64 protein-coding genes, 1 rRNA gene and 1 pseudogene are annotated in these 57,255 nt (G+C 43.3%); 17 read left to right on the top strand and 49 right to left on the bottom strand.

Translation table 11 applies throughout. The features are described from left to right. The 3 genes from ERX55_RS10045 to ERX55_RS10035 form a co-directional block, all read right to left on the bottom strand. Nucleotides 1–109: ribosomal RNA gene (locus tag ERX55_RS10045) — 16S ribosomal RNA — on the bottom strand; the annotation flags it as partial. A 478-nt stretch (nt 110–587) separates the two neighbouring features. Continuing rightward, a complete protein-coding gene (locus ERX55_RS10040) occupies nt 588–1,274 on the bottom strand; it encodes a KinB-signaling pathway activation protein (RefSeq protein WP_133452442.1) in 687 nt (228 codons plus the stop codon). 12 nt (nt 1,275–1,286) lie between these two features. Continuing rightward, complete coding sequence (locus ERX55_RS10035; RefSeq protein WP_424960690.1) at nt 1,287–2,315, bottom strand: Mrp/NBP35 family ATP-binding protein; 1,029 nt, start codon at nt 2,313–2,315, stop codon at nt 1,287–1,289. A gap of 163 nt (nt 2,316–2,478) precedes the next feature. Between ERX55_RS10035 and ERX55_RS10030 the strand changes: the two genes are divergently transcribed. Further along, nucleotides 2,479–3,939 carry an alpha-amylase gene (locus tag ERX55_RS10030; RefSeq protein ID WP_133452440.1) on the top strand — a complete coding sequence of 487 codons (1,461 nt, stop codon included), beginning with the start codon at nt 2,479–2,481 and terminating at the stop codon, nt 3,937–3,939. A 36-nt stretch (nt 3,940–3,975) separates the two neighbouring features. On the opposite strand, the gene ERX55_RS10025 is transcribed toward ERX55_RS10030, so the two are convergent. From ERX55_RS10025 to ERX55_RS09985, 9 genes are all read right to left on the bottom strand, one after another. After that, complete coding sequence (locus tag ERX55_RS10025; protein ID WP_133452439.1) at nt 3,976–4,446, bottom strand: SepA family multidrug efflux transporter; 471 nt, start codon at nt 4,444–4,446, stop codon at nt 3,976–3,978. A gap of 12 nt (nt 4,447–4,458) precedes the next feature. Beyond that, a complete protein-coding gene (locus ERX55_RS10020) occupies nt 4,459–5,988 on the bottom strand; it encodes an amidohydrolase (protein WP_133452438.1) in 1,530 nt (509 codons plus the stop codon). A gap of 66 nt (nt 5,989–6,054) precedes the next feature. Continuing rightward, a complete protein-coding gene (gene ypfJ, locus ERX55_RS10015; RefSeq protein ID WP_133452437.1) occupies nt 6,055–6,939 on the bottom strand; it encodes a KPN_02809 family neutral zinc metallopeptidase in 885 nt (294 codons plus the stop codon). A 91-nt stretch (nt 6,940–7,030) separates the two neighbouring features. Continuing rightward, nucleotides 7,031–8,092 carry an efflux RND transporter periplasmic adaptor subunit gene (locus tag ERX55_RS10010; RefSeq protein ID WP_133452436.1) on the bottom strand — a complete coding sequence of 354 codons (1,062 nt, stop codon included), beginning with the start codon at nt 8,090–8,092 and terminating at the stop codon, nt 7,031–7,033. A 41-nt stretch (nt 8,093–8,133) separates the two neighbouring features. Further along, complete coding sequence (locus tag ERX55_RS10005) at nt 8,134–8,364, bottom strand: hypothetical protein (protein WP_133452435.1); 231 nt, start codon at nt 8,362–8,364, stop codon at nt 8,134–8,136. An 8-nt stretch (nt 8,365–8,372) separates the two neighbouring features. Beyond that, on the bottom strand, nt 8,373–9,560 hold the full coding sequence (locus ERX55_RS10000; protein ID WP_133452446.1) for a UTP--glucose-1-phosphate uridylyltransferase: 1,188 nt from the start codon (nt 9,558–9,560) through the stop codon (nt 8,373–8,375). Between the two features lie 25 nt (nt 9,561–9,585). Next, nucleotides 9,586–10,095 carry a metal-dependent hydrolase gene (locus ERX55_RS09995; RefSeq protein WP_133452445.1) on the bottom strand — a complete coding sequence of 170 codons (510 nt, stop codon included), beginning with the start codon at nt 10,093–10,095 and terminating at the stop codon, nt 9,586–9,588. Beyond that, a complete protein-coding gene (locus ERX55_RS09990; protein WP_133452434.1) occupies nt 10,092–10,778 on the bottom strand; it encodes a DNA alkylation repair protein in 687 nt (228 codons plus the stop codon). The genes ERX55_RS09995 and ERX55_RS09990 overlap by 4 nt, the downstream gene beginning before the upstream one ends. Continuing rightward, on the bottom strand, nt 10,775–11,386 hold the full coding sequence (locus ERX55_RS09985) for a hypothetical protein (RefSeq protein ID WP_133452433.1): 612 nt from the start codon (nt 11,384–11,386) through the stop codon (nt 10,775–10,777). Before ERX55_RS09985 ends, ERX55_RS09990 begins: the two co-directional genes overlap by 4 nt. Nucleotides 11,387–11,551: 165 nt before the next feature. On the opposite strand from ERX55_RS09985, the gene ERX55_RS09980 reads away from it, so the two are divergent. The 3 genes from ERX55_RS09980 to ERX55_RS09970 are packed head-to-tail and all read left to right on the top strand — an operon-like array spanning nt 11,552 to nt 12,901. Continuing rightward, complete coding sequence (locus tag ERX55_RS09980) at nt 11,552–11,812, top strand: SunI/YnzG family protein (protein ID WP_133431720.1); 261 nt, start codon at nt 11,552–11,554, stop codon at nt 11,810–11,812. 51 nt (nt 11,813–11,863) lie between these two features. Continuing rightward, nucleotides 11,864–12,571: an SDR family NAD(P)-dependent oxidoreductase gene (locus ERX55_RS09975; protein ID WP_133452432.1), complete on the top strand. Its 708-nt coding sequence runs from the start codon at nt 11,864–11,866 to the stop codon at nt 12,569–12,571. 12 nt (nt 12,572–12,583) lie between these two features. Continuing rightward, entirely contained in the window at nt 12,584–12,901 is a 318-nt protein-coding gene (locus tag ERX55_RS09970) for a heme oxygenase (protein WP_133452431.1), read from the top strand. 30 nt (nt 12,902–12,931) lie between these two features. Here ERX55_RS09970 and ERX55_RS09965 read toward each other — a convergent pair whose 3' ends face one another. The 3 genes from ERX55_RS09965 to ERX55_RS09955 form a co-directional block, all read right to left on the bottom strand. Next, nucleotides 12,932–14,278 (bottom strand): YjiH family protein, encoded by a 1,347-nt coding sequence (locus ERX55_RS09965; protein ID WP_133452430.1) that lies wholly within the window; start codon nt 14,276–14,278, stop codon nt 12,932–12,934. 114 nt (nt 14,279–14,392) lie between these two features. Next, nucleotides 14,393–15,868, bottom strand: a complete 1,476-nt coding sequence (locus ERX55_RS09960; RefSeq protein WP_133452429.1) for a BCCT family transporter — start codon at nt 15,866–15,868, stop codon at nt 14,393–14,395. 84 nt (nt 15,869–15,952) lie between these two features. Continuing rightward, entirely contained in the window at nt 15,953–16,564 is a 612-nt protein-coding gene (locus ERX55_RS09955; protein ID WP_133452428.1) for a tetratricopeptide repeat protein, read from the bottom strand. 97 nt (nt 16,565–16,661) lie between these two features. Between ERX55_RS09955 and ERX55_RS09950 the strand changes: the two genes are divergently transcribed. Then, complete coding sequence (locus ERX55_RS09950) at nt 16,662–17,789, top strand: MFS transporter (protein WP_133452427.1); 1,128 nt, start codon at nt 16,662–16,664, stop codon at nt 17,787–17,789. A 28-nt stretch (nt 17,790–17,817) separates the two neighbouring features. On the opposite strand, the gene ERX55_RS09945 is transcribed toward ERX55_RS09950, so the two are convergent. The 3 genes from ERX55_RS09945 to chrA form a co-directional block, all read right to left on the bottom strand. Further along, nucleotides 17,818–18,567 (bottom strand): class I SAM-dependent methyltransferase, encoded by a 750-nt coding sequence (locus tag ERX55_RS09945; RefSeq protein WP_133452426.1) that lies wholly within the window; start codon nt 18,565–18,567, stop codon nt 17,818–17,820. 22 nt (nt 18,568–18,589) lie between these two features. Then, a complete protein-coding gene (locus tag ERX55_RS09940; RefSeq protein WP_133452425.1) occupies nt 18,590–19,615 on the bottom strand; it encodes a S66 family peptidase in 1,026 nt (341 codons plus the stop codon). 94 nt (nt 19,616–19,709) lie between these two features. Continuing rightward, nucleotides 19,710–20,855: a chromate efflux transporter gene (chrA, locus tag ERX55_RS09935; RefSeq protein WP_133452424.1), complete on the bottom strand. Its 1,146-nt coding sequence runs from the start codon at nt 20,853–20,855 to the stop codon at nt 19,710–19,712. Nucleotides 20,856–21,018: 163 nt separating this feature from the next. On the opposite strand from chrA, the gene ERX55_RS09930 reads away from it, so the two are divergent. After that, nucleotides 21,019–21,531 (top strand): DUF402 domain-containing protein, encoded by a 513-nt coding sequence (locus ERX55_RS09930; protein ID WP_133452423.1) that lies wholly within the window; start codon nt 21,019–21,021, stop codon nt 21,529–21,531. A 36-nt stretch (nt 21,532–21,567) separates the two neighbouring features. Here ERX55_RS09930 and ERX55_RS09925 read toward each other — a convergent pair whose 3' ends face one another. The 3 genes from ERX55_RS09925 to copZ form a co-directional block, all read right to left on the bottom strand. Next, nucleotides 21,568–21,957, bottom strand: a complete 390-nt coding sequence (locus tag ERX55_RS09925) for a hypothetical protein (RefSeq protein ID WP_133452422.1) — start codon at nt 21,955–21,957, stop codon at nt 21,568–21,570. 28 nt (nt 21,958–21,985) lie between these two features. After that, nucleotides 21,986–23,218, bottom strand: coding sequence for an aminopeptidase (locus ERX55_RS09920; RefSeq protein ID WP_133452421.1), 1,233 nt, complete (start codon nt 23,216–23,218; stop codon nt 21,986–21,988). A gap of 87 nt (nt 23,219–23,305) precedes the next feature. Further along, complete coding sequence (copZ, locus tag ERX55_RS09915; RefSeq protein WP_133452420.1) at nt 23,306–23,524, bottom strand: copper chaperone CopZ; 219 nt, start codon at nt 23,522–23,524, stop codon at nt 23,306–23,308. Between the two features lie 234 nt (nt 23,525–23,758). On the opposite strand from copZ, the gene ERX55_RS09910 reads away from it, so the two are divergent. From ERX55_RS09910 to ERX55_RS09900, 3 genes are all read left to right on the top strand, one after another. Next, nucleotides 23,759–24,481 (top strand): ABC transporter ATP-binding protein, encoded by a 723-nt coding sequence (locus ERX55_RS09910; protein WP_133452419.1) that lies wholly within the window; start codon nt 23,759–23,761, stop codon nt 24,479–24,481. Continuing rightward, entirely contained in the window at nt 24,478–25,596 is a 1,119-nt protein-coding gene (locus tag ERX55_RS09905; protein ID WP_133452418.1) for an ABC transporter permease, read from the top strand. The genes ERX55_RS09910 and ERX55_RS09905 overlap by 4 nt, the downstream gene beginning before the upstream one ends. A 194-nt stretch (nt 25,597–25,790) precedes the next feature. Beyond that, nucleotides 25,791–25,991 carry a cold-shock protein gene (locus tag ERX55_RS09900; protein WP_133418548.1) on the top strand — a complete coding sequence of 67 codons (201 nt, stop codon included), beginning with the start codon at nt 25,791–25,793 and terminating at the stop codon, nt 25,989–25,991. A gap of 97 nt (nt 25,992–26,088) precedes the next feature. On the opposite strand, the gene ERX55_RS09895 is transcribed toward ERX55_RS09900, so the two are convergent. From ERX55_RS09895 to ERX55_RS09880, 4 genes are all read right to left on the bottom strand, one after another. Further along, on the bottom strand, nt 26,089–27,216 hold the full coding sequence (locus ERX55_RS09895; protein ID WP_133452417.1) for an MFS transporter: 1,128 nt from the start codon (nt 27,214–27,216) through the stop codon (nt 26,089–26,091). Nucleotides 27,217–27,299: 83 nt separating this feature from the next. After that, nucleotides 27,300–27,692 (bottom strand): arsenate reductase (thioredoxin), encoded by a 393-nt coding sequence (arsC, locus tag ERX55_RS09890; RefSeq protein WP_424960689.1) that lies wholly within the window; start codon nt 27,690–27,692, stop codon nt 27,300–27,302. A gap of 12 nt (nt 27,693–27,704) precedes the next feature. Next, nucleotides 27,705–28,997, bottom strand: coding sequence for an arsenic transporter (locus ERX55_RS09885; RefSeq protein ID WP_133452415.1), 1,293 nt, complete (start codon nt 28,995–28,997; stop codon nt 27,705–27,707). Then, complete coding sequence (locus tag ERX55_RS09880; RefSeq protein ID WP_133452414.1) at nt 28,994–29,314, bottom strand: ArsR/SmtB family transcription factor; 321 nt, start codon at nt 29,312–29,314, stop codon at nt 28,994–28,996. The genes ERX55_RS09885 and ERX55_RS09880 overlap by 4 nt, the downstream gene beginning before the upstream one ends. 159 nt (nt 29,315–29,473) lie before the next feature. Between ERX55_RS09880 and ERX55_RS09875 the strand changes: the two genes are divergently transcribed. Beyond that, on the top strand, nt 29,474–30,409 hold the full coding sequence (locus ERX55_RS09875; protein ID WP_133452413.1) for a DMT family transporter: 936 nt from the start codon (nt 29,474–29,476) through the stop codon (nt 30,407–30,409). 23 nt (nt 30,410–30,432) lie between these two features. Here ERX55_RS09875 and lepB read toward each other — a convergent pair whose 3' ends face one another. Both lepB and ERX55_RS09865 read right to left on the bottom strand, forming a co-directional pair. Continuing rightward, nucleotides 30,433–31,017, bottom strand: a complete 585-nt coding sequence (gene lepB / locus ERX55_RS09870) for a signal peptidase I (protein WP_133452412.1) — start codon at nt 31,015–31,017, stop codon at nt 30,433–30,435. Nucleotides 31,018–31,143: 126 nt separating this feature from the next. Then, nucleotides 31,144–32,784, bottom strand: coding sequence for an alpha-keto acid decarboxylase family protein (locus ERX55_RS09865; protein ID WP_133452411.1), 1,641 nt, complete (start codon nt 32,782–32,784; stop codon nt 31,144–31,146). Between the two features lie 136 nt (nt 32,785–32,920). Between ERX55_RS09865 and ERX55_RS09860 the strand changes: the two genes are divergently transcribed. Continuing rightward, entirely contained in the window at nt 32,921–33,367 is a 447-nt protein-coding gene (locus tag ERX55_RS09860) for a MarR family winged helix-turn-helix transcriptional regulator (protein ID WP_133452410.1), read from the top strand. A gap of 481 nt (nt 33,368–33,848) precedes the next feature. Here ERX55_RS09860 and ERX55_RS09855 read toward each other — a convergent pair whose 3' ends face one another. From ERX55_RS09855 to ERX55_RS09840, 4 genes are all read right to left on the bottom strand, one after another. Then, entirely contained in the window at nt 33,849–34,229 is a 381-nt protein-coding gene (locus ERX55_RS09855) for a VOC family protein (protein WP_133452409.1), read from the bottom strand. Between the two features lie 62 nt (nt 34,230–34,291). After that, entirely contained in the window at nt 34,292–34,933 is a 642-nt protein-coding gene (locus ERX55_RS09850; protein ID WP_133452408.1) for an endonuclease III domain-containing protein, read from the bottom strand. Further along, nucleotides 34,930–35,445, bottom strand: a complete 516-nt coding sequence (locus ERX55_RS09845; RefSeq protein ID WP_243721496.1) for a GNAT family N-acetyltransferase — start codon at nt 35,443–35,445, stop codon at nt 34,930–34,932. Before ERX55_RS09845 ends, ERX55_RS09850 begins: the two co-directional genes overlap by 4 nt. Then, complete coding sequence (locus ERX55_RS09840; protein ID WP_133452406.1) at nt 35,420–35,791, bottom strand: NIPSNAP family protein; 372 nt, start codon at nt 35,789–35,791, stop codon at nt 35,420–35,422. The genes ERX55_RS09845 and ERX55_RS09840 overlap by 26 nt, the downstream gene beginning before the upstream one ends. A gap of 284 nt (nt 35,792–36,075) precedes the next feature. On the opposite strand from ERX55_RS09840, the gene ERX55_RS09835 reads away from it, so the two are divergent. Next, a complete protein-coding gene (locus ERX55_RS09835) occupies nt 36,076–37,149 on the top strand; it encodes an LPXTG cell wall anchor domain-containing protein (RefSeq protein WP_133452405.1) in 1,074 nt (357 codons plus the stop codon). Between the two features lie 32 nt (nt 37,150–37,181). Here ERX55_RS09835 and ERX55_RS09830 read toward each other — a convergent pair whose 3' ends face one another. The 5 genes from ERX55_RS09830 to ERX55_RS09810 all read right to left on the bottom strand — a co-directional run bounded on the left by ERX55_RS09830 (nt 37,182) and on the right by ERX55_RS09810 (nt 43,476). Continuing rightward, nucleotides 37,182–37,682 carry a GNAT family N-acetyltransferase gene (locus ERX55_RS09830; protein WP_133452404.1) on the bottom strand — a complete coding sequence of 167 codons (501 nt, stop codon included), beginning with the start codon at nt 37,680–37,682 and terminating at the stop codon, nt 37,182–37,184. Nucleotides 37,683–37,952: 270 nt separating this feature from the next. Further along, complete coding sequence (locus ERX55_RS09825) at nt 37,953–39,284, bottom strand: APC family permease (RefSeq protein WP_133452403.1); 1,332 nt, start codon at nt 39,282–39,284, stop codon at nt 37,953–37,955. A gap of 157 nt (nt 39,285–39,441) precedes the next feature. Then, nucleotides 39,442–40,245 (bottom strand): pyruvate, water dikinase regulatory protein, encoded by an 804-nt coding sequence (locus ERX55_RS09820; RefSeq protein WP_243721495.1) that lies wholly within the window; start codon nt 40,243–40,245, stop codon nt 39,442–39,444. A gap of 11 nt (nt 40,246–40,256) precedes the next feature. Continuing rightward, a complete protein-coding gene (gene ppdK, locus ERX55_RS09815) occupies nt 40,257–42,848 on the bottom strand; it encodes a pyruvate, phosphate dikinase (RefSeq protein WP_133452402.1) in 2,592 nt (863 codons plus the stop codon). 199 nt (nt 42,849–43,047) lie between these two features. Beyond that, nucleotides 43,048–43,476 (bottom strand): organic hydroperoxide resistance protein, encoded by a 429-nt coding sequence (locus tag ERX55_RS09810; RefSeq protein ID WP_133452401.1) that lies wholly within the window; start codon nt 43,474–43,476, stop codon nt 43,048–43,050. Between the two features lie 104 nt (nt 43,477–43,580). Here ERX55_RS09810 and ERX55_RS09805 point away from each other — a divergent pair, with 104 nt between their 5' ends. Continuing rightward, nucleotides 43,581–44,024, top strand: coding sequence for a MarR family winged helix-turn-helix transcriptional regulator (locus ERX55_RS09805; protein ID WP_133452400.1), 444 nt, complete (start codon nt 43,581–43,583; stop codon nt 44,022–44,024). A 58-nt stretch (nt 44,025–44,082) separates the two neighbouring features. Here ERX55_RS09805 and ERX55_RS09800 read toward each other — a convergent pair whose 3' ends face one another. The 7 genes from ERX55_RS09800 to ERX55_RS09770 form a co-directional block, all read right to left on the bottom strand. Beyond that, nucleotides 44,083–46,059, bottom strand: a complete 1,977-nt coding sequence (locus tag ERX55_RS09800) for an FtsX-like permease family protein (protein ID WP_133452399.1) — start codon at nt 46,057–46,059, stop codon at nt 44,083–44,085. 2 nt (nt 46,060–46,061) lie between these two features. Beyond that, complete coding sequence (locus ERX55_RS09795) at nt 46,062–46,808, bottom strand: ABC transporter ATP-binding protein (protein WP_133417955.1); 747 nt, start codon at nt 46,806–46,808, stop codon at nt 46,062–46,064. Between the two features lie 104 nt (nt 46,809–46,912). Further along, complete coding sequence (locus ERX55_RS09790; RefSeq protein WP_133452398.1) at nt 46,913–47,809, bottom strand: sensor histidine kinase; 897 nt, start codon at nt 47,807–47,809, stop codon at nt 46,913–46,915. After that, nucleotides 47,806–48,477, bottom strand: a complete 672-nt coding sequence (locus ERX55_RS09785) for a response regulator transcription factor (RefSeq protein WP_133452443.1) — start codon at nt 48,475–48,477, stop codon at nt 47,806–47,808. The genes ERX55_RS09790 and ERX55_RS09785 overlap by 4 nt, the downstream gene beginning before the upstream one ends. A gap of 120 nt (nt 48,478–48,597) precedes the next feature. Further along, nucleotides 48,598–49,086 (bottom strand): kinase, encoded by a 489-nt coding sequence (locus ERX55_RS09780; protein ID WP_133452397.1) that lies wholly within the window; start codon nt 49,084–49,086, stop codon nt 48,598–48,600. A gap of 33 nt (nt 49,087–49,119) precedes the next feature. Continuing rightward, nucleotides 49,120–49,707 carry a nucleotidyltransferase domain-containing protein gene (locus ERX55_RS09775; protein WP_133452396.1) on the bottom strand — a complete coding sequence of 196 codons (588 nt, stop codon included), beginning with the start codon at nt 49,705–49,707 and terminating at the stop codon, nt 49,120–49,122. Nucleotides 49,708–49,831: 124 nt separating this feature from the next. Then, nucleotides 49,832–50,242, bottom strand: coding sequence for a hypothetical protein (locus ERX55_RS09770; protein ID WP_133452395.1), 411 nt, complete (start codon nt 50,240–50,242; stop codon nt 49,832–49,834). Between the two features lie 180 nt (nt 50,243–50,422). Between ERX55_RS09770 and ERX55_RS09765 the strand changes: the two genes are divergently transcribed. Then, entirely contained in the window at nt 50,423–50,740 is a 318-nt protein-coding gene (locus tag ERX55_RS09765; RefSeq protein ID WP_133452394.1) for a four-helix bundle copper-binding protein, read from the top strand. A gap of 92 nt (nt 50,741–50,832) precedes the next feature. Here the strand turns inward: ERX55_RS09765 and ERX55_RS09760 are convergent, their stop codons facing one another. Further along, nucleotides 50,833–51,114 carry a GNAT family N-acetyltransferase gene (locus ERX55_RS09760; RefSeq protein WP_133452393.1) on the bottom strand — a complete coding sequence of 94 codons (282 nt, stop codon included), beginning with the start codon at nt 51,112–51,114 and terminating at the stop codon, nt 50,833–50,835. Between the two features lie 60 nt (nt 51,115–51,174). Then, on the bottom strand, nt 51,175–52,488 hold the full coding sequence (locus ERX55_RS09755; protein ID WP_133452392.1) for a sodium-dependent transporter: 1,314 nt from the start codon (nt 52,486–52,488) through the stop codon (nt 51,175–51,177). 138 nt (nt 52,489–52,626) lie between these two features. Here ERX55_RS09755 and ERX55_RS09750 point away from each other — a divergent pair, with 138 nt between their 5' ends. The 3 genes from ERX55_RS09750 (at nt 52,627) to ERX55_RS09740 (ending at nt 54,272) form a co-directional block, all read left to right on the top strand. Continuing rightward, nucleotides 52,627–53,061 (top strand): MarR family winged helix-turn-helix transcriptional regulator, encoded by a 435-nt coding sequence (locus tag ERX55_RS09750; protein ID WP_133452391.1) that lies wholly within the window; start codon nt 52,627–52,629, stop codon nt 53,059–53,061. 16 nt (nt 53,062–53,077) lie between these two features. Continuing rightward, nucleotides 53,078–53,635, top strand: a complete 558-nt coding sequence (locus tag ERX55_RS09745; protein WP_133452390.1) for an NADPH-dependent FMN reductase — start codon at nt 53,078–53,080, stop codon at nt 53,633–53,635. Between the two features lie 67 nt (nt 53,636–53,702). Next, on the top strand, nt 53,703–54,272 hold the full coding sequence (locus tag ERX55_RS09740; RefSeq protein WP_133452389.1) for a GNAT family N-acetyltransferase: 570 nt from the start codon (nt 53,703–53,705) through the stop codon (nt 54,270–54,272). Between the two features lie 20 nt (nt 54,273–54,292). Here ERX55_RS09740 and ERX55_RS09735 read toward each other — a convergent pair whose 3' ends face one another. The 4 genes and pseudogenes from ERX55_RS09735 to ERX55_RS09720 form a co-directional block, all read right to left on the bottom strand. Then, nucleotides 54,293–54,571, bottom strand: a complete 279-nt coding sequence (locus ERX55_RS09735) for a hypothetical protein (protein WP_133452388.1) — start codon at nt 54,569–54,571, stop codon at nt 54,293–54,295. Nucleotides 54,572–54,729: 158 nt separating this feature from the next. After that, nucleotides 54,730–55,395, bottom strand: a complete 666-nt coding sequence (locus tag ERX55_RS09730) for an NAD(P)H-dependent oxidoreductase (RefSeq protein ID WP_133452387.1) — start codon at nt 55,393–55,395, stop codon at nt 54,730–54,732. Nucleotides 55,396–55,462: 67 nt separating this feature from the next. After that, entirely contained in the window at nt 55,463–56,302 is an 840-nt protein-coding gene (locus tag ERX55_RS09725) for a DegV family protein (protein WP_133452386.1), read from the bottom strand. A gap of 211 nt (nt 56,303–56,513) precedes the next feature. After that, nucleotides 56,514–57,255, bottom strand: a pseudogene (locus tag ERX55_RS09720) (IS4 family transposase); the annotation flags it as partial.

Below are 57,255 nucleotides of genomic sequence, written 5' to 3'. Positions count from 1 at the left end.
CGTCCGCCGCTGACTTCAGAGGTGCAAGCACCTCGTCTGTCCGCTCGACTTGCATGTATTAGGCACGCCGCCAGCGTTCATCCTGAGCCAGGATCAAACTCTCCATAAAAGTGTTTGATAAAGCTCTCTGATTGGTTAAGCCAATCACTCTTTAACATTGTACAAACTCGGCTACGCGAGTTTGCAAATGCGACTAGCGATTAAACTCGCAGTCTTATTTGGAATTAACGTTGACATATTGTCATTCAGTTTTCAATGTTCATTTTTTCGTCTCACAAGATTAAATGATAACAGCTTTTCTTTAACTTTGCAAGACTTTTATTTAAGAAGTTTTACACTTCGTATCAGTCATTTAAGGTTAAGTTGCTGTGTCTTTCAAGCTTGCATTAAAAATTTTACTCGAATCATTCTTTCGTTTCAAGTACCACTTTTACACTTTTGAGACTTTTTTCTTGCAATTTATTTTAAAGCTCTTGTCGTTTTCAGCGACTTTAATATCATAACAAGCGGATATAAAACTGTCAACTACTTTATCTAATTTTTTTAGAAAAAAAGACCCCCGTTATAACAGGGGCCAACCAGACGTTCTATTGCTGCTTTTTCTTCTTAACTGTCGCTGATTTTGTTCGCGATGCTGTCATGCGTTCTTCTCTTGATTCCCGACGTTTAGCACGTTCTATCTTTGAGGCTTCATTGTATTTAGGCATCATCAGAAGCTGGAATGTATTACATAAGATCAGAGGGAAGATAGTTGTGTACAGCCAGGTCGTATCTTCTACCTTTAGGAAAGGAATCAGCTCAACTGTTGTCATCACTATCATAAAGAACATTGCAGGTACCCAGACGTTTGTCGCAGTCAGTTTAGATTTATAATAGCTGACAAGCAGCGCACTGATCAGGACAAGTATCGGTATCCAGATAAATCTCACAACATCTCCGTGCTGTTCACCGAATCTCAGGAATCGGAAATAGATGAGGTCGAAGAATGCAAATAGGATGATAACCACTTGGATAGGTTTCCATGCTGTTCTAAATATCCCCAGCCCCAGCTGATGAATAAAGAGATAACTGAAATATGCAAGTTGACTGATAGTTGCTATAAGTAAGCCATAGCCCATAAACCAGATGAGTGCTGCCAGAAACTCACCTATCTGTCCCTCTACCAGAAAAGCAGTGAGCTTGTCATACGCAAAAATCAGACTGACCAAAATGGTGGTGATAAGGCCGATCACTAAGGTCGTGCCATAAAACTTCAATAAATTTCTAAGTGTCACTATATTGCCTCTCTATCTATTAGTCTTGCTAATGATTTTTTCTGCTATTTCTTGATAGATGTAGCCTAACTCATGATTCTCATCATAGATGGATGGTGCAAAGTCCGCTTCATCCCATTCAGGCTGTGCAAGTGGTAATTGTCCTAGCAGCTCTGTATGAAGTTCTTCAGCAAGCTTAGCACCGCCCCCTTGACCGAATACATATTCACGGTTGCCTGTTTCCTTGCTTTCGAAATAAGACATATTCTCTACAACCCCCAGAATTTCATGGTCTGTCTGTAGAGCCATTGCCCCTGCACGTGCTGCAACGAAGGCTGCTGTCGGATGGGGTGTCGTAACGATAATCTCTTTACTCTTCGGCAGAATCGTATGCACATCAAGTGCGACGTCCCCTGTGCCGGGCGGTAAATCGAGAAGGATATAATCCAGTTCGCCCCATTGCACTTCTTCAAAGAAGTTATTGATCATTTTACCGAGCATCGGGCCGCGCCAGATTACCGGCGCATTCTCTTCTACAAAGAATGCCATCGAGATGACTTTCACGCCGAACCGTTCAACAGGCACAATCATCTGGCCCTTGATACCTGGTCGTTCAGTGACTCCCATCATATCCGGCACACTGAAACCATAGATATCTGCATCTACAAGTCCTACACGTTTACCTAAACGGGCGAGTGCAACAGCCAGGTTAACAGATACTGTTGATTTACCGACCCCGCCCTTACCTGAAGCGATGGAAATGAACTCAACATTTTCCAGTTTACGTTCAACAGGTGATGCCGCTTCTCCGCGATATTGTTCAAGCGTTGCAGCATCCAGTTCCTCAAAACGGATGCCTACAGTTTTGGCCCCATTTGTTTTAAGGGTCTCCACGACTTGCTGCTGCAGATCAAGCTGAGGCTGACCGCCTAGTTTAGCAATCGCCAGTTTAACGCTGACATGTTCTTTTTCTTCTTTAACAGTCAGTTCCTTAATACCGCCTGTTTCTTTTAATGGATGGTTAATGACAGGATCTTTCAGTTGGCCGATTAATTCAATCATCAGTTCTTTACTTAGCAATTTAAACGCTCCTTCTTCTTCTATTAGAACTAGTATAACAAAAAATCAATAAATCACAGTACTATTCGTCCGAATTGTCTTACTTTTCAGCTATGGTGGTATACTGTATATATCCACCAACTAAAATGTAGAGGAATGAAGCTAGATGATACAGAATCATACAATCATGCAGTACTTCGAATGGCATACGAACGGCGACGGTAATCACTGGAACCGCCTTAAAGAAGATGCGCCTAATCTGAAAGAAAGAGGTATTGATGCCGTCTGGATTCCTCCTGTGACCAAAGCAGATAACGTCGCAAATCCTGGTTATAGCGTCTATGATGTCTATGATCTCGGCGAATTTGATCAAAAAGGCGAGGTCCGGACTAAATATGGTACGAAAGAAGAACTAAAAGCTGCTATTAAAGCTTGTCATGACAATGACATAAAAGTATATGTCGATATCGTGATGAATCATAAAGCAGGCGCTGATGAAACTGAAGTATTCAAAGTCGTAGAAGTAGACCCGGAAAACCGTACGAAGGTCATCTCCGAACCTTTTGATATTGAAGGTTACACAAAATTCACTTTCCCGGGCCGCAAAGACAAATACAGTCAGTTCAAATGGAATTACACCCATTTCAATGGCACTGACTATGATCACAGGACCGAAAAAACGGGAGTCTATAAAATTCTCGGTGAAAATAAGGACTGGAATGAAAATGTGGACGATGAAAAAGGTAACTTCGACTACTTGATGTTCTCCAATATCGATTATAAGCACCCGGACGTCAGAAAAGAAATGATTGACTGGGGGAAATGGCTGATAGATGAACTGGATATTGACGGGATGCGCTTAGATGCTATCAAGCATATTGAATCTTACTTTATACGTGATTTTGTTCATGCGATGACTGATCATTCTGACAAGCCTTTCTACTTCGTCGGTGAATTCTGGCTGCCGGACCTTGAAACCAACGAGAACTTTCTGACAGAGGCTGACTATGCGCTTGATCTGTTCGATGTGAAACTCCATTACAATTTCAAGGAAGCCTCCGAAAAAGGGCAGGGCTATGATCTTCGTCAATTGTTCGATAAAACACTCGTTCAGGAAAATCCGCTAAATGCTGTCACTTTCGTCGACAATCATGATTCTCAGCCGGGAGAAGCGCTGGAGTCATTCGTCAAAGACTGGTTCAAACCACTTGCCTATGCGTCAATCCTTCTGAGATATGACGGCTTTCCCGTTGTCTTTTACGGTGACTACTATGGTATCGGCGGAGAGATGCCGATAGAAGGCAAACAAGCAATGATTGATACGCTGCTCTTCATCCGTAAAAACAAAGCATACGGCCTTCAAGATGATTATTTTGATCACGAAAACGTAATCGGCTGGGTGCGCCGTGGTGCAAAAGAAGTGGAAAACTCAGGCTGTGCTGTCATTATGAACAGCAGCACAGAAGAAGCACAGAAACAGATGTTTGTCGGCAAAGAACGGCGCGGTCAAGTCTGGCTTGATTACAACAATGTCCGAGAAGATGAAGTCATTATAGATGACGAGGGGAATGGCATCTTTAAAGTCAATCCAGGCAGCGTGTCAGTATACTGCCAGAAAGACTTCTAAATAAGAAAGGCACGGAATCAAAAGATTCCGTGCCTTTTATTGATCATCTGTCTGATTTAAGTCTTCACTATTCGGATAAAAGATTTCAGTCAGCACATAAAGAACGGTGATAATTATCATAATGACTAAGAAATTGATGCGGATATACTGATAATTGACGTGAATGAAGAAATAGAATATCAACGTCGCTGAAATAGGAATGATTCCATGCACAAGAGGTGCCTGAAAATAAGGATTATCCTGATAAAGGCGTTTCAGATTATCAAAAACGAATTCCACTATCCGCAGCAGAAAAAAACCTCCGGCTATATAGGAGCCGTAGTAAAAAAGATTGTCCGCAAAACTCTGATTATAAGTAAATTCAGCCAGATGCCACGCAATCAGTATGCGACTCAGGCCGAACAGTCCGAATGACATAAGTATGAGAAATATCAAACCGGATACCAGAAAGATAGTGGTCATAAAAAGCAGTGTCATCATCTTGCTGACATCTATTTTGAATTTCATCCTGCGCCTCCTTTATCGTCTATAGACAATATCACCGTCTACGATCGTCATCTTGTTGCAAATATCTCCAATATGCTCAGCAGTGAATGGATCTGTCTCGAGCACTGTGAAGTCCGCCAAATAACCCTCTTTTATCATGCCATTCTCCGGACGCTGGCCAATCATCGCAGCATTAACCGTAAAGAGCTGAATCGCTTCATAAATGGACAGGCATTCTTCGGTAAAATACTGGTTCTGCGCATCGAATGGCCGTCTGTTGACAGCGGCATCTATACTCTTCAATGGATTAAATGACTCGATGGGCGAATCCGAGCCACCGCCCAACATGATACCCGCTTCCGTCAATGATTTCCAGGCGTAAGCATATCGACTGCGTGCTTCACCTACCCGGTCGATTGCCCAGGGGAAGTCAGAAGTGGCAAAAAGGGGCTGTACATCACAGATGAGCGGCAGATTCTTCATACGCGCTATTAAATCCGGCGACAGGAAGCTGACATGAATCAGCCTGTCATGTCCCGACCTCAATGGATATTTTTCAATCGCATCCAGCACCATTTCACACGCTTTATCGCCGATAATATGGACAGCGACTGCTGAATGGTGATGTCGTGCGCGCTGCACCTGTTCTTCTAATTCCTCTTGACTGAAAATAGCAAGCCCTCTCGTATCTGGCTGGTCACTGTACGGCTCACGGAATAAAGCGGTTCTGCCCCCCAGTGCACCATCTGCGTAAAACTTCATCGCATCTTTTTTCAGCCAATCAGTGAACACGTAGTCAGCCACTGACTCGAAGACAGAATAATGACGCAGCAGATTAAGCCTCAGCTGCATTTTATTCTTACCGAACACTTGAGTGTAGGCAGCCAGCACATTTTCCGGGCTGTTATAGTAACCTAAGTCTTCGGTATGGGCGCCTGTCAGTCCGACTGCATGCATTCCACGTGCCGCCCGTTCCATATGTCGCGCAAGTGAATCAACTGTCTCATTCAGGCTGGCATTCACGAACAGATCCATCGCATGATCATGCACCCAGCCGTTCAATCGCCCCTCTGTTTTTTCAAAATGTCCGCCATCCATGTCCTGGACCTCATCCTCGATGCATAGGGCACTGAAGGCCGCACTATTGACAATAGCAGCGTGGCGGCATACACGTTTGATGATGACGCGGCAATCTGTCAGTTCATCGATCTCATCACGGGTCAGTCTATGCTTCAGCTGATTGTCATTATAGCCCTCGCAGACCAGCCAGCTCTCTCTCGGAAGCTGCTGTGCGGCAGCCCTCAGCTTTTCTTTTACATCTTCTATTGAAACATCATCTTTGAAATTCACGCTGGCAAGCGCCATTCCTGTACCTACCAGATGGATATGCGTATCCACAAAGCCGGGAAACATGACGGCGCCTTGCAGATCAATATATTCCGCCTTCACCTTCGGCACTTCATCAAATAGAGCTACTATCCGGTTGTCATCTACCAGAACCGCTTTAACTTTGTGACCTTCTCGCTGCATCGTGTAAATGGTGCCGCCGTAAAATAATTTCATCTATTACCTCCAAAAAAAAGAAGATATACTCCTTTAAGTATATCTTCTCTTCACTTCTATAAGCAATTATAAGTCAAGGCCCATAGCGCTGAATGTGTCCCCGCCGTTGACATCACCTGTATCAAAGCCTTTTTTAAACCATTTCATACGTTGCTCACTTGTGCCGTGCGTAAAACTTTCCGGGTTGACGCGGCCGGTCGCATTTCGCTGAAGGGTATCATCGCCGACTGCATGAGCCGCTTTGATTGCTTCTTCCATGTCACCTTCATCAGTGATTCCTGCTTCGTTTTCGTAATGAGCATAGACACCTGCAAAATAGTCAGCCTGAAGCTCAAGGGCAACTGAATATTTATTGAACTCTGTTTCGTTTAACTGCTGTCTTAAACGATTGACTTTATCAGAGATACCCAGTTCATACTGAACGTGGTGTCCGACTTCATGGGCGATGACATAAGCCATCGCGAAGTCACCCGGCGCGTTTAACTGCTGTTCCAGCTGATCCATGAACGTTAAGTCGATATAAAGCTTCTGGTCGCCAGGACAGTAGAAAGGTCCCATCGATGAACTTGCACTACCGCAAGCTGTATTGACACCATTAGAGAACAGAACCATCTTAGGTTCATGATAAGTACGGTTGTATTGCTGGAAAATGTTGTTCCAGACATCTTCTGTATCTTTCAGTACAACAGATGCAAACTGTTTGCGGTCATCTGCCGAACCATCTGTCTGGGTCGTCTGTTGCTGCTGCGTCTGTTGCTGCTGGCCGGAATCCCCACCTAAAATGTCGCCAGGATTACCGCCCATCAGCATATAGATAATGGCAACTATAATACCGAGACAGCCGACACCGCCACCGCCTGCCGCCAAACCGCCGCCCGGAAAGCCGCCGCCACCGCCACCGCCGCTTATATCTTCTACATTTGAACTTCCTTGTCTACCTTGCCACTGCATAAGGTTACCTCCGCTATCTACTTAATTTATTTAATTTATACCCATAATTTTAAGAGACTATCATGCCAAAAAAATAAGCTGATTCCTCAGCTTACTTTTTATAGGCTTCTAATTTATCGATAGCGGATAAGCCCTGTGTGACGAGATAATACTGTTCAGCTTCTTTCTCCACCATTACTTTAGCTTCATTTTTATCACTGCCATACACTTTTTTGACAAAATACTCAGGTTTATCAGCCTTCATGACTTTCTTCACATATTTTTCAGGCAGCCAGATATGACCTTTCTTCGATGGATGCACTGCTATAGATAACCGGTCTCCTAAATACAGGCCATCTGTTTTGTCGAGACGGCCTTCAATGAGGAAGCCTTGAACGCCCTGCGATTTACCCCGCAATTCATCACGCGGTGTCAAAGCGACTTTAGTCAGCGAGCCTTTAACGGGACTATCATCCGTGCTTTCAAAAGGCATGACAGGTGATAGCAGTTCCACCTCGCTGCGACGTGCATAGCCTTCAAAATAAGGTTTACCTACGCTCATCGTAAGGACAGGTTTGTCTTGTCTGACAGCTGTAAAGGATTGCAGCTGGTCATCATCGATATCAAGAATGGTGCCTGCTTGACTCGCCTTGATGGTCAGAGCCCCCACTTTATCTTCCTGCTTCTTCTGCTTCTCCTCAAGAATACTGATGTTATTCTCTGCTTTCGTCAGCTCAGACTCCAGCCAGTTGATCTGCGCTTCAATAGAGGCACTTTCTTCAGAAGTCGCTTCAGCTAGCCGCTCCTCATAAGCAGTGATCTGTCCTTCAATCTGTTCTTTTTCCACGCGTTTATTATCAAGCTGTAGGCTCAGCTCAGTGTTACCTTCCTGATCTGCCTCTCTGTAAGTATAAAGCGGATTACCCGCTGCAACCTTCTCGCCTTCTTTAACATGAACCTTGACCGGATCATTCTTTGCGGGCTTCAGATAATAAGTAGCCTGATGCTGTACGACTTTACCCTTGATGATGATCGTCTGTTTCTTAATAAAATCATCGATATAAATCGTGTTTTCCGCCTGATGAGATTGATAAGCCATATAGACTGCACTTCCAGCAATCATGGCAAAGATAAGCAAAGTGAGCAGCAGCGGCCATAGCCATTTTCTTTTCATTTTTCCCCTCATTCATTATGTCATCCAGAATATGATCTGCCTTATTTCAGCAGACGGTCGTCATCAGATTTTATATGTGCATTGAAGTGCTTCATATCCTGACGCTTCATCGACTGATAATAGCGCATGAGCAGATAGATAAAGACAAGTGCTACAAACAGCGATACGAAACCCATCCAAGTCAACTGGCCCCGGCCATCTGCCAGAATAAAATAATAGGCAAAATAAAGATTGATCAGTGCAATCGCACCAAATCCGATATAAGGTAACATATGGCCTCCTAGATCATATGATTGTCGAGCAGCGCTTGTCTAGCTGTCTCTATACTATCTTTTCCCTCTTTGTTCTTAAGCGGGCTGAACTCCGATTCACGGTCCACTTGCAGCGTCTTGAAAGTCTCAGCATAACGGAAGATATCAAAGTAGAATTTTTCGAATTTCAACGTTTCTTTTTTCACGACAGCAAAATCTTCATCAAGCTGTTCGAGATTCTTCACGGCCAGATGATAAGGCAGCTTATGAGTCGATGCCGCTGCCAGGAAATCACGTCTGAAAATATGGATGCCGATATTCCCGTTCGTAAACTGATTCTCCAGTCCTTCCGGCAGTTCTGTGTATTCCATGACCTGCTTCTTATCATCTGCCATAATCACACGTCCCACACTTTCACCGTTCAGAGGTCGGATGGTCTTTGTCGTGACATCAGCCCCGGACTCGACAGCAAGACCACAGAACACCGGATCCAGCACCTTCACCAGAACATTATCGATATTATTGAGATAGATATAATCAATGCCACGTTTGTGCATCGTCTCATAAAGGCCTGTCGCAGCAAGTGCCTCAAAAATACCTCCATTGCCGTTAGGAGAGGTCAGCAGTTCGCCCTGCTTATTCAGTAGCAGCTGTCCTTCAGGAGATAAAGCCACGATATTAGGCTGTTTGAAAAACGTGATATTTTCTTCCGGAAAATTGAAGAAATGACGCTCCTTGAAGAATGCCAGTGTCTCTTCATGATTGATATCACTTGTCATGATAAACCACGGAATCGTTGTATTGCACTCAGCAGAAATCTTCAGTAATTGTTTCGCCTGTAGCTCAAAGAGACTGATACCATCAAAAGTGAACGTCCCTTTCGGTCCCGGATGCGCAAGACGTGTGCCCTGGCCGCCAGCCATTAGAAGTGCAGCAAAGCGTCCTTCGCGGATAGCCTGACGGCCAAGACCCTCAAGTTCAGTCAGGCGTTCCTCGGACATTTCAGATTTCACTTCTGTCTCTACATCTCTAAGCTGACCCGCCGGCGCTTCAACGTGACGATTGACGTAAACATCTTCATAAAGTGCTGCCACTTCATCCAAATTCAGTGAACTTAATTCCTGGGTCAGTCGGTTCTTTTCTTCTTCAGACATCATCGTCAGCATTTCAGACAGTGCATGGTGATGATAAGTCGGTAAATCCTGCAAAGTAGCCATAATTTCTCCTTTAATAACATGAGTTTTAGTATCCATTTAGCCAGTTGATTGTGCGATGAAACATTTCAACATAGACCAGATAGACAGTCAATAATGTGAAAGTCGTTGCCAGAGACAGGTCGACAATGCCTCCTGTCTTGAAGTGGATCGGCAAAACGACTTTATAGTCAAGCGGGAAAAAGAGTGCAACGCCTCTCGGTGTTAACATATCTAGTATAATATGGCTCGCAATGCCAAGTAAACTAGAGATGATATAAATAAAATCGATATCGAGCAGAGTCAGAATGACAGCCGTCAGCCCCATAAAAAAGAGAGAATGTGTCATCGTTCGATGACCGAAGAAAAAGCCGATCAGTAAGCTGAGAAGCTTTAACTTGCGACCTATTTTACTGCCTGCGTGACAAATATCAGGCACCAGGCTGAACGCCGCTGTTGTGGCAATAATCGCCACAGACTGACCTAAATCAGTCGTCGTTCTAAGCGCATATCCTGTGCCGAGCAGAATACCGAAAGCGAGATGGGTTTTACCTGTCATACGGCTGCCCCCTTCGCTCGCAGCCATTTCAGCGCTTCTCGTTCACTGAGCTTTGACAAGCCTGCTTTACTGACGTAGTCCATAACAAAGTCAGGGGCTGTCTTCGAGTATTCTCTCAGAATCCAGCCGATTGCTTTTCTGATAAAGAATTCTTTATCGTGTTTCAGTTGTTCAATCATTTTAATCAACAAGTCCTCATTCATCTTACTCTTAAATTTCAGCTGATGCAGAAGCCCTGCACGCTGCAACCAGAAATTATCAGAAGTCACCCAGTCCATCATGCGCTCAAGATCCTCCGGATGACCCTGACGGATGATAGGACCGACGATATTCGGACTAAGATCATCTATGGAATCCCACCAGCTGTTCTGCAGCACCATGGACTCCAGAAAAGATAGGTCATCTGAGGTAAGCTCATGCCTCTGTTTTTCCAGCAGCCTTATAGCAAAGTAATGATATTCGCGTTCAGGCTCGGTAAACAGGGCCTGCACCAGCATTTTCAGGGCATGACTTTCAGGTAATTCGTACGTTCTGAACAGTTCACGATTAATCGGCGCGCTGTCTTTCTTCTTAATACCTAGGAACGGAAACTGATTCTTCATATATCTGCTCATCGTGACACTATTATCAGCATCTGCATAGGGTGTATAGGTTTCTTTAATGATATCAAGCGTCAGTATCATGAGGACACATCCATTGCTTCAGCAGATGATGCTTTCACATCTTCTGCTGATTGTATTGACGTCTCTTCAGCTGTCTCTTCAGCTGCTTCTTCAGCCGTCTTCTCGGCTGACGGCTGTTCTGTCGCCGAAACTTCAGTAGTCGGAACTTCAGAGGTCACTTGTTCTGTCGTCACGCTTTCTGTTGTACGCGGGACTGTTCTTATTTCTGCAGTCGGCTGTTCTGTCTTAACACAATGATGATCCTGGCAGAGATAACCTTCAGTCGCGAGGTTATTCCAGGCGCGCGAGTATTCAGGCGTATCGGTGTATTTGGTACAAGTGCCTGTCAATAGACAGTTTCTCGCTGCATTATAGATGTCTGTATCGTACTGCTCGTCACTCACCGCTTCTGTTGCCGGATCGTTCTCTGTCTCCGGTGATTTGACTCTTACTTTTACCGAGGGCTTCTTCGCATCGTTATGGCCAGTCGCTTGTTCGGTTTCTTTATGTTCATCTTTCATTTCTTTTGTATTTTCCTTATCAATCTGTGGATCTTTCTCATCTGATTGCTGCTGACAGCCTGACAGTATCAGCACTAAGCCAAGAACTAGAACCATTAACTGTTTCATGTTCTCTCTCCTTACCATTAGTATTTAACTATTATACTGGTTATTCATGAAAAAGGAATCTATTAATAGTTACTATGCCTGTCAGTTTTTATACGCATTATTTGTAAGCGTGTAAAAAAAGGGGTATATTATAAGTAACAAAATATAAAAAGGATGTGTTTATCAATGGCAATGACAATCACTAAAAACGACAAAGAGGTTAACATTAAATGGCGTGTAGCGGATATTACAATCCCGAACGAAGATATCGTCAGCGTTAAAGAAGATACTAATATTTATGCTGCTACCGATGAGAACCAGGAGAATGTTGTACGTATTGGCTCTACTTTTGGTAAAACAAACCGTATTCTGTTAGAAACAAAAGATAAATCATATATTATCTACACACACAATGATAAAAAAATCCTGAACGAATTAAATAAATAATATGACTAGTCGCACTTCTGTGCGGCTTTTTCTGTCAATGGAGGACTCTCAATGGAAAACTTAGCAAATAAAGTCGCACTTATTACGGGGGGATCTCGTGGTATCGGGCGCGCGACCGCTATCGCACTTGCCGGTGAAGGTGTCAAAATAGCTATCACTGGCCGTCATGCTGATGCCCTGCAGGAAACACTTGATATGCTGGACACTGATGCTACAGCTGTAGTCTGCGATATGAAAAAAGAAGAGGATATCAAAGCAGCAGTCGAACATACACTCGACACATTCGGCCGTATCGATATCCTCATCAATAATGCAGGCATCATGAAAACAAATCTTTTCCTCGAGACATCTGCCGAGGAGCTGCGTGACATGTTTGAAACGAATGTCATGGGCGTCTTCACCATGATGCAGCAAGTCCTGCCTCATATGATCGAACAGCAGGCCGGTGACATCGTTAATATCGCCTCTATGTCTTCCATCAATGCAACGGCTAAGACTGCTGCCTATTCAGCCACTAAGTTTGCAGTGGCAGGTATGACTGAAGGTGTGATGCGTGAAATGCGCGAACATCATATTCGTACCTTCACTATCAATCCTTCAGCTGTCCTGACAGATTTAATCGGTGAAACCTCACTTGATCCGGACACGATGACCCATCCTGAGGATATCGCGGACGTCATCGTCAGCCAGCTTAAACTCAACCGCCGTACATTCATCAAAACGAATCAGATCTGGGCAACTCATCCTGTCCAGAAATAAGGAGGAAACTTTATGTTTGTCGTATCCAACCGCATTAAAATGAAAACAGGTTTTGCAGAAAAAATGGCCCCGCGCTTCACGCAAGGTGGCGGCATCGAAGATTTGAAAGGTTTCGTCAAGACAGAAGTTCTCGCTGTTCAGGGCAACCCGGAACATGATGAGCTGCACGTCAACACATACTGGGAGACACTGGAGGACTTTGAAGCCTGGAAGACTTCAGATGCATTTAAGAAAGCACATCAGCGTCCCTCCCAGTCCCAGGGTGAATCACCGATGCTCGGCTCTGAGCTCGTCATCTATGAACTTAAATCACAACTTGAGCGTCCATAAAAAAATTCCAGTCATATGACTGGAATTTTTTTAATAGATAAGGTGTGCCATCACAATGATAATCGGTAAAATGATGGCCGTCCGAATCAAGAAGATGGCAAATAGTTTAGGCAGACTGACTGGAATCTTGGAGCCCAGTATCACACCGCCTACTTCTGATAGATAGATCAGTTGCGATATGCTGAGTGCACCGATGACAAACCGCGTCATCTCACTCGGAACATCCTGAATCAGAATCGCCGGCAGAAACATATCCGCGAAACCGATCAGAATAGTCTGTGACGCCTCAGCCGCATGAGGGACCTGCAGGAAATTCAGAATAGGAACAAATGGAGCACCTAAAATCTTAAAGAGCGGTGTGAATTCTGCAAGCATGGTCGCAATGGTACCGATGGCCATGACTACGGGTAGAACGGCAAACCACATATCCATCACAGTGCGGAAACCGAGGCCGAGGAAATCACTGAAATTCCGTCCTCTATAGCCTCTATATACCGCATTTTCAAAACCATAGCTGAGGGCGTTGTAACCAGCGGGAATATCCTCCTTCAGTTTTTCAGCTGAACCATTTGAATATGTATCCGGTATGGACGACAGCGGCCAGATGCGTGGTGTGATCATCGCAGCGATCAGACAGGATGCAATCACGGTAAAGTAAAAGAAAAAGAAATGGTTCATTACTTCTACTTGTTTGGCGATGACAATCGCAAACGTAATCGAGACCACTGAGAAGCTGGTGGCGATGATCGTGGCTTCTCTTCTTGTATAGAAGCCTTCTGCATATTGCTTAGACGCCATCATGACACCGACTGTACCGTCGCCGACAAATGAAGCCAGATTCTCAACGGCAGAACGCCCAGGTAAGGTAAAGAGCGGACGCATGACACGCGAGAACATCGGACCGATAAACTCGAATAAACCGTAATCCATAAGTAGCGGCAGGAAAAGTCCTGCAAACAGGAAGACTGTGACGAGTGTCGGCAGCAGGTCATTATAAATCAGTCCGCCGGTCGCTTCTGTATTCACAAAAGGCACAGGTAATTTAAAATAGACAACGATCGCAAAGAACGTCCCTAAAAGCCGGATGATCAACCAGATGATATTGACTTCAAACAAATTCTTCATAAAAGAAGTCTTCGCATTCTTTAAGATTGAACAGTAGAGTGTCATCAGCATGGAAATAGTGATGATGATGATGAGTACGGTCGGCATACCTTTGCCTATCGTCTCTTTAAGCCAGCCGGCAAGAAGTGCGACCGGCAATGTCGCCTCTCCGTCCACTGTCAATGGTGTGACAAATAAGAACAATCCCAGGATTGAAGTCAGAATAAACTTCCACATCCCTATCGTATGCTGCTTCTGTGTTAACTTCTCCATTATATCCTCCATCCGAAAAAAAGAGCGTAAAAGAATTTTTACGCTCTTTCCTTATTATTTATATGCAATGCAGATATATAGAAGTATACACAATTTAGAAAACGTTTTCAATATCTAAAAATGATCTTTTCTTAATGCCTTCAACAAAGAAATCATCATGAAGAAAATCACGACAGAGAACGGCAGTGCCGCAATAATGAGGACGTTCTGTAATCCCGCAGTACCGCCTGCATACATGACGATCCCAGCAATGACAGATAAGAGTAATCCCCAAGTGACTTTGACAAGTGCAGTCGGATTGATATCTCCATTACTGCTGAGCATACCCAGGACATAGGTCGCTGAGTCCGCTGATGTAATAAAGAATAGCGCGATAACAAAAAGCGTGATGAAACTCATTATTTTACCCAGTGGATAATGCTGCAGCATAGCAAATGTGGTGGTTTCAACCGGGAACTGCGATAAATCAATGCCCCCCAGCTGTAAATGGACAGCAGATGCACCGAAGACTGCAAAGAAAATAAAGCAGACCAAGGCAGGCACTAATAGTACACCTAAGATAAATTCCTTGATGGTCCGGCCACGTGAGACCCGTGCAATGAAAATACCGACAAACGGCGCCCAGGCGATCCACCATGCCCAGTAGAAGATGGTCCAGCTGTTAATCCATTGACGTCTGCCATCTGCCAGAGGCTCAAGGCGCAATGTCATATCCACGAAATGAGCAACGTAGTTCCCGAGTGTATCGGTGAATGTATTCAGAATATAGACGGTCGGCCCGACAATGAACAGTAAAATCATCAGCGCAAAACCTAGCAGCATGTTGATGTTACTGAGTGTCTTGATACCTTTATCAATGCCTGACCATGCAGACCAGGTAAAGAGAATCGTCGACACGACGAGAATAATCACTTGAATCGTAAAGTTACTTGGCACTTTAAACAAATAATTCAGACCTTCATTAATCTGTGCTGCACCGAAACCAAGTGTCGCTGCTACACCCATAACAGTCGCGATAATCGCGAGTATATCAATGGTCTTACCGATAGGTCCTGCCATTTTTTCTTTGCCGAAAAGTGGGACAAGCGTCGCACTGATGAGTCCGGGGTAGCCCTTATAAAAGCTGAAATAAGCAAGGACAAGCGCTATGACACCGTAAACTGCCCAGGCATGTATTCCCCAGTGGAAGAAAGCATATTGGAACGCATCACCGATTGCTTCATTGGTCCCCGGTTTAGCTTTAGGTGTCTGTTTGAACGCATGGCTGATGGGTTCAGCCGTCGTCCAGAAGACAAGCCCCATCCCCATTCCTGCACTGAAAAGCATAGCAAACCATGAAGGCAGTGAAAACTCGGCTTCTTCATCCGGTGCACCCAGCTTGATGCCACCAAACGGTGAGAAGAAGATGTAAAGACAGAAAATCAGAATAATGGCAACAGTGATCAGATAATACCAGCCGAAATTCGTGGTAATCAATGCAGTCATCTGCTGCGTGCTCTTCTGCATACCTGCAGGCGACACAACGCCCCAGGCTGCAAAGAGAATACAGATGACAGCTGAGATCATAAAGACAGGCGTATATTTTTTCATAATAACCTCCACAATAATTTACGTCTACTTATTCCCTATTAGCAGCGCTTTAACCAAAAAAAAGAGAAGCAGCCACTTCTCTTTTCACTCAAATATGATGGATTCCAGCATCTCAATCTCAGCTGCGCCGACTTCGTCTCCCGCCACGCGAAAATGTTTCTTCGCCTGTGAAAAATAATCTTTCGCTTCTACCGGCTGACTCTGCGCAGCATAAAGTTCACCGAGTGCACGCTCTGCATAGGCTTGACTGATCTCATCTTGCGCATGATCTCGTGCTTTTGTCAGTATAAGAAGGGCACCCTCGTAATCACCACTCAGCATCTTTGTATAACCTTGAGCATAATAATTAGCCGCAAGACTCTCGACATCGTGGGCATCAAGTAACCTTTCTTCTTGCTGGAAATAATCTGCCGACTGTTCAAATTCACTGTCAAGCTGTTCTACAGTCCCGAGCTGATGCAAAATGGCCGGCTTCTCTTCAGCAGTCGCCGCTGCCAGCATTTCGAGATAGTGGGCTCTTGCCGTATCAAACTTCTGCTCAGTGATATATAGATAACCGAGCGCATGCTGATAAGTCACATAGTCCTCTGTACCGGGTGTCAATTCATTCTTCATTTCATCGAACAGACGATAGGCCTCTTTGTCGTCTCCTTGGTCATAAGCATCGAAAGCTGCTTCAATTTTCTCTTCTATCACATGGATTCCTCCTTTTTCTTCATTGTAATGTCAGTCATGCGCAATGTCTAATGAAGACATGTTATAATTGACTTACCAATTATTGAGAGGAAACTTTATGTCTTATTTTAAACTTTTTACTTTTATTCTCAGCATCTTTGTTGTCGGTATGGTTGAACTCGTCGTCGCAGGTGTGCTGACACTGATCAGTGACGATCTGCACATCTCGCCCGGCCTTGCTGGTCAGCTCGTCACGATTTATGCGCTGACCTTCGCTATCTCTGGTCCTATCCTGGTCAAGCTGACAGAGCGTTTCAATCCAAGAACGGTCCTTCTGGTCAGTCTCGCGGTTTTTATGGCAGGTAATGCCCTTAATGCCGCCGGTCAGACGTTTACGCTTATTGTCATCGGACGTATCATCGCTTCAGCAGCCGCTTCCATCATCGTCGTTAAAATACTGGCCTTGACAGTTGTCCTGAGCAAGCCTGAAACAAGAGGCAAGATGTTGGGGCTCGTCTATGTGGGATTCAGCGGCGCCAATGTCTTCGGTGTCCCTATCGGTACGAAGCTCGGTGAACTGCTCGGCTGGCGTGCAACGTTCTGGATGATCGTCCTCTTCAGCTTCGTCGCTGCCATCCTGCTGGCCTACCAGCTACCGAAACACATTCAGGGTGAGACTTCAGATTCCAGCCGCAACCAGCTGCTCTATCCAAAGGAAGCCGCTAAATATATCAGTATTACCTTTATACTGCTGGCGGCGAATTCAGCTGTCTTCACTTATATCAGTCCGATCATGATTGAACACGGCTACAACTTGACCGATGTCTCTATCGCTCTTTTTGTTGCGGGTATCGGCAGCATGACCGGCACCAGTTTTGGTGGTACTATGACCGACCGCCTGGGCAGCCGTAAATGGCTGCTGGTCAGTCTGACACTCTTTATGCTGACACTGCTGATCTTTAATTTTGTACTGTCTTCATTTGTCGTGCTGTTAGTTGTCATTCTGGTCTGGAATTTCTCTGAATGGAGCACCAATCCTGCTATTCAGATGGGTATCATCAAGCAGGTAGAGGGTGATACCAGTCAGATTATGGCATGGAATATGTCAGCGCTCAATGCAGGCATCGGCGCAGGTGCTCTCCTCGGCGGTATTCTGCTTGAGAACTTCTCGCTCACTTACAGCCCTTATATGGCAGCCGGTCTGGTCGTTATCTGTCTCTGCATCGCATTCGCAATCAAACGCTAAAAAAAGAGGTCAGGTATAACCTGACCTCTTATATTGTGCCGTAATAACAGCGCGTCATATTAGGGATAACCACTTTACCTTCTTCTGCGAATGCCTGGAATAACGATCTGAGCGCCGTCACAAAGGCATCAAAATCTTCATCTGTCGCCTCAAGCGCATAACTTGCTGATAGACAACGGTCGATAAACTGCTGCTCCTTATAGGTCAGGTCCTGACGAGTTTCAAACAGTTCAAACTCTCCTTCAAAGAACTGACGAATAGCATCATCATTATTCATCATCCCGTTACTACTGCCACTGTATGCCGGACAATAGGTCTTGAAGATATCCGCTGTTCGACGGTTGATAAGTGCTGCTTCATCTCTGACATTCCAGATGAGGCAGACAACGCCCCGCGGTTTAAGTATTCTGCTGCATTCCTCTTTAAACTGCTGCCAGTCGAACCAGTGAAAGGCCTGTGCTGCCACTACCAGATCAACGGTATCTGCGTCTATCTCTGTATGTTCGGCAGGGCGTTCACTGACAACCAGCTGGTCACACATCAGACTATCCCGCAGACGCTCAGCCATCACCTGATTAGGTTCGACCGCAATGACCCGACAGCCTAAATCAAGAATCTTTTCGGTGAATTTACCGGTGCCGGCACCAATATCTGCTATGAGTGTATCTTCTTTTATATTAAATTGATGTTTTAGAAAAGTAAGCATTTCATCCGGATAGGATGGTCTGCTTTTTTCATATAGAAATGCTTTAGTCGTAAAAACATCCGTATGGTCCATACGTGTTCCCCCCGTTAAAAGACTACTTAAACCACTGTGTCAGCTGTCCCTTATCTTCAATCATTTCTATCATACCATACGCTCCGTTAATAATCGCCATCTGCGGCGGTTTATGTCCGAAATCCACATCATAGATCACAGGTTTCCCCAGTTCCTGCGCTAAATCCTGATAGACATTTTTATAAGTATAGTCTTCCTTGACACTTGGTTTGCCCACACGGCCGAACATAACGCCGGCTGCAGATTCGAACCAGCCCGCGTATTTCATCTGGGTCAATGAACGTTTCAGATCAACTGTATCCAGTTCACTGACATCTATATACCATAGAATGTCTTCACCTTCTGTATGGTTGTCTCTGAAAGCAGCGACGTCGCCGTAAGGGGTGCCGATTAAGTGTCTCATCGTATCTATACAACCACCGAGCACACGCCCTTCAAAGCGAGCCTCTGTTAAATCGTGTCCTTTTGCGTCTACTGCCTTCCACTCTGTCTTCTCTGTCAGATTGAAGACAATATCAGTAGGATGCTCATGATCCCACTCGAGCTGATAACGTTCAGAAGAAGTCTGGATGATTTGCTGGCCGGGCTCACCACTCAGTACATCCAGCCAGCGTGCTGTGACTTCGTCCATATGATTGCCGCGTAAATCCACAATATTCGCCATATGTGCAGTGGCAATCCCTGTCTTCAGCGTCACAGCGAGTAATAGAGTGGAGATATCAGAATAACCGGTCAGCCACTTTGTTGGCAGCTTATCAAAATCAAGATATTCCAGTAATTCAACGGCCAGATGGCCACCCCACGGCGGCATGATGACATCTATATTCGGATCAGTCATCATCTGCACCAAGCCTGCTGCACGCTTCTCAGCAGAAACAGCCCGCGCCTTTTTTTGTCCCCAGATATCTTCGTTCAGGACAATTTTGAAGCCTCTTTCTTCCATACGTTTAAAGGCCTGTTCGAACATTTCCTCCGCCTCAGAGAAAATACCGTTAGATACAGGTGTGATTCCAATTGTGCTGTGGTCCAATAATACCGGATATTTCATATGCGTCATCCCATTCTGTATTGTAGTCTTTCTCAATTATAAAGCAAAAAGCGCTTTTCCATAAGGAAAAACACTTAATATGCATATAAGTGACTTATCTGTAGAAGACAAGTCCAATGACAAGACCCAGCAGAACAATCAGCCACGGGGCGAATTTGAAATAATGCAGGCAGCAGAATAACAGCACAAATAAAAGATAATCTTTAATATCAAATAATGTATGACTGATGATCGGCTCAATCCAGGCGGCAGCAAGAATGCCGATGACCCCTGCATTGATGCCGATTAAAGCTTTTCGCATCATTGTCTTCTCACGCATCTGCTGCCAGAATGGCAGACACCACGCTACAAGCAGAAAGGCCGGCAGGAAAATCGCTACCATGGCCAATAACCCGCCCCATAGTCCGCCGATCACCGCGCCAATATATGAAGCAAAGGTAAATAACGGCCCCGGTACAGCTTGTGCAAGACCATAGCCCGCAATGAATTCATCAGCCTCTAAAAAGACCGGGACAAATTCCCGTTCCAAAAGCGGCAGTACGACGTGGCCACCTCCAAAGACTAATAAACCTGACCGGTAGAATTTATCAAAGACAGTCAGCCAGTCATTCTGAAGAAGATTCGCACAGACAGGTAAACCGACCAGTAGAATCATCAGCCAGGCTAAACTGATGATACCTGTACGTCTCGACAGCGGTAATGCTACAGTGCCGCCCTGTTCAGAACCCACTTTAAAGAGCGCTATACCGATAAGGGCTGAAATAATGATGACCGCTATCTGTGTCACAGCAGTGGACAGGTAGAGACAGGCTAACAGTGCCAGCAGCGCTATTCCGACCGTCTGCCATGACTGCAGACTGCCTTTCGCCATCCCAATCAGGGCATGCAGGACAACGGCAACAGCCACCAGCTTCAGTCCCTGTACCCAGTCGATGGAAGGCGGCATCAGTCTGACTGCCAGAATCAGAAGCAGTACAGAAGGCAGCGTAAAGCCGAGAAAAGCGGCGATTCCGCCGAGCAGGCCGCCTCTCATCATGCCGATAGCCATGCCCACCTGACTGCTGGCCGGCCCCGGCAGAAACTGACAGAGCGCCACTAAATCCTGATAGACTTTGTCAGATAACCATTCCCTTTTCTCTACATATTCTGCTCTGAAATAACCTAGATGGGCAGTAGGTCCCCCAAATGAAGTGATACCTAGTTTTAGTGCGACGATGAAAATTTCCAGTGTGCGATTCATATGGCTCCTTAAAGTCATTTTCTTTTATCGTACTATGAAAAGGCGCGCAAGAAATATTACAAGATTGTAAATTAAAGAGTTTATTAAGATTTTGTGAAAACGTATACATTTGACGCCGTTCACGTTTATAATAAATAGATATCACAAAGGGAGGATAGCCTATATGCCGAATACAATTACCATCCGCTCTTATAAATATCCTGATGTACCTTATGTTGAATATTCAGGAGAACTTCTGGAAGAAACAAGCCATTACTGGTTTGTTAAATGTCCTCAAAACAATATACTGAAGCATCATATAAAAAAGAAAGAAATCGTCTACCAGGAAGCCTCGCTCCACTTCTTCTCTAAATATCACGGCTATACGGTCTCTATAGCCATCAATGACAAGATGGAGCCGCTCAGCATGTTCTGTAATATCTCAACACCTTGTACGTATAAAGACGGCTTTATCACCTATATAGATATTGACATGGATTACGTCAAGATCAACCAGGAATGGTATATCAAGAACAGTGATACTTATGTGACAAACAGCCGCACCTTCAATTATCCGATACAGCTGACTAACTTTGCTGTCGTTTCGTTGCAGGAACTTAAAAACAATATTGCTGATAATGTCTTCCCCTTCGGCGTCACCAATTTCAGTTCAATCGAAAAATATTCCCATAAATAGCGAAAACCATTCAATCAGGGATTGAATGGTTTTTCATTATTTGAACCAGCCGCGAATCAGCTTCTCTACTTCTGCTGCTTCGTCGATGACTTCTTTGATCATCTGCACATTTTTCTGGTCCGGAATCATCTCAGCAACAAATGGCATATCGACAATCGACTTAATCGCGCCTGCTATTGATTCATCAGTCGTTTCTACTTTCGGCGCATCAGCCGGCACTGACTCATGAGGCGCCAGTTTCTGTGTCCCTGTCATCATATCCAGGACTTGAAAGACCAGATTTCTTAAGTCATCATAGTTTTCATGTCCGACAATATCATTCATTAATGTATTCACATCGTCATATTTAGATAATACTTTACGTCCTGCTCTATAAGTAAGGTACGTCGCACCTGCACCCAGACCAAGTTTAACCCATTTATTCATTTGACTGCCTCCTTTTGTACTCACTTTTCTATTCTACCCAGTTTCCCTCTCTAAAAACAGGAATAACTTCTCCGTCACGTGTAATCCCGTCAATATCAAGATCTTTAGAGCCGATCATGAAATCAACATGTATGACAGAATCGTTCAGTCCGACTGCATCCTGCTCCTCTTCAGTCATCTCAGTTGCGCCAGGCACCGGACCTGGATAAGCTTTACCAATCGCGATATGGCAAGAGGCATTTTCATCAAAAAGAGTATTGTAATACAGGATTCCTGAATTCGAAATCGGAGAATCTACAGGGACAAGGGCAGCTTCTCCCAGTCTGCGAGCCCCTTCATCTGACTCAAGCAGTTCTTTCAGCACTTCATAACCTTGCCGTGCTTCAAAATCAGTCACGACACCGTCCTTGAAAGTCAGTTTGAAATCGTCGACAATCTGTCCGTTATAGCTGAGAGGCAGCGTGTTGGAAACCACACCATTGACACGGCGATAATCCGGAGACGTAAAGACTTCCTCCGTCGGCATGTTCACCCTTATATCCAGTCCTTTAGTATTTTTGTGGCCCCCGCCTGTGAACCGGGATCCATCAATCAGGCCTATTTCAAGATCAGTCCCTGGCGCTGTATATTTCAAGCGGTCAAAGTTATAATCTGATAGCCATTGTGCACGCGATTTCAGAAATCTGCTATGTGCATCCCATGCGGCAACGGGATCCTGCTGATCGACTCGTACAGCCTGCAGAATATAGTCCAGCAGTTTCTCTTCCGCCTCCTCTACCGGTAAGTCCGGGAAGAGAAGTGCCGCCCATTCCGGAGAAGGGTATCCGACAATACACCAGTTCTGGTCATAACGCATACGTGATGCACCTAGTTCAGCTGAAGCTGCACGTGCTGCACGGTTTGCTGCCATGACCTTCTCTGTTGCCGCATCTTTCAATGCTTCAGGTGAGGTCGCATGGATATAGAGCATTGACGCTTTCTCCGCCAGGTAGTAAGCATTCTTCGCTTCAATCTGCGGCAGAATTTCTTCTAATGTCTGCACTGTCTGATGTTTCGCATGTGCCAAAGTCAGCTGGATATCAGATAAATCAGTGATCACACGTTTAGCACCTAACTCATAACACATGGCAGTGACAGCACGCACTAAATCAAGTGCCGCGATATCGGATACCACTACCACAGTTTCTTCAGGTTGAACATTCAGTCCTACTTTCGCAATAGTTTCTGCATATTTTTTAATCTTCTCTTCAACATTTTTCATTTTTCATTCGACTCCTTTACATCATTATATCGGATTCCGAAATAAATAGAAATCTAATAATTAAAAAAGATGGACAAATTGTCCATCTTAAGATTCTTGCGGGATGACCTCATAACCTTGGTCTTCGATGGCATCGCGAATATTCTCTACTGTCGCTTTGCTGTCATCGTAATCCACTGCGACCTTACCATTGTCCAGGTCAACATTGACCTGCTGAACACCCTCTACTGCACCGACGCTCGTTTCAACAGCGTTAACGCAGTGCTGACAAGTCATACCTCTTACATCTAAAGTCTGGGTAGCCAAATCTTTCACTCCTTATTCAATATTCACATTTATTATATTATACCCTTTTTATTCGATAAGAATCCAAATTTCAGCGATATAATCCGCTGACTGAGTATCTCCTGGAGGGTAATGTACAAGGAGAGGTATCAAACACTCACCACTCCTTAAACACTGCCAAGTAGTTTATAATAAAGATATTCATTCAATACCCTTTTTTCCACATGTCAAGCTATTATATAGGAGGCAGCTTTCATGGCCGAAATCATCATTATTAACGATATCTCAAAGTCCTATGACCACCCCGTGCTGCACAATATTGATCTGATCATAGAGGCGGGCACCATTCACGGCTTCATCGGCCCTTCCGGCTCAGGGAAAACGACGCTGATGCGCCTGATCGCCGGACTTGAATCACCTTCCAGCGGCTCCATCTACATCAAGGATAGACGTGTGCCTGATTTAAGCCTGCTGCCTCATATCGGATATATGGCACAAACAGATGCGCTCTATATGGAGCTGTCCGGTTACGAAAATCTGAAGTTCTTCACTCAGCTCTTCAATCTGAAAAAAGGGACGGCAGAAAGCAGGATTGACTACGCAGCAGATTTAGTCAACCTGACAGCGGATTTGAAAAAGAAGGTAAAAAACTATTCAGGCGGCATGAAAAGAAGACTGTCCCTTGCGACAGCCCTGCTGCATCATCCTGATATCTTGATACTGGATGAGCCGACAGTCGGCATTGACCCTGAGCTGCGCGCATCGATCTGGACTGAAATGCAGAAAATGAAAGCAGACGGCCAGACGATTCTGATGACCACCCATGTCATGGATGAAGCAGCGCGCTGTGATTTTATCTCACTGGTTAAAGACGGTACTATCATCGCTTCAGGGACCCCTCAGGCGCTTCTTGCAAGATATCATGCAGAGACATTCGATGAGGTGTTTATTCGTGCCGGACAAGGAGGACAAGCATGAGAATATTCGGACTGACAAAGCGCTTACTACTCGAACAACTACGCGACAGACGCACACTTGCCCTTCTTATCATCGCTCCGATATTCATACTGACCCTTTTCTATCTTGTCTTTCAGAGCGATGAACCTGCGGCAAGATTAGGGGCTGTAAATTTAGAACCTTCTGTTATCGATACGATTGAAGCACAGGATATCGATGTAATAGAACTTCATGAGATGGACCTATCACAACTCAGGCATGAAGAACTGGACGGCATCGCTGAAAAGGTGAATGATAAAGTGACTTTGACACTGCTTAATCAAAACGTCGCAGTTTCGAGAAAACTGGAACTTGTCGTCAACCAGACTTATCAGAAGAAAGCACAAATCACTGTAATAGAAGATATCAAAGCAAAATTCAAGGATTTAACCGAATCATTAAACAAGATTCCATTCAGTCCGACGAAGAATATTAAACTGGATGAACCGAAAAAGACTGAGATAGAGACCACCTATCTTTATGGCGACGCAGACACCACTCCTTTCGATACATTTGCACCGCTTCTGATCGGTTTCTTTGTCTTTCTGTTTGTCTTTCTTCTCGCAGGTATGGGGTTTCTGAAAGAAAGAATGAGCGGGACGCTTGAACGTATGCTGACGACACCGATCAGGCGCTATGAAATCGTATTGGGCTATGTATGCGGCTTCGGTCTTCTGGCCATCATTCAGACGATCCTCATCGTCCTCTATGCCGTCTATGTGCTGAAGCTTGGTCCATCTGACTCCATCATCAAGGTGATCATCATCAATGTGACTGTTGCACTTGTCGCGTTGTCACTTGGCCTGCTGCTCTCTACTTTCGCTAAATCAGAGTTTCAGATGATGCAATTCATTCCTATTGTCATCGTTCCGCAGATATTTCTCTCTGGTATCTTCCCTTTAGATACGCTCGTCAGATGGATTCAGTGGCTTGCTTATTTAACACCTCTCTACTATGCAGGAGATGCCTTGAAGGCTGTCATGTACCAAGGATTATCGCTCAGTCACATTGCTTCAGACCTGACTATTCTGCTAGGTTTTGCCTGCCTATTTATCGTGTTAAATATCATCACTCTGAAAAAGTACCGGGCTTTATAAAAAAGAATATAAGAACTTTCTATGGACAAAAATGAATATCTGTCATATAATTAAATAAATTAAATCGAACGTTAAAAAGTAAGGCATTCACATGGTACAAAAGTAATCGTGGTTTGTTGATTCCTTTGTAACGTGTGAATTTTCTTTTTAAGGAAGATTCTGATTTAGTAATAATTTATTGGAGGTCATTACACATGACACAAGGTACAGTTAAATGGTTTAACGCAGAAAAAGGTTTTGGTTTCATCTCAGTTGAAGGTGGAGACGATGTATTCGCTCACTTCAGCGCTATCCAAGGTGAAGGTTACAAAACTTTAGAAGAAGGCCAAGCAGTTGAATTCGATATCGAAGAAGGTCAACGCGGACCTCAAGCTGCTAACATCGTTAAATTATAATTTAACGTACAAGAGACACCTCAACTGAGGTGTCTTTTTTTGTGTATCTGCATCCTCAAAACCTATCTAAAAGGCTATCTCGATAAGAGATAGCCTTTTATATATCTGCCAGTTCCTCAGCCAGTGGTCTGAAGAAGAGATTCAGGAAACTGAATGCGCCGTAGATATAAAACAGACCTTGATAGCCAAAACGTTCAAGCAGGAAACCTGCCAGGAAAGTACCCATGAACTGTCCTGCTGCGAGACTGACAAAGGTGACAATGATCCCCATCGCGGGGTATTCTGTATAGCACCGCGCACACCAGAAGGCATACACCCCCATCGCAAAGACATAGACAAGTCCAAATAAAGCGGTAGAGAACACCATCAGGAAGAAATTTTCTGTCACAACAAGTGTGACGTTCGCAATGGCGAGCAGCACACAGGTCAGCATGTGAATCTTTACGGTCCCCAGTCTTTCATTCATATGGCCTGCAAAGCCGCCCAGTACACCCCCGACGCCCAGCATAATCCAGAACAGATTTTTCACGTCATCGTGCGGTGTCTGGAAGACATATGACTGAAAATAAGTCCAGTAAGCGGACGTACCGATACCCAGCAGAACAGTCGAGATAATCATCTTGCGCCCTACAAAAATGTTTCTGAGGTCTGTCTGATAGTTCAGATGACTCATCTCTACTTTCGGCAGCTTCTTATAACTGAAATACATGATGATCAAACTGATCAAGAGGAAAATTGCATAACTGATGCGCCATGCATCACCCACAAGCCAGACGATCACACCGACTAGAATCAGGCCGACACCGATGCCGGTATTGATCCATGAATTACTTCTATCCTGATAGCCGTAGCTCACTTTCTCCTTGATGATCTGGCCGAAAGGGGCTGTGGCGAGCCCTGCAGCATAACCCAGTATGATGACGCCAGCGCCGAACAGCGGATATTCTTCAGCTACCATCAGATTATATAATCCATATAAAGACAATGAGCCTGAGATGAGCAAGATAGCCCGTGGTTGATAGTTCTTAAAAATCGTGAACATAGAAACCAGACCGAGACAATAAGTTAAGTAAGAGATGGATGAGATGATTCCTGAAACTTGATTGGAAAGCCCGAGATCCTCACCGAAATAAGGCAAGAGCAAACCATAACTGAAACGGGAAATACCATAAGCCATGGCGATAAAGACAATCCCCGTAAACACTATTTCATTCTGTTTGTTCAACTTAAGACTACTCCTTCTTTCGAAATACTGTTTCTTATACCCGCGGCCATAAAAATAAACCTGTCATTAAATGACAGGTTTATTTATTGTCCCGTTTCACTGAACTGTTTAATCCGTGCGCCGATTGCGTCACGGACACGTTGAAAGACTGGCCAGTCCTGACCCGCCGGATCTTCAAAGCCCCAATGTTCTGTACGCACATGTGGCGGGGTAACCGGGCAGACATCCTTGGCATGATCACATAAGGTCACCACTAAATCAGCATTATTCAAGATAGCAGGATCAATTTTATCAGATGTCTGATCACTGATATCAATGCCCACTTCCTTCATCGCCTCCACTGCCTTCGGATTGACACCATGTGTCTCAATGCCTGCTGAATAGACCTTCCAGTCCGGCAGATACTTCTTGGCAAAACCTTCTGCAATCTGACTGCGACATGAGTTGCCCGTACAGAGAAAATAAATAGTTTTCATCTTACACACTCCTTAATTAAATAATAAAATCGAAAGATAGAGGCCGACTAAAGTGATGAAAAGCACAGGAATTGTAATCATAATACCTGTCTTGAAATAAGTCCCCCATGAAATCTTAACCCCTTTCTGGCTGAGCACATGTAACCAGAGTAATGTAGCAAGCGAGCCGATCGGCGTAATCTTCGGACCCAAGTCACTGCCAATGACATTGGCAAAGACCAGTGACTGCTGCAGGGCACCTTGCGCCTGTGACTGATCAATGGCAATTAAATCAATCAGCACAGTCGGCATATTGTTCATGACAGAAGACAGAAAGGCTGCCATAAAGCCCATACCGATAATGGAACCGAATAAGCCTGTCGTGCTGAATTGATTGATAACATCTGCCAGGACATTTGTCAGACCGACATTGCGCAGACCGTACACAACGACATACATGCCGATAGAGAAGAAGACGATGGCCCACGGTGCACCTTTGATTACTTTGCCCGTATGAACGGCAGGACTCTTACGTGCCAGCAAAATAAAGATAAGGGCGATGAAACCAGCGATAAGCGATACAGGTACATGGATGACATCACTGACAAGGTAACCTATCAACAGGAGTATAAGCACCACCCATGCTATCTTGAACAGACGGAAATCTTTAATCGCTGACTTCGGTTCACGTAGCATGGAGTCATCATAACGTTCCGGGATATGTCTTCTGAAATAAAGCCACAGCACAGTGATACTAGCGACTAAACTGAACAAATTCGGCAGCAGCATGATTTTGGCATAATGCGCAAAACCGATGCTGAAATAGTCGGCTGACACAATATTCACAAGATTGCTGACAACGAGCGGCAGACTGGTTGTATCGGCAATAAAACCGGATGCGATAATGAACGGAAAGACCACTTTCTCACTGAATTTCAGGTGGCGTACCATAGCGAGTACAATCGGCGTCAGAATCAGCGCCGCCCCGTCATTCGCAAAAAAAGCAGCGACCAGTGCGCCAAGTATCGCGATATAGATGAACATCCGGAGCGAACTTCCTTTAGCAAGACGCGTCATATGAAGTGCGGCCCATTCAAAGAAACCAATCTCATCCAGTATGAGAGAAATCAGGATCACCGCGATAAACGTAAACGTTGCATTCCAGACAATGCCGGTCACATCCAGCACATCATTGAAATCTACAACACCGAATAACAAGGCAAGAATAGCCCCACCTACAGCGGAATAACCGATGGACAAACCTTTCGGCTGCCAGATGACCAGCGTAAGGGTCAAGAGAAAAATCAAGATAGCAATGATTGTCATGATGCGTCACCACAACAGTCGGCAGAATGGCAGATACAACGTTCCTGTGCCGTGAATAACTGATCATGAACCGCACGCCAGTCCCCTACCTTTTCAGCATTCAACTGGTACATCGTCTTCTTACCGTCTTTCCATGACTGAACGATACCGACTGACACCAGCTGCTTCATATGATGACTCAAAGTCGGCTGCGACACATTAAAATGCGTCAGAATATCACAGGCACATAACGCACCACAGGATAATAGATCAACAATCTCAATCCTGTTCTTATCAGACAGCACTTTAAAAATCTGTGCCATTTCTTCGTAATTCATACTTCCACTTCTTTCATATAGATATTTATCTATATCTAATATAACTCAAATATAGATAACTGACTATATGAAATAATGCTTATTTTAATCAGAACAAATAATACCCATGCACTCTTCAATCGTTCTATAATAGAATTACTGTGAGAAGGAGTGTTGTCATTGCTTTATTTAATCATTGCATTTGTTATCGGTTTAGGTATTCCGATTCAGACGGCGATCAATTCAAGGCTGCGCTCTTACGTGCTGTCACCCTTCGTCGCTTCTTTCATCTCATTCTTAGTAGGCACGATTTTCCTGTCGATTGTGACACTACTTACCAAACACACCTTGCTCATACCTGCTGAGGTATTCACGGCCTCACCCTGGTGGCTATGGGCCGGCGGATTACTCGGCGTTATCGGTCTGACAGGTAATATCCTCCTCTTCCCAAAACTAGGGGGTGTTCAGACGGTCATCCTGCCTATTCTCGGTCAGATACTGGCCAGTATGATAATTGATCACTTCGGCCTGTTCGGCTCGCCTGTCATTCCGTTTTCACTGATCAGAGCACTCGGTGTCCTACTGCTGATTCTAGGTATGTTTGCCGTCATCGCACTGCCCGGTTACCTCCGTAAGCGCAAAGGACAAGTGCCTGAAGTAACGGCAAGCGGGCGATTGCCCTTCCAGCTGTTCGGGATTCTTGCGGGCGCCATGATGGCGACACAGTCCGCTATCAACGGCCGGCTGGGTGCCGTCCTTGAGTCACCTATTCATGCCGCCTTCATCTCATTTCTGGTCGGGGTCATCCTGCTGTTCATCATCACACTCATCCTGCGTCAATTAAGTCAGGTCAAACTGGCATTCGGCAAGAACAAGCCTAAATGGATCTGGCTCGGCGGTATTATCGGTTCATTCTTCGTTCTGACGATGGCTGCCCTTGTGCCGATTTTAGGGACCGGTCTGGTCGTGGTCATCGTTCTCTTCGGTCAGCTGGTCTGCAGTATTGCGATTGACCAGTTCGGTTGGTTCGACGCCCGTATATCACCGACGACAGGCATTCAGGTATGCGGACTTGTCCTGATGATAGCCGGTGTCATTCTGATTAAACTTGTATAAAAAAGAGAGGCATACGCCTCTCTTTATTTGTTCACTACATTAAATGAATCAGGATAGAAATCGTAATGCATCCGGTCAAACGGAAAGATTCTGACCACCGCTTCTCCGACAACCTGACTTTTCTTGACCAGCCCCAGCTCATACCGACTATCGCTACTGTTATCCCTGTTATCTCCGAGAACCATATAATAGCCCGCCGGTATTTTCGATTCACCGTTGGCATGCACCAATTCTTTGACTGAAATATTCTCCGTTAAAAATTCATTCCGTTTATGTTTCTTATTTTCATCCAGATACGGTTCTGCCACTTCTTTACCGTTAATCAGCAGCTGGTCATTACGATATTCCACCGCATCACCTGGCACACCGATTAAACGCTTAATATAATCTTTCTCTTCATCCGCATGGAAAATCACGACATCACCGCGCTGAATCTTATCCATTGAGTTCGCAATCTTGCTGACAATCAGACGGTCACCATTATGGAACGTCGGTGACATCGACTCCCCGCTCACTACGTACTGAGTGAATAAAAAAGTATTCACTATAAAATAGATGATCACCGCAGTGATGATTGCAATCAGCCATTCTCTGAGTTCTTTCTTCATCATCGTCTCTCCTCGAGATTTTTTCTTTCAATACTACCATGATGGCAGAGAAAAATCTCTTATGAACCGCTTAAAATCCAAATTATGTAACACAAAAAGACCTCCCCGCCGGAAGGCCCTTCGCTACTATTTATTCTGGCTGGCAAATGCCTGACTGATCTGTTCTAATTTCACTGGCGCATCCATGACATCCATCACCACTTCAACAAAGTGCATCTTATCTTGATGGTCATTGATGACGTCCATAGCTTTCTTCAGCTCATTCGCCGTTGCAGCTTTCTGCGTCATGACATGGTCTTTTCCGCCAAAGACAGCTGGCAGCGCTGTATAATCCCACATCTGAATATCATTATAGACTTCTTTTTCACCGTGAATTAAACGTTCAACTGTATAACCATCATTATTGATCAGCAAGATAACCGGTTTCAGCTGATGGCGAATCATGGTTGACATTTCCTGCACTGTCAGCTGGAATGAACCATCACCAATCAATAAGACGTTGCGACGGTTGACATCAGCCATCTGTGTACCGAGCAATGACGGTAATGTATAACCGATTGAACCCCAAAGCGGCTGACCGATGAATGTGTTGCCGGCGTATAGCGGCAGGTCATAGGCACCAAAGAATGAGGTCCCTTGTTCTGCCAGCAGAATATCATCTTTCTCAAGAAATGCAGCCATCAGTTTGAAATAATTTTCCTGGGTAAGCGGCTTATCATTCAGTTGATAGTCAGCGGTACCTTCACGACTGAATTCAGGGAAGTCTGATTTGTTGTCATAGTCAATAGCTGACAGTCCATTTAATAATTCACGTAATGAAACATCTGAATCATACGTGTTGTTCATTCTGAACTCGTTGTCGTTCATGAAGATGACATCTTTTAAATCGAACGTATAAGTGAAACCACCAGTCGCTGAATCGGTCAGTTTTGCACCTAAATTGATGATGCAGTCACTGCCCTCAACATATTCGTTCACTGTTTTAGTCGCAAATTTACCGTCATAGATACCGATATAATGCGGATTTTCTTCATTGAACGCACCTTTACCCAGCGATAACTGAGCAACCGGAATATGCGTTTTGTTGACGAATGCTTCTAGTTCTTTGTGTAGATGGAACGAATTGATTTCGTGACCCACTAATAGGACCGGGCGCTCTGACTGTTTCAGACGTGCAGCTACTTTTTCAATATAACCTGATACATCCTGTACAATCAGGGGTTTGACTTCCGCTTCCTCTACTTCAATTTCCGCCATTGCCACATCAATCGGCATATGGATATGGACCGGACGCTTGAAACGAACTGCTTTAGCGATGATGCGGGGAATCTCGACTGCCGCGTTCTCTTTCGTCAAATAAACCTGGCCGCAAGTGATAGGTTCGAACATTTTGCGATAGTCATTGAAGCGACCTTCACCTAACGAATGGTGAATATACTTCTCTGCCTGTTCCACAACTGTCGTCGGTGCACCTGTAATCGCTACAACCGGCACACGTTCAGCATATGAGCCTGCGATACCATTGACAGCACTCAGTTCGCCGACACCAAACGTGGTAACCAAAGCCCCTAATCCTTTGATTCGCGCATAACCATCAGCGGCATAACTACCGTTCAGTTCATTCGTGTTACCGACCCATTCCACTTTATCATGGCTCACAATATCATCCAGGAAAGCCAAGTTAAAATCGCCAGGCACACCAAAAATCTTATCCACGCCATATACACTGATCTGGTCTATCAAGTATTGTCCTACTCTTCTTTTCATATTCTCCACCCTTTCCCTTCTTCAATATCTCAAGTATAATTCTGGCATTTAAATAAGTCAATAAACTTGACCTATTAATATTCGTCAGCATCTTGAAAATGTTTTATAATGGGACTAAGAGGGAAGAGGTGAAGCTATGAAAACGAGCGATTATGATTTAATGCTTTTTTATTTTGGTTATCAGACATTCATCAAGACTGCTGACGATATCATTGAACAGTACGGGATGAACCGTCAGCATCATCGTTTTCTTTTCTTCATCAGTAAACTGCCGGGTATTACCGTAAAAGAGCTGTTGCAACTGATGGAAATCTCTAAGCAAGGGTCTCATGAAACGCTGAAGACATTAAAAGCTAAAGGGTTGATCGAAGAGGAGCCTGCGGAGCATGACCGCAGGCTGAAACAACTCTATCCGACTGCACAAGGAGAAGCGCTGATTCAGAAACTGAACAAGGCACAGATTGATCTTTTCCAGCAGATTTTTCAGGATGAAGGCAATGACTGGCATGCAGTAACAGAAGCGTTTGCCGCAAAAAGGCCAGGCTACGATATCATCAAACAATTTAAAGATAAAAGACACTAAACAACTGCTGGTTCGATTTGAATTATCCTTTAATTAATTGGAACAATGTAAGAAGACCATACGCATTGAAGCGTATGGTCTTCTTTCTGGCATAAATATGTAGAAGTTATGAGCGATATTTAAGGTTTATCGCTCATAACTCATGGAACGTCGGCTCTTTTGCCACGTTATGAGCGATATTTAGTGTTTGTCGCTCATAACTCATGGAACCTCGGCTCTTCCGCCACGTTATGAGCGATATTTAGTGTTTATCGCTCATAACTCATGGAACGTCGGCTCTTTTGCCAAGTTATGAGCGATATTTAAGGTTTATCGCTCATAACTCATGGAACGTCGGCTCTTTTGCCACGTTATGAGCGATATTTAGTGTTTGTCGCTCATAACTCATGGAACCTCGGCTCTTTTGCCACGTTATGAGCGATATTTAGTGTTTATCGCTCATAACTCATCTGACTGCTGTATCATCCTTCTAAAGCGTCTGTTAAAGCTGTTCCATAACGGCAAAATAATTCTCATCCGGATCAGAAAAATTAAAGACTTTCATACCAGGCATCTCCGTCAATTCTCCAACATTTATACCTTTTGCTTTAAATTCATTGTATAGGGCTTCTGCATCGTTGACATTAAACATAAGAGAAGGTGGCTCAAGGCTGACCATCGGGCTGTACTTCTTAATGAACGCCTTATCAAAAACAACAAGAGAAGTTTCAGATTCCTGATGCGGTGCTATTTCAACTGATTTGAAGTTCTCTGGCAGCGTGTTCTCCGCAATAATCTTGAACCCCACTTTGTCAGTCCAGAACTTGATGACTGCTTCCTGATGATCGACATAAAGCATAACCTGATGCAAACTCTGAATCATTTTTTCACCTTCTTTTCTTTAGTTACGTAAAGAATACTATAATTATGCATTAAATGTAAAATCTATTTTTCTGATAATTTAAAAAATGATTTTAAGAAATGATCATGATCAGTCATTTTTGTAGATAAATACTTTTTACCGAATTCATCCAGCAGGCCGTGAAATTCTTTTGCTTCTTCATTTGTGAAATCATCAATCCTGACTTCTTTCTTGAATGCCTGATAACTTTCTGTGTTCGCATAACCCAGCTGCCTGTACAGCCGTCTCGTATAACTATCCGGAATAAACTCAACTCGTCCGAATAGATAGACCAGCAGTACATCGGCTGTTTCCGGTCCGATGCCGTGAAGTTTCAGCAGTTCACTGCGTAAGGAACGACCGAAGTGCTGATTGATTCTCTCGTAGTCATAATCAAACTGTTTCAGCCAATCAAATAACCCGCTCAGCGTCTTGGATTTATTCTTGAAAAAGCCACTTGGCCTGATCAGTTCCTGCATCTCTTCAGACGACAGCATTTCCAGACGTTCCGGATTAAACTGTGTTGCATCCTTTAATCTTGCCAGCGATTTCTCAACATTCGTCCAGCTCGTATTCTGCACTAAAACAGCGCCGATCATCATCTCAATTTCATCATCCGCCGGCCACCAGCCTTGCGGACCCATCTCTTCGTACATCAATTCAAAGAGTTCACGAGATGATATCATAGCGGCTTCTCATAAATATAATCAGTCTGCGCGTCGTCACCCATCATGAAAAGATGCTCCCCTGTCTTAACGAAACCTTCCGCCTCATAAAAGGCCCGGGCTTTATGATTATGCTCCCAGACGCCCAGCCAGATTTTCGATTTATCTTTGTCTACAGCAACGTCGTACGCTTTCTTCATCAGTGCTTGACCTATCCCCTGCCGATGACATGAAGATCTCACGTAAATCCGTTCAATTTCAAGCGCGTCGCTGCCCATCTTCTCAGATTGAGCATCCAGCTGATTCAATTTAAGGTAGCCCGCAATCCCGTCTTTAGTCTCTGCGAAATAAAAATAGGAATGGCTGTTATTCAGTTCAGCGGTCAGTTTATCCAGAGCATAAGCCGTACTTAAGTAATCCGCCATCTGTTCTTCTGAGTTATCCGCTTCGAATGTTTCTTTAAATGTTTCTATGCTGATTGCTTGTAATGTTGAGGCCTCCTGGCTGTCAAGTTGTCTGATAAGTATTTCCAAAAGCATCATCCTCCAAAGTAGAAATCAGTTCTTCATTTCTGACTTCAAGTATATAGTCATTAAATATTTTCCGTCGCCCGCCTTGTTCATCATACCAAGCCTCAATTTTCAGGCGATGCGCCGGGTCACTTCTGACCGCTGCTTCTATTTCTTTATATGACCTGATACTATCATATTCCCAAATCGCAAAGATTTCATGTGTCCCGTCACCCTTATTATTCATCCACCTTCCAACCAGCCTTGCACCGTTTTTAAGCTGGTGAGGCAGATTGGTCTGATTGAAATGCTGATTAAATGCGTCAACAAAATGATCCTTAACCATATAATATTTTCTTCTGTAAAACAATGTGATCCCTCCCTACGCCAATCATAGTTTAATATCAGAGACAGAAAAATGGACAGATTGCTTAATCTGTCCGCTTATCGATGACTGCTTTTAAGAGTTCGACTGACGGTTGTTCAGTTTGATATAATAACGATTTGCTGCACGATAAGTCGGAGTTCACTTTCATATCACTGTAACGAAAATCAATCATAGAATGATAGTTGAAAATCAGGATAACCATGATGATATAAGATTGCAGTCGGTGTAAAATAAAAATATATTAATATACTAAAGGTGGATTGACCATGAAAATCACTCAATCAGCAGTAGCTAAAACCGGTCTTAGTACTCTTCTCCTTTTGACGATGAGCTCATCCATAGGTCATGCAAGTCAGACACATGATATCCAGCACTTAATTGACACTGCAAAAGCTAAGACGCAATCTATAGAACAGCAAGAATCCCAGACGCCAGGCGACATTAAAGCAAGCCTATCACCTGACAGTAAGGTGACGACACCTGCAGCTCCTACTAAAGAAACACCTAACCTTTCAACTGAAATGCCTTTATCAGAGCAAGCGTCAGACCTCGAGAGCGCACAACCAGCTGACAACACATCACTCAGTCAGACAGTCGATCACTTACTTGAATCTGATGCGCCGCTATATGCTGATGACATCGATCAAAAAGCTGAGCAAGTATCAGCAGACTCTAAAAAGATTCAGGACATCGCAAAAAAACAGTCTGAAAATCCCGAAGCCTTCCAGCATATTAATACCGCCTGGTTAAATACCGCTGACCGAGAAGCAGCAGATAAATTGTTACAGCAATATAATAACAAAGCAATATCTGAACAAAGTTACTTAACACAGATTACGGATTTAATGCACAAACAACTTTCTTCACTCAACAACTGGACTGAGCAGATGGGTGGTAAAGTAGATTTAAATCAATCCCCTTATACTGATTTTGATATCAGCTGGCTCTCTGAGGAGCGCCAGCGTCTGATTAATGATCTGGCTCATGAAAAAGATTTCGGCGGTCTGTCACAGTATGATTTCAACAACCGTGTGTCTGCCATAATGAATGACCAGCTTGCTGAATTAAAAGACAACCTTTCTAAGCTGAGAGAGAAAATAAATGCTGACAAAATGAAAGCACATGATGCTGCAGAAAAAGTCAATGACTCGCTCACGGCTATCAATAATCGTCCTAAAAACGATTTTCAGTTATTAGATGAAAACTCATCCAGTGATTCACTTTTTCACTTACCTAATACAGGTGAGATCTCATCTTATTCACCCGTCTTCATGGGCGCCCTTGCTTTAATATTGGGTTCAGCATTAATCTTTTTCTCAAGAAGACGTCCACAGAAGTAAAATAAACCTCGACAGAGAATGTCGAGGTTTATTTATATATGAATCCAGAAACGACGCACTTTCATCCCGTCTGCCTGTATGAAAGGTTCAGCTTCTATACCTCTATTTTTAAGAATGACGCTAGCAGATGCAGGGTTATCAGCATCACAAGTCAGCAGTGCCTTATCAACACCTAGCGTCTCCAGATACTGCAGCGAGTGCTGAAGAATGGCTGATGCATACCCTTTGTTCCGGGCACTGGGTCTGACACCGTATCCGATATGTCCCCCTGTCTCAAGAAGTGCATCGTTCAGATAATGACGGATATTCCCTGCGCCGACAATACGTCCATTATCAAAATAAAAATAAGTGCTGTTCTTGACCCAGTCATCCCCTGATTCCTGGTGGTTCAAGCCTTCCAGCAACTGCTCAAAATGATCATAACGACTGAAATTCGTTGAAGAAGGAACCATCTCATCCGGTACCGGCCATTCATTATAATAATCAAGGAATGCCGCTTCATCCTCTCGTTTCAGCTTGCGAAACTCAAACATATCATTCACCCCTTTATATTAGATAACCACACCCATTTTTCCCTTTCAGTTTATATTGAAACCTTACATTACACTGATTCATGTATCTGATGATCTAAATGTCTATAGGCTTCCATAATATTGATAACTATCATGTATAACCTTAATGATAGAATTATTCAATCTGCCTTGGTTAATTCCGATCTATCTTAAAGTCACTTTTATTAACTTCAATCAAATATGGCGCAAAAAAAGCGATTAATCCGTAGATTAATCGCTTTTTGTATATAATTAGATACCGTGTGCGCGGTTCTGGTTACGTTTGTAGAAGTAGATAGGAACCCCGATTAAAGTAATACCGATACCGATTAATGCCAGTACAGGTTGTGTGAATAATGTATTCGCAAGTACGAACAGACCTGAGATTAATGCGATAAGCGGAATGATTGGGTAGAGCGGTACTCTGTATGGACGTTCCATATTCGGCTGTTTCTTTCTCAGTACCATCACTGCGACGAATGTCATACAGTAGAAGAACCAGATAACGAAGACCAGCATGTTAGTGATGGTTTCGAATGCACCCATTAATACCATTGCCATTGCGATGATGTATAATACGATACCACTGAACCAAGGTGCACCTGATTTAGATAATTTCAGGAACTGTCTGCTGAATGGCAGCATACCGTTTTCAGCCATTGCGTAAGGAACACGCATACCTGTCATCGTATAGCCGTTCATTGAACCATAGATTGAGATCATGATACCGATTGTGATTAATTTACCACCTTGGTCACCGAATAATTTCATTGCTGTGTCTGCTGCTGCGTTTTCGTTACCTGCTAATGCTGAGATCGGTAATGAGAACATGAACGCTGCGTTTACTAATAAGTAGATAGCCATGACAAGGCCGATACCGATTGAGATTGCAAGTGGTAAGTCTTTCTTAGGGTTTTTCATTTCCCCTGCGATGTTACCTACGTGCATCCAGCCGTCATATGCGAACATGGTTGCCAGTAAACCTGTACCAATGATTGAGAACAAGCTACCATTGCCGCTTTCCATCGGCGGAAATAATGAGAAGTCGACTTTATCTTGCTGTAATAAGCCGAAGATAATGATGAGTGCCAGTGGGATCAACTTGATGACCAGTGTGACGGACTGTAACATACCGCCTGCTTTTGATCCCATAAAGTTAATAAGTAATACAGATAATGCTGCGATAAATGCGATCGGAATCAATAAACCTTTGTCTAAATGGAACAAGTTGATCAGCTGTGTTGAGAAAATAATCGCCTGTGCGGCTACGTTTGCCGGGAAGTAGATAAATGCAAGTGCCCAGCCTGATAAGAAGCCCCAGAAGTCGCCGAATGTGTATTCAAGGTACTTCGTCATACCACCTGTCTGCGGGATTGCTGCGGCAAGTTCTGCTGCTGTCAGACCACCACAGATGGTCATGATACCACCGAGAATCCACACTAAGAACGTTAAGCCTACGGAATGTGTGACATCGGTGATTGCGGCTACTTTAAAGAAGACGCCCGATCCGATAACAGTACCCATTACGAGCGCGAGCGCAGGGAATAGGCCGATATCTTTTTTTAATTCTGTTTGTGCTGCCATTGTTGCTTCCTCTCCTTCTATATGTTTTCTTCCTTGAAAGCAATTACATTATATAATAAATAAACGCGTTAAAGCACTTAAATTTGATTAATATTTAACACCTTTATGAACATTGTTGTAAAACAGAAAACACACTTGACAAGTCAAGTGTGTTTCACTATTTTCCGAGGTATTTCTCAATATAGAACGCTGATTCTTCAATTGATTTGTACTCTGTATTAATAACAGTTGCATTGAGCCGCTGGAAGACTTCCTCAGCATAACTCAGTTCCTCTTTGATTCGTTTTAAATTGTTGTAGTTCGATTCCTGACGCAGCCCGAGCACTTTCACACGTTCCGTACGAATATTCGCGATATAATCCGGACTTGCTGTCAGACCGAAGACACGCAGACCTTTCTGACGGTATACTTCTTCGGGGATGGGTGATTCTGGCACAAGCGGTATATTAGCAATCTTGTAGCCTTTATTCGCCAGATACATGCTGAGCGGCGTCTTCGATGTACGGGATACACCGACAATGACAGCATCCGCTTCCTGCAGATTGGTGAAGTTCTTGCCATCATCATATTTGACTGAGTATTCCATCGCCTCGATACGTTTGAAATACTTGTCATCCAGCTTACGGAAAGCGCCGCGTTCCATGAGTGGCTCAAGACCAGTATGCTCCTGGATGACATGTATCAGACTCGTCATATAATCGATATAAGAGACACCTTCACGTTCACAGAATTCACTGGCGAACGCATTGAACTCTTCATCGACAATCGTCGTCACAATGATGGCGCGGTTCTTTTTAGCCAGATTGAGAATATTGATGAAGCTGTCTTTATCATGGATGAAAGAGAACTTCTTGATTTCGATCGTCTCAATGGAAGGGAACTGCGTCAACGTGGCTTGAATCATCCGCTGGGCAGTCTCCCCGATCGAATCAGAGATGACATATATTTTTAAATCGTCCAAACGATTCCCTCCTATTTGCTCTGAGCAGCAGCAAGACGAGCACCTGGCACACGGTAAGGTGAACAAGAAACATAGTCAATTGCCAGCGTATTGAAGTATTTGATGGATTTAGGATCTCCACCCAGTTCTCCGCAGACACCAATCTTGATTTCAGGTTTAACTGACTTCGCCTGTTCAACAGCAATCTTGATCAAGCGTCCGATTCCGTCAACGTCTAAAGTCTGGAACGGATCGATTGCGAGAATATCATCATTCATGTAGTCATTGATGAATTTACCTGCGTCATCACGTGAGAAACCATAAGTCAGCTGTGTTAAGTCATTGGTACCGAAACTGAAGAAGTCACATTCCTGCGCTAAGTCACCTGCGATGAGGCAGGCACGCGGTGTTTCAATCATCGTACCGATCTTGTAATCCACTGTAATGTTCAGTTCACTGATTTTACGCTCGATGACGGCTTTTAAGTTGGTGAATTCTTTCATTGTTGAGACAAGCGGAATCATGATTTCAGGCTGGCAGTTGATACCTTCGTCTTTTAATTTCTGGACACTTGTCATCATTGCCTCTACTTGCATTTCGTACAGCTCCGGATAAGTGATGGCCAGGCGACAGCCCCGGTGGCCGAGCATCGGGTTCACTTCCTGCAGCTCTAAAATACGACGTTCCAATTTCTCAACAGATAATCCGAGCTGACCAGCTACCGCTTCTACTTCTTCACGTTCTCTAGGTACAAACTCGTGCAAGGGTGGATCTAACAGGCGAACAATCGTCGGTCTTTCACCTGACAGACGGAAGATTTTCTCGAAGTCTCCTGCCTGATACTTCTTCAGTTCATCAAGCGCTGCCACGCGCTCTTCGTGATTAGACGCGATGATGAAGCGGCGCATCTGAATGAGGCGTTCCTCACCGAAGAACATATGCTCCGTACGGACAAGGCCGATACCGACTGCCGCGAATTCGTAACCAGCAGCGATATCCTGTTCTGTCTCAGCATTCATGCGGACTTTAAGACGCGCAACTTCATCCGTCCAAGTCATGAACTGTTCGAATTCTGCACTGTGTTCAGCATTTGTCGTCTGCACTTCGCCGTGGTAGATATGACCTGTCGAACCATCCACTGAGATGATATCGCCTTCAGCCAGTTCTCCACCCGGAAACTTCACTGTTTTATTCTTCGTATCGATATCAAGGTCTGAACAGCCTGTCACACAGCATTTACCCATACCACGTGCCACTACAGCCGCATGAGATGTCATACCGCCGTGCGTCGTCACGATGGCTTCACTGGCAATCATTCCTTCGATATCTTCAGGCGAGGTTTCCGGACGCACTAAGATGACTTTCTCGCCTGCTTCAGCCTGCGCTTTTGCCTCCGCTGCTGAGAAGACCACTTGACCTGTCGCTGCACCCGGACTTGCCGGCAGACCGATATGAGAGATCACTTCTGCTTCTTCCAGTGCTTTTGCATCAAATGCCGGATGCAGAAGCTGATCGATTGATTTAGATTCTACTTTTGAAATGGCTTCCTCTTTAGAGAGTACACCTTCTTCAACCATATCAACCGCAATCTTCATAGCCGCTTTAGCCGTACGTTTACCATTACGCGTCTGGAGGATGAAGAGTTTCTCGTCTTCAATCGTGAATTCGATATCCTGCATATCATGATAATGTTCTTCCAGCTTATGCGTGACATCCACGAATGCCTGATAAACAGCGGGCATCTGTGTATTCAATGTCTCTATTTCTTTCGGTGTACGGATACCTGCTACAACATCCTCACCTTGTGCATTCAGTAAGTATTCACCGTACAGCTTGTTCTCACCCGTCGACGGATTACGTGTGAAGGCAACACCTGTCCCTGATTTCTCGCCGCTGTTACCGAAGACCATTTCCTGAACATTAACCGCAGTCCCGATATCGTGCGGAATCTCATTGAGTTCACGATAGATGCGGGCACGGTCATTATTCCATGACTTGAAGACCGCTTCAATCGCTTCGTTCAACTGTTCAAGCGGCTCCTGCGGGAAAGGTTTGTAGACCTCTTCCATATACACCTCTTTGAAACGCTCACAGATCTGTTGTAAATCTTCAGCAGGAATATCTGCATCTGACACATACCCTTTCTGCTTCTTGAAGTCATTGAAATAAGACTCAAATGCATGCATCGGAATTTCATAAACAACCTGACCGAACATCTGTAAGAGACGACGGTAGCAGTCGTAGGCAAAACGTGCATCATTCGTATTATTCGCAAGTTTTTCGACGTTTTCGTCATTCAGTCCTAAGTTGAGAATGGTATCCATCATCCCTGGCATAGAGATTTTAGCGCCGCTACGAACAGAGACTAAGAGAAGAGAATCAGCAGAGAATTCTTTACCTGTCTTTTTATACAGCGCTTGCAGCTGTTCTTCAAGTTCAGCTTTCACTTCATCAGATAAGCCACCATTCTGAAGGTACTGGATACATGCTTCAGTCGTGATGGTGAAGCCGTTAGGAACCGGCAGACCCAGTCGCATCATTTCTGATAAGTTAGCACCCTTTCCTCCTAATAAGTCTTTCATTGACTGCTGACCTTCTTCAAACGCATAAATAAACTTGCTCATTCCATTCACCTCATCATTAAATGTGTTATACTATTTGAATAATAGTATGTCATATTTAAAAATAAATAACAACGATAAATATCACAAAATGTAAAATAGCCCATTCCGAAGAATGGGCTATTATAAATTGACTTAATCGCTGACAGATTATCAGACGGATCATAAAAAAGAGACTGGAACTTATTCCAGTCTCGTCAAATTAAATTGCATTGACATCTATTTCAATATCGATAGAGTTCTGCAGCGCTTTGGAATAAGGACAGTAATGATGCGCTTTATCTACATAATCTTCTGCTTCTTCCTGCGACATATTGTGCAGGGTCACTTCAAGCGCAGCTGCTAACTTGACGCCTCCATCCGCTTTATCAGGTAACAATGATGCTGTGACTCTCACTTCTGGTTCTGCATCTTCTACTTTCGCATTCTTCAGAATAAAAATCAGCGCATTATTAAAACAAGCACTGTAGCCCGCCGCAAATAACTGTTCTGGATTAGACTCAGTCGTTGCCTGGCCGCCCATCTCTTTCGGTGTCGCGATATCTAAATAGAATGTATTATCTTCACTGAAGACCTTACCATCTCTGCCGCCCTTACTGATAACAGTTGTTTCATATAACGGATTGACCATGCTTATCTCTCCTTCTCTATATTAATTAAATCATTTAAGTTATATTAATGATTATACTGCTTAAATATCTTTAAGTCAATCGCACGCGACTGAAAGGAGTCTAAATGAAATCACATTCAAATCAACTTGCTGACCAACTCTGCTTTTCTGTTTATAATGCAAGCCGCCTTTTTATTAAGTTTTATCATCAGGCACTGTCAGAATTTGAGCTGACCTACCCCCAGTATCTTGTATTAATGATTCTATGGGAAAAAGATGAACAGCCTTTACACGAAATCGGCAGCCAGCTCAATCTTGCAAGCAATACCCTGACCCCTCTCCTCAAGCGAATGGAGCATGCAGGCTGGATTGAGCGACACGCCTCAGAAAGCGATAAACGCCAGCTGTACGTATGTCTGACGGAAAAAGGACGTCAGCACGAATCCATTATTTTCACTAAAATCCAGCATTGCGTCTCTAATCAAAATATTGACCTGAATTTCCTACAGGAAACCCATAGGATGATGCAGCAACTTGAACAGCAGCTGAAAGAAATCATCAAGAAATAGAAGGGACCATGCATATGCACGCTCCCTTCTGTAAAGTTGACAAGTGATGAACTAGCTTTTAATGTTCCTCATTGATGATAGCGAAATATGCTCTAGACGTAATCCAGTACATCAGACCATACACTAACATGATGCTCACTGCAACACTGAGATAACTGGTTAAAAAGAGTGAAACATCACGAATGCCAAGTATACCCATCAGCTGATAAATAATCTTCGAAGCAAAAGCGGTATGAATAATCGCGGTCAGAATCGGCAGTGCAAAAATCCAGAAAATCTGTTTGTTGATACTTGTCTTGATCAATGACTCCGGCAATCCGACTTTCTTCATAATCTGATAGTTCTCCTTATCTTCATAACCTTCTGATATCTGTTTGTAGTAGAGAATCAGGAACATACCGGCCAACAAAATAATCGATACAACAATACCAATAAAGATTAAGCCGCCGTTCACTTCGTACATTTCTTTAGAGATATCTTTTTTATTTGATACTTCTATGTCATATTTTTTCTCGATCTTAGGAATCATTTTTTCAAAATGAGAGGAATCACCTTTAACGTTAAAAGATAAACTATAACTAATACTTGCTGGAACATAATCACGTGTTTCTAAATCCAAATCTTTATATGACTGAGCAAGTCTATTTAACTCAGCATCGTCTTTTACAACAATATACATAGCATCTATTGCTATTGACGAACCTAAATAATTCTTATCCATATTAATGACTTCATATTTTTCATTAGCAAGTGTTATTTCTTTAAAGTGAGAAAATCTATCAGCGTTTGAACTGGTAGCAATTTCATTATCTTTTAACTTTAAATGTTCACCATTATTAGAGTTATGCCCTTGTACTGTCGTTACAACGCTGTAAAATGAATTTTTGATATTTTTCTGTGAGGGCTTCATTTCCAGCGGTTCAAAATTACCTCCTCGATTATACATACCAATAAAAAGTCCATGCATTTCTCTGAAGTAATCGACTTTCGCATACTGTTTAATATCTCTTTTCAAATATTTCATCTGGTTTTCTGCTTGTTTTCGTGTCAATGAAATATCATAATCTTGCTTCTGACCGCTTTCTATCTGTGTTTCTATTCCTCTATATGCTGTAAGTGTCATACCCAGTGTCACTATCAGGAATGTACAAAGTATGGCAATACTCGCCAGTCCCACGGCATTCGCACGCATTCTTGATAACAGTCCTGAAATAGAGATAAAATTTTGCGGTCGATAATAGATAGAACTGATTTTCTGCAGATACTGCAGCACTAAAATAATGAGTGACATAAATAAGAGATAAGTACTGATTGTAACGAGCAGAACAGCGAAAAATGTATTCTGCAACGAACTGACAACTCCTACCGTTGTAAGAGCCACATAGTAGGCAGTGCCTAAACCAATAATACCCAGGACAAACAAAGTAATAATAACCCATCTTCTTCGCTTCTTCTCTCCTGCTTTCTGACTCTTCATAAGTTGTAGAGGATTACTATAGGTCAGAATAACGTTGTTAATCATAAAGATAAGCAGCATCAATAAAAATAACAGACCTAACATAATGGATGCAGCGCGCATATCAAACGGATAATCCATCAATTTGATACCGGTACCTTCAACCAGGCGATTCAGTATCATAAACACTAAATTACCGAATAAATACCCGCCTGTAATACTAATCAATGAAATAAGGACGTATTGAATAACCGCTTCAAAAGCCAGGATGAGTCTTAGATGTTTTTTCTCCATCCCTAATATAGTATTAAGGGCAAACTCCTTCTTCCTCTGTTTCATTACAAATCGATTGGCATAAACGACAAATACAACTGTAAGTATAGATGCCAGCACATTAGCGTAACCAATTAACTGTGGTAAATTTCTATGTCTCTTCTGTATATAGTCATTGCTCATCAACGACAGCATAATATATTCCAGACCAAACATCACACTGGCCGCCAGAATAAAAGGCAGCATAATTTTGCTTAGTGATCTGAAATTACGTATGACCAGTTTCCATATTAGACTGAGGGTCATGACTACTCACCTCTTTCGTTCAGCATTGCAATGCTATCTGAGATCCGCTTCTGAAAATCAGGTCTTGTATCACGGCCTCTGTAGATTTCGTGATACAGAATGCCATCTTTAATAAACAGGACTCTATCCGCATAGGCCGCGTCAATAATCGAGTGGGTTACCATCAGGATAGTCTGTTGTTCTTTGTTAATTTGTCTGAACAGGTTCATGATATCTTCTGAAGTTTTGGAATCAAGCGCCCCGGTCGGCTCATCTGCAAGGAGCAGGCTCGGCTGTGAAATGAGTGCTCGTGCAATGGCGATACGCTGTTGCTGCCCACCCGATATCTGATAAGGATACTTATCTAGCAGCTGACTGATACCGAGCGGTTCAATGATGCGGTTCAATCTATCGTTCATTAGACTAGGTTTGACATTTGATAAGACCAGCGGCAGGAGAATGTTATCACGGTTCGTCATCGTATGCAGGACATTGAAATCCTGAAAGACAAAGCCGAGGACATCGCGACGGAACTTAGCAACTGCGCTTTGTTTAAGCTGTCCGACATTCTGGTTGTTGATAATCACCGTACCTTCAGTCGGTTTATCGAAAGTCGCTATAATATTCAGTAGTGTGGATTTTCCTGAACCTGATTCGCCCATGATTGCGACAAACTCTCCATCCTCTACTGAAAATGTCATGTCTTTTAAGGCCATTGTCTGATTGGCACCTTTTCCAAATACTTTCCGGACATTTCTGATTTCTAACATATCCCTCACCCTTTCTGTTATTACCATTATCATAAAACAGCACAAAACCGGCTGCCTTTATCTATTCTTACAAAGACAGCCGGTTATCTTACAAAAATGTAAGGTTAGTCAGTTGAAGTTAAATGTACCGAGAATATCGTTCCTTGCCCCAGCTCCGATGAAACGGTGATCTGCTGATTCAGTTTCCTGGAAATATTCTCTGCGATAAATAGACCGATACCACTTGATTTGTCACTGAGGCGGCCATTAAATCCCGAGAAACCACGATCAAATATTTTAGGCAGATCTCCTGCGCTGATGCCCACCCCGTTATCACGGACAGATAGCGTGCCGGACTTCTCGTCGTATTCAATCCAGACATCCTTGCCACGTGCATACTTCAGCGCATTATTAAGCAGCTGTTCAACCAGAATGCTCATCCATTTTGCATCCGTCAGCACTTCAGACTGAATAGGTTCATAATGGAGTCGTGTTTGATAATGGATGAACTGAATCGAATATCGTTTAATCAGCGGCTTAATTAAATCATCAAGCCTGACTGGAGCAAATACCATATCTGTGCTGTTATTCATCAGCTTCAAATAACTGAGTGTTAAATTTGTATAATTATCAATCTGCAGAATTTCATGCCGCACCCTCCTGACTACATCATCGTCAGGAGATTCAAGTAACAGCTTTGTTGCTGTAATAGGTGTCTTCATCTGATGGACCCATAATAGAAAATAAGATTCAATTTCATGTTGATAATCAATCTGTTCGTTGCGCAACTCGTGTAATCGCTCTTCAAGTTCAGCATTGCGTTCTGCCAGTTCAGTCTGCTGCTTGAAACCAACAAATCGAATAGCCATATAGAGAGCCGTCATAAACAGAGTGATGGCAGCACTTAGTAAATAGGGAGCCATAGGCAGATTAAATAAAAAGAAAACAACTAAGAATAAAAGAAGAAGACTGCCGCAATAAATCAGTTCAAGACGACGGCTTTTCAGGAACAGACCTATCATAAGCCCACCGCATAACCGATATTCTTTTTCGTCTTAATAAAGTTATCAAGACTCATTAACTGCAACTTTTTACGAAGACGCGTCATATTAACGGCAAGCGTATTGTCATCAATAAAGTGTTCTGACTCCCAGCACTTTTCAATCAGTGCATGGCGACTGACAAACTGACCATGGTGTTTGAACAGCATGGAAAGTATCTGAAGTTCAGTATGTGTCAGATTGATATGTTGATCGTTGTAATACAGCCTGGCTTCATCAACCGCCAGTCTGCATCCTGCTGCCGTAAGTTCATTCTTCACCTGGACAAAATCATAAGTACGACGCAATAAAGCTTGAATTTTACTAATGGTCACTGACATGTTAAACGGCTTTTCAATAAAATCATCAGCCCCCATCTGCATCGCCATCACCTGATCCATACTATCCGTACGTGAGCTGATGAATATAATCGGTACATTTGAACGCTGTCTGATCTGCTGACACCAGTGGTAGCCATTAAAAGACGGAAGCGTGATATCTAGCAGAACCAGCTGAGGATTCAGTAATTCAAATTCTTCGATAATATTGTTAAAATCCTTGATAATCGAAGGTTCAAACTGCCAGCGATTCAGTTCAGCCTTTAAAGCATCAGCGATAACCTGGTCATCTTCAATAATGAGTATCTTCATCGAGTCACCTTCTTTGAGTTCGTCAAATTTTGAAGCTGTCGCGCAGAACCAGTCGGTCATTCTGCGCGACAGCTGACTCACGCGCCAAATCAGATTCCATTTTGCGTGAGAAGCCTTATTCTAGTCTCTAATATCACTCATTATTCTTTTTATGATCTCTTCTTGTCTCCATTCATCACTGAAAATCACTTCCCCATTAACTCCTAGTGTATCTTTATCCAGATACCATCCTCTCATTTCTCTTTCACCAAAATTGACATTTTTAAATTGATGTCGTTTTAGCGTTTCCTCAAATGAAATATCAAAATAATAGACATACACTCTGGAGTCATAATGTTCAACTAGCCTTTTTAACATCTCGCCATGTTTACGATTAGTGAGAATCCCTTCTAAAATAACATACTGACACTTTCTCATTCCAAATGTCACTAAATTCTCCAGTAGGTCTGTTGACAAGCTCCCTACTTTATCATTCACCCTTAACATCTGCCTTCTAACCACATCCTGTGAAATCAGAAAGGTCCCCTCACCTAACCGTTCCTGCAACAACTGAGCAGTCGATGTTTTTCCGCTTCCTGAATTCCCCCTTAGGATGATTAATCGAGCCATCCTCCTACCCCCTCTTATTTCAAGTCTACCTATTTAATGATTAGCTTCTTCTATTATAAACTGTGACTTCAGCGAAGATTTCAACCATTCCAACTGATTTATATTAAGAAATTTGTAAATAGTTTTTAAATCCTGAATATCTTTATCTCTTACAAAGGAGGCACCTAATTTATATAAAAGTTGAATCTCTGGAGCTACGATCTTCACATCATATTTGCTATCAATAAAAAGCCTGTTTAAATCTCCACTTATCATTCTGTTTCTTTTATAAATCCACTTCTCTTCAACTGTATCCATCAATAAAATCTCAAAAATAAAAGGGGTGCTCTCACGTTCACTTACCCACAGACTATAGCGATTATCTATTTTTTGGCCACTCCAAATCGAAAGTTTCCCATCTTTTGCCACATATACAGTAAACCCCTTCAAATAATCGAATAGTTCCTGTTGTTCACAACTTAAAATCATGATATCTAGATCTTCGTGTCGACGTGTTTGTCTTCCGATATATAAATCGATTGCCCAGCCGCCAGCTATACCCCATGTAAAATCTGCAGCATTAAATAAAAATTTGATTTGCTCTATAGAATAAGGTTTCCAGTTTGAAAAATCAGATCTCATAGCTGGCCTCCTATTTAACTTTTACTACATATCTCCATATTTCAGCGCAAAACCAGTCGGTCATTTTGCGCGACAGCTGACTCACGTGCCAAACCAGATTCCATTTTGCGTGAGAAGCCTGTATTCAATCTTCTTCATCCATCTCACTAAAGATATCTCCTCGGTCCTTAGTGCTCCATTCAATTATATAAGATATAATCAACAGAATCACTCCGCTGTCTGCAATCATCCAGTTTAGCGGCCACTGAAATATCAAGATTCCTATTATCAAGATATATATTCCCATCAACAGTAAGACTTGATGACCATACAATAGATAAATATCTTTTTCTCTGCTGAATAGAAACTGACCTTCTACAGGAAAATCTCTTAATTTACTTTTCAGTCTTTTGATAATTTTGTATAGACCCATGAGAACTGCTAAAGTCAGCACGGCACATAAAACCCATATAGCTACTTGATACCCTACCCATTCACCGATGACAAAATAAATGATAACTAATAAAATGTTTTTCCATTCTTTCTGATTAATCACTTAATCACCTCATATATAACCATCATACCAATAAACCCCAAATATAAAAGTCATCTCAAAAAAGAGGGCTTAAGCATAATGATATTTATCAAACTGTCTGATAGCCCATGGGCTGAAGGATGTTTACCAGAAATGAATTCGGTTATTTGTATATCGACACTTTTAAAGGGGGCTTTTAACATGGCAAATGAGCAATTAATTAAGGCGTTACATGACTGTATGGCAGCTTGTAATCATTGTTTCGATGCGTGTCTAAACGAAGCTGATGTTAAAATGATGGCCAACTGCATCCGTCTCGACCGTGAATGCTCCGAAATCTGCGGTTATTTAGAAGGGGCATTATCTCGCAATTCTCCTGTAGTTAAAGAGCTCGCAGAAACATGTGCGAAAATCTGTGATGCATGTGCCGCTGAGTGTAAGCAGCATGACCATGACCACTGTCAGAAATGTGCAGATGCCTGTGCAAAGTGCGCAGAAGCTTGTCGTCAGATCGCATAGAAAAACTCCCTATAAAGTTTTACTTTTTTAAGTGTCTACTTTATAGGGAGCATATCAATGTCGATTCTCCTTTTTGTGTTTAATTTTCTCGATTATTCCGCTGCCAGTACATCCTGATACTCTTTGTTTTCTTCCAGGATTTTCTTCGCATATGGACAGACAGGTACAATCTTCTTATGGGTTTCACGCGCATATTCAACTGCAGCGGCTACTAATTGCTGGCCGATGCCTTGTCCTCTTAATGCTTCATTAACTTCTGTATGGTCGATGACGATTTTGTCATCGTCGTTAGGTACATAGGTCATCATTGCATCAGGCTTATCTGGAGAATCTCCTAAGTAGAACATTTCATCACCATGTTTTACACGATTCATTTATATCTCTCCTTTTGACAGTGATGATTCACTATAACCCTTTTCCGCGCGCCTGAACATCTAACCCATCAGCTGCGAGATAAATACGATTATAATGACAACCGGCAGCACATAGCGGATCAGCGCATACCAGAAATGGAAGCCCTTCGGCATTACACGCTGCAGCTGTTCCGGCTTCATCACATAACCCGCAAACAGCGTCGTCAATAAGACACCAAGCGGCATCATGATGTTGGTCACCATAAAGTCCATATTATCAAAGATCGTACCTGCGCCGAATTTCACTTTGTTCAGTACGCCGAACGATAATGCAGCTGGAATCCCGGCAATAAAGACGGCGAAGCTGAGCCACAGCGCAGCGCTTCTCCGTTTATCTTCACGGCCCTTGATGACATTAGACAGATTAAGCTCCAGCAGTGATATAGATGACGTAAGCGCCGCAAAGAGGAACAGAATGAGAAAGAGTATGTAGAAGCCTGTTCCGAACGTCAGTTTACTGAACAGCTGCGGCAGGACGATGAAGAGAAGACCAGGTCCTGCTTCTGCCTTAATACCCAGTGCACTCGCTGCCGGAAAGATAGCGAGTCCTGCCAGAACCGAGACAAGTAAGTTCATCATGACAATCCAGCCCGCTGAGCTGAAGATATTGGTCTCCTCTTTCGTATAAGAGGCATAGGTAATCATGCCCGTCGTGCCGAGGGATAATGCAAAGAAGGACTGGCCCATCGCATATAACGTGCCTTCGCCGGATAAATCCTCGAATCGGGGTACGAGGAAATATTTGACGCCTGCCATTGCACCATCCAGCGTCAATGACCGCACGACAATGATCATGAACAGCAAGAGTAAAAGGGGCATCATCACTTTAGACGCTTTTTCTATTCCGTTCTCTATCCCGGATGACACGATATGACCGGTCACTGCGATGAAGAGAAACTGACCGAGCAGCGAGAGCCATGGACTGGCCGTCATATAGGGGAAGAAGCCGATATCTTCTTTGATAAGTCCGACACTTCCCAGAAGATAGTAGCCGATGAAAATAATGATCCAGCCACCGATGACACTATAAAAAGAGTAGAGAATAAAGGCCGTAATATTCCCCAGGTAGCCGATACCATTCATGATTTTATTGGACGTCAGTTTGCCAAAAATAGCTGTTGAGTAGGTGCCGCCTGTCTGACCGATACTGAATTCTGTCATCAGCAGCGGGAGACCGATGATTAAAGTAAATAAGACAAATTCCAGTAGAAATGCGCCGCCGCCGTACTGCCCGGCAATGTAGGGGAACTTCCATATCGCACCGAGACCGATGGCAGATCCAGCACTTGCAAGGATAAATCCTAATGATGAATTCCAATTCTGCTTTTTATCCAATTAATACACTCCTTCACTTTAACGCTGTGAAGTGTCATTGTAACATGCTTTATTTTTTCAAACAACCTTCTTGACAATGTTACTAACTAGTATTAATATAATGGATGTTACTACTAGTTAGTAGTTATGAGGTGAATAATGGATACTACAGTTGAACGTCATTCAGCTGTCCATGCGATGATTGTCTTCCAACTTGCTAACCGCACACTCGAAAAGAATGTCGGAAAGAGTATCAGAGAAGCAGGTCTTACCCTTTCACAGTTCGGTGTCCTTGATGTCCTGTACTGCAAAGGTGAAATGCCCATCTGCAATCTGATGGAGAAGGTTCTTGGGACTGCCGGCAATATGACGGTTATCCTGAAGAATATGGAACGTGACGGCCTTGTCTGCCGGAATGTTTCTCCTGATGATAAACGAAAGTCAGTCATCGGTCTGACAGCTGAAGGTCGTAAGAAATTTGAACAGGTGCTTCCTGCCCATCGCTCAGAAATCGACGAGGCTTTTGATGTACTGTCTGCAGAAGAACGCAGTCAGTTGATCACTATCCTCAAAAAATTCAAAAACAAAAACTAATTAAAGGAGATTTATCATGTCTAAAAAAGTATTAGTTATCAATGGTTCCGACCGCGAAGGTTCATTCAATGGTCAATTAGCAAGTCAGTTAGTAAGCGAACTCGAGAGAAACGGTGCAACTGCTGATATTCTTGACTACTCAGCACTGCCATTACTGAGCCAGAACAATGAATATCCCAACCAGCAGGTTATTACAGATATCCGCGCGCAAGTTAAAGCAGCAGATGCCCTGCTGATTGTCTCTCCTGAGTACAATGGTTCATATACTGCCCGTCTTAAAAACTTAATTGACTGGTTATCTCGCCCGACAGAACAAGGTAACAATGAAGAAATCACTGTCATCAACAGCAAACCTGTTGCGGTGGCAAGTGTGGCGAATTCTACTTACGGTAAATTCGTACGTCAGAATTTAAACACTTTAGTCGCTTACACTCGTATGAAACCTATGGACCACGAAGGTCTTGGCATCAAAATTCCAGGAGCAGCCTGGGGAACAGGTCAATTAGAGTTAGAACCTGAACAACAAGAGAAAGTTGAAGCATTCGTCAAAGAATTCATCGCTTTCATCGGATAATCATCAGACCGGGTCTTCCGGTCTTTTTTGTGCTATAATTTGTTCAAAAATGTAAGGCGGAAATGACTTGAAATGTAATTATCTCAATCTATGCATTGAAACGGACCGACTGATCATCCGTCCTCTGGAACTGACCGATTTCGATGCCTTCAAATATAGCTTTGCAACCAGACAACCGAAGCAGAATGAATTCGATAGCGATGATATCGATGTATCTCACTATACACTCCGCAATTTCTCAGAAGTCATTCAGTCATTCATCAAGCTCGCTGACAAGGATGAATCTTATATCTTCGGTATCTTCCTGAAAACAACGGGCGAACTGCTCGGTAAGGTAGAATTCTCAACACTGTGCCGTGAGCTGACTGGTGATATCAACTGGGGCGTCGTCGGTTATATCATACACAACCGACACTGGGGCAAAGGATACGGTACAGAAGCAGTACGAGCAACTATCCCATATGCAATACACGACTTACGATATCACCGCATAGAAGCGCATATCACACCTACCAATACATGTTCAATTAAAGTGGCAGAACATGCGGGGATGAACTATGAATGTACGAGAGAACGTTTTATCCGTGAAGATGATCAGTGGATAGATAAACACATCTATACCATTACCGCTCCATAAAAAAGGATTCTGGAATAAGTCTATGCATTAACATCCTCATAGGTAATATCTATGTGATGTATTCCTTTTTTTTCATTTTTATATTGGTGAGTAATAGAGAACATTAAGTCAAATGAAAGTAATACTGTGATTATTCGAAGGACTTGTTCATATACTTCAATGCTCAAGTTTTCCTTTGGGCTATTTTTGATTGATAAACATATTTTATTTTCCTCAGGAATTTTGATTATCTTAGTTCTTGATAACTGTTCTCTAGTTAAATATTCATTTATTGTAAATTTTTCGTTTATTGATTTCATTTTATACCCCCCATATATGTATTAAAATTATACAACAGTCGAGAAATAAAAAGTATAAACCTCCAAAAAAAGTATATAGTAATTACTAGTTTATTTGCTTTCATTAAGATAAATCTGTCAGTCCACCTCATAAAAAAAGTCAGCTGCCGCTGACTTTTTTATTTGAAATATGAAATAACTTCTTCGTGATTTTTACGGCTCTGAGGTCGCTTCGGCTCATGATCCCGGTAACCGAGAGACATCATAACAGAGATGCCTTCATCGGGACGGAGCACACCTGCATCATGCAGAATCCGGTTGACGTTACGGTACTGGAATCCTTCTATCGGGCAAGAGTCTATGCCGATCAGCGCAGCTGCCGTCATCATATTGCCGAGTGCAATGTAAGTCTGCTTACTGGACCAGTCGAACAATGCTTTTTCTGAGTCAGCAATCTCCATATCACGCTCCTGGAAACCTTTATAAATCGTCAGTACTTTTTCTCTCTGCTCAGGATTGAGACCCATCCGTTCAGTCAGTTCATGAAACGCATCACCATCATAGCGTGCATGTTCACGCGCGGCAATGAGGATGAAATGACTGGCCGTCTCAAGCTGCTTTTTCGCGCCCCAGCTGATGTCATGTAACTGCTGCTTGACTGCTTCATTGTCCAAAACGATAAACCGCCACGGCTCAAGACCAACTGAACTCGGACTGAGACGACCCGCCTCTAGTATATAGTCCAGATCAGCCTGCTCCACCTTTTTAGCCGGGTCATAGGACTTGATGGCACGACGAAATCTGAAAGCTTCTAACACCTGTTGCTTCACTTGTTCTTTATCCACACTAAAACCTCCTTACTGTTACATACCCATTCCCTTTAAAAGAAAAAACACCTCATTTAAGAGATGTTTAGGCCTTGATCCAGCCGACAGCAATGGTCCCGAAGCCGGTATGTACACCTGCTACATGGACAAGAGGATATTTTTCAATAGTCTTCTCAGGATAACGCTCTTTTAACCAAGCAATCAGTTGATCTGCTTCACTGTGCTCCCCGGCATAAGAGACACCGATTTTTGAAGGATTATCCTGTCCAATTCTGCTCTCCAGTTTACCATGAATAAAGCTGAGCGCCTTTTTCTTCGAGCGGATTTTCTCTATCGGATAGAGCTTGCCGTCTTCGAAATCAAGAATCAGCTGAATGTTCAGGATGCCGGCGATAATGCCTTGTGATTTACTAACACGTCCGCTATTCTTCAGCTGGTTCAAGTTCTTAGGATAAACCATCAGTACCGGGTCCTTCGTAAAGTCCTTGATTCTCTGAACAATCTCCTCATAAGGAATCCCCGCTTCAGCGGCCTTTACCCCTTCTTCAATCATGCGACGTTCAGGATAATCACCGATCTTGGAATTGATGACAGTCGATTCTATATCGAACTCACGACTTGCCATCTCAGAACTTTCGTAAGTGCCTGTCATCTCCTGCGTCGCATGAATGGCGATCACGTGCGTGTAGCCACTATCCACAATCTTCTGATACGTCTCGTGGAATTTCTGTCTGGACGGCTGGAACGTCTTTGCGCCGTCACCATAAATCTGCAGCTTGTCATAGAATTCATCAGTCTGTATATCTATATAATCGACATACTCCTGGTTATTCAATACAACACCCATGGGTACAACATAGACATCAGGATGTTCATGGATACCGAATCCGGATGCCGAATCAGTTATAAAAGCGATTTTTTCCAATGTTAAACCTCCTTATTTTATATCATCATAGCATATTTTACTTTTATTCAATAATATATGATCACTAGTGTTGCATAAATAAATACAGAATCTTCTGAACTTGGATTTTCTACGAAAATTTAAAAATTGAAAACACCTAAACAGAGGTAGTGAACATCCATTTTTTACTGATTCTATTACGTAATAACTAAGCAACATTTTTTAGTAACTATCAGGGGATGGGCTCTCTGATTCTACGAATCAGATGGTGCCCCTTGCTCCATACAGAGGCTTTAAGTAATCTTGTAATCTGCAGAATACTCTTTCTACTATTATTCTTCAACTTAATCAGCATATTCAAACAGTAGACAATCAAAGCGATATAAACCTGATTGGAGACAGCTGTCTCCGAACAGCCGTAAAATGTTTTGACGTTCAGATGCTGTTTGATCCATTTAAAGAACAGTTCAATCGCCCAGCGTGATTTGTAGATTTCGCCAATCTCCTCCGGAGATAAGTCAAATCTATTGGTCACTAAGACAAGGTTCTTACCCTTGTCATCCTGAACAGTCACACGTCGAAAGTAATGCTTTGTCGTGTTAGTCGTTGTTCCAAGAACCACCATCTCATCTGAAATGACGCTGCTCTGTTCGCCGGCACCAAAATCGTGAATGACTCTATGAACCGCATTACTCCGTAATCTGGATACAAAGAAGTATCCTTCATCAGTCATTTCATCAAATCTATTGTACTGTACATATCCACGATCAAAAACGTACATACATTCCTTGTCATCCACTAAAAGCTCAAGATGTTTCTGATCATTCTCACAGGCATGGGTAAGATAAAAAATCATCTGGATATGAATCATGATCTTCCATGTGAACCAACCGTAAGTGCAGCTTGACACCTGACTTTGTTTTTCTGAACTTTGCCCAGCGATAGTGATGAAGGTTCAGAGGCAGTGTACTTGA

Source organism: Macrococcus bovicus (genome assembly GCF_004359575.1).
GTDB classification, from domain to species: domain Bacteria; phylum Bacillota; class Bacilli; order Staphylococcales; family Staphylococcaceae; genus Macrococcus; species Macrococcus bovicus.
This window is presented reverse-complemented; position numbering and strand designations above follow the sequence as displayed.

Bases quoted from the DNA above. Each gene is read 5' to 3' on its own strand.
- ERX55_RS10010 (WP_133452436.1), bottom strand. From the start codon at position 8,092: ATGAAAAGAAAATGGCTATGGCCGCTGCTGCTCACTTTGCTTATCTTT.
- ERX55_RS09850 (WP_133452408.1), bottom strand. From the start codon at position 34,933: ATGATATCATCTCGTGAACTCTTTGAATTGATGTACGAAGAGATGGGT.
- ERX55_RS09910 (WP_133452419.1), top strand. From the start codon at position 23,759: ATGGCCGAAATCATCATTATTAACGATATCTCAAAGTCCTATGACCAC.
- ERX55_RS09735 (WP_133452388.1), bottom strand. From the start codon at position 54,571: ATGAAATCAATAAACGAAAAATTTACAATAAATGAATATTTAACTAGA.
- arsC (WP_424960689.1), bottom strand. From the start codon at position 27,692: ATGAAAACTATTTATTTTCTCTGTACGGGCAACTCATGTCGCAGTCAG.
- ERX55_RS09975 (WP_133452432.1), top strand. From the start codon at position 11,864: ATGGAAAACTTAGCAAATAAAGTCGCACTTATTACGGGGGGATCTCGT.
- ERX55_RS09765 (WP_133452394.1), top strand. From the start codon at position 50,423: ATGGCAAATGAGCAATTAATTAAGGCGTTACATGACTGTATGGCAGCT.
- ERX55_RS09800 (WP_133452399.1), bottom strand. From the start codon at position 46,059: ATGACCCTCAGTCTAATATGGAAACTGGTCATACGTAATTTCAGATCA.
- lepB (WP_133452412.1), bottom strand. From the start codon at position 31,017: ATGAAGAAAGAACTCAGAGAATGGCTGATTGCAATCATCACTGCGGTG.
- ERX55_RS09900 (WP_133418548.1), top strand. From the start codon at position 25,791: ATGACACAAGGTACAGTTAAATGGTTTAACGCAGAAAAAGGTTTTGGT.
- ERX55_RS09960 (WP_133452429.1), bottom strand. From the start codon at position 15,868: ATGAAAAAATATACGCCTGTCTTTATGATCTCAGCTGTCATCTGTATT.
- ERX55_RS09995 (WP_133452445.1), bottom strand. From the start codon at position 10,095: ATGACAGGTAAAACCCATCTCGCTTTCGGTATTCTGCTCGGCACAGGA.
- ERX55_RS09745 (WP_133452390.1), top strand. From the start codon at position 53,078: ATGTCTAAAAAAGTATTAGTTATCAATGGTTCCGACCGCGAAGGTTCA.
- ERX55_RS10005 (WP_133452435.1), bottom strand. From the start codon at position 8,364: ATGTTACCTTATATCGGATTTGGTGCGATTGCACTGATCAATCTTTAT.
- ERX55_RS09785 (WP_133452443.1), bottom strand. From the start codon at position 48,477: ATGAAGATACTCATTATTGAAGATGACCAGGTTATCGCTGATGCTTTA.
- ERX55_RS09860 (WP_133452410.1), top strand. From the start codon at position 32,921: ATGAAAACGAGCGATTATGATTTAATGCTTTTTTATTTTGGTTATCAG.
- ERX55_RS09790 (WP_133452398.1), bottom strand. From the start codon at position 47,809: ATGATAGGTCTGTTCCTGAAAAGCCGTCGTCTTGAACTGATTTATTGC.
- chrA (WP_133452424.1), bottom strand. From the start codon at position 20,855: ATGAATCGCACACTGGAAATTTTCATCGTCGCACTAAAACTAGGTATC.
- ERX55_RS09970 (WP_133452431.1), top strand. From the start codon at position 12,584: ATGTTTGTCGTATCCAACCGCATTAAAATGAAAACAGGTTTTGCAGAA.
- ERX55_RS09865 (WP_133452411.1), bottom strand. From the start codon at position 32,784: ATGAAAAGAAGAGTAGGACAATACTTGATAGACCAGATCAGTGTATAT.
- ERX55_RS09940 (WP_133452425.1), bottom strand. From the start codon at position 19,615: ATGAAATATCCGGTATTATTGGACCACAGCACAATTGGAATCACACCT.
- ERX55_RS09885 (WP_133452415.1), bottom strand. From the start codon at position 28,997: ATGACAATCATTGCTATCTTGATTTTTCTCTTGACCCTTACGCTGGTC.
- ERX55_RS09945 (WP_133452426.1), bottom strand. From the start codon at position 18,567: ATGGACCATACGGATGTTTTTACGACTAAAGCATTTCTATATGAAAAA.
- ppdK (WP_133452402.1), bottom strand. From the start codon at position 42,848: ATGAGCAAGTTTATTTATGCGTTTGAAGAAGGTCAGCAGTCAATGAAA.
- ERX55_RS10000 (WP_133452446.1), bottom strand. From the start codon at position 9,560: ATGGCTACTTTGCAGGATTTACCGACTTATCATCACCATGCACTGTCT.
- ERX55_RS09830 (WP_133452404.1), bottom strand. From the start codon at position 37,682: ATGTTTGAGTTTCGCAAGCTGAAACGAGAGGATGAAGCGGCATTCCTT.
- ERX55_RS09810 (WP_133452401.1), bottom strand. From the start codon at position 43,476: ATGGTCAATCCGTTATATGAAACAACTGTTATCAGTAAGGGCGGCAGA.
- ypfJ (WP_133452437.1), bottom strand. From the start codon at position 6,939: ATGCAGTGGCAAGGTAGACAAGGAAGTTCAAATGTAGAAGATATAAGC.
- ERX55_RS09980 (WP_133431720.1), top strand. From the start codon at position 11,552: ATGGCAATGACAATCACTAAAAACGACAAAGAGGTTAACATTAAATGG.
- ERX55_RS09795 (WP_133417955.1), bottom strand. From the start codon at position 46,808: ATGTTAGAAATCAGAAATGTCCGGAAAGTATTTGGAAAAGGTGCCAAT.
- ERX55_RS09990 (WP_133452434.1), bottom strand. From the start codon at position 10,778: ATGATACTGACGCTTGATATCATTAAAGAAACCTATACACCCTATGCA.
- ERX55_RS10030 (WP_133452440.1), top strand. From the start codon at position 2,479: ATGATACAGAATCATACAATCATGCAGTACTTCGAATGGCATACGAAC.
- ERX55_RS09905 (WP_133452418.1), top strand. From the start codon at position 24,478: ATGAGAATATTCGGACTGACAAAGCGCTTACTACTCGAACAACTACGC.
- ERX55_RS09750 (WP_133452391.1), top strand. From the start codon at position 52,627: ATGGATACTACAGTTGAACGTCATTCAGCTGTCCATGCGATGATTGTC.
- ERX55_RS09880 (WP_133452414.1), bottom strand. From the start codon at position 29,314: ATGAATTACGAAGAAATGGCACAGATTTTTAAAGTGCTGTCTGATAAG.
- ERX55_RS09950 (WP_133452427.1), top strand. From the start codon at position 16,662: ATGTCTTATTTTAAACTTTTTACTTTTATTCTCAGCATCTTTGTTGTC.
- ERX55_RS09930 (WP_133452423.1), top strand. From the start codon at position 21,019: ATGCCGAATACAATTACCATCCGCTCTTATAAATATCCTGATGTACCT.
- ERX55_RS10020 (WP_133452438.1), bottom strand. From the start codon at position 5,988: ATGAAATTATTTTACGGCGGCACCATTTACACGATGCAGCGAGAAGGT.
- ERX55_RS09835 (WP_133452405.1), top strand. From the start codon at position 36,076: ATGAAAATCACTCAATCAGCAGTAGCTAAAACCGGTCTTAGTACTCTT.
- ERX55_RS09920 (WP_133452421.1), bottom strand. From the start codon at position 23,218: ATGAAAAATGTTGAAGAGAAGATTAAAAAATATGCAGAAACTATTGCG.
- ERX55_RS09965 (WP_133452430.1), bottom strand. From the start codon at position 14,278: ATGGAGAAGTTAACACAGAAGCAGCATACGATAGGGATGTGGAAGTTT.
- ERX55_RS10035 (WP_424960690.1), bottom strand. From the start codon at position 2,315: ATGATTGAATTAATCGGCCAACTGAAAGATCCTGTCATTAACCATCCA.
- ERX55_RS09775 (WP_133452396.1), bottom strand. From the start codon at position 49,707: ATGAGATCTGATTTTTCAAACTGGAAACCTTATTCTATAGAGCAAATC.
- ERX55_RS09780 (WP_133452397.1), bottom strand. From the start codon at position 49,086: ATGGCTCGATTAATCATCCTAAGGGGGAATTCAGGAAGCGGAAAAACA.
- ERX55_RS09805 (WP_133452400.1), top strand. From the start codon at position 43,581: ATGAAATCACATTCAAATCAACTTGCTGACCAACTCTGCTTTTCTGTT.
- ERX55_RS09825 (WP_133452403.1), bottom strand. From the start codon at position 39,284: ATGGCAGCACAAACAGAATTAAAAAAAGATATCGGCCTATTCCCTGCG.
- ERX55_RS09760 (WP_133452393.1), bottom strand. From the start codon at position 51,114: ATGAATCGTGTAAAACATGGTGATGAAATGTTCTACTTAGGAGATTCT.
- ERX55_RS09925 (WP_133452422.1), bottom strand. From the start codon at position 21,957: ATGAATAAATGGGTTAAACTTGGTCTGGGTGCAGGTGCGACGTACCTT.
- ERX55_RS09855 (WP_133452409.1), bottom strand. From the start codon at position 34,229: ATGATTCAGAGTTTGCATCAGGTTATGCTTTATGTCGATCATCAGGAA.
- ERX55_RS09985 (WP_133452433.1), bottom strand. From the start codon at position 11,386: ATGAAACAGTTAATGGTTCTAGTTCTTGGCTTAGTGCTGATACTGTCA.
- ERX55_RS10025 (WP_133452439.1), bottom strand. From the start codon at position 4,446: ATGAAATTCAAAATAGATGTCAGCAAGATGATGACACTGCTTTTTATG.